Origin of the sequence: Microbacterium aquimaris (assembly GCF_039531285.1) — a bacterium.
Taxonomy (GTDB): domain Bacteria; phylum Actinomycetota; class Actinomycetes; order Actinomycetales; family Microbacteriaceae; genus Microbacterium; species Microbacterium aquimaris.
In genome coordinates this window covers 1-55,790 of sequence record NZ_BAAAPT010000002.1, presented here as the reverse complement: position 1 = coordinate 55,790, position 55,790 = coordinate 1, and the positions used below count along the sequence as shown (strand labels likewise).

The window sequence follows — 55,790 nt, the reverse complement described above, 5'->3', positions numbered from 1 at the left end:
TTCTGGTGGCGTCGCTGGACCGAGCAGTCGCGTTCGAACAGGTGGACGGTGTGTCCGGTCTTGTCGGCCAGCACCTGCACCTCGACGTGGCGTGGCCGCTGCACGGCCTGCTCGAGGAAGACGCGGGCGTCGCCGAAGGCGCTCCCCGCTTCACGCATCGCCTCGGCCATCGCGGGGGCGAGTTCCTCCTTGGATGCGACCCGCCGCATCCCCCGACCACCACCGCCGGCGACGGCTTTGACGAAGATGGGGAAGCCGATCTCGTCGGCCTGGGCCAGCAGCTCGTCGACGTCGTCGGATGCGGGGGTCGAGCGCAGCACCGGCACACCCGCCGCGATGGCGTGCTCTTTCGCGGTGACCTTGTTGCCCGCCATCTCGAGCACCTTCTCGGGCGGACCGATGAACACGATCCCGTTGGCGGCGGCCTTCGCGGCGAGATCGGGGTTCTCCGAAAGGAACCCGTATCCGGGGTAGATCGCGTCGGCGCCGGCCTCCCGGGCGACACGGATGATCTCATCGACGTCGAGATAGGCCCGCACCGGGTGACCGGTCTCGCCGATCTGGTAGGCCTCGTCCGCCTTCAGCCGGTGCAGCGAGTTGCGGTCTTCGTGGGGGAAGACCGCCACGGTCCTCGCACCGAGTTCGTACGCCGCACGGAACGCACGGATGGCGATCTCCCCGCGATTGGCTACCAGGATCTTTCGGAACATGCGTACCTCGCTGTGCATGGCGGATCGGTGAAGTGTGCTCACAGCCTAGGGGAAGGTAACGTAGTGCCTCGTGCACGTACTCTCCGTCAGCTCCCTCAAGGGCGGGGTCGGAAAGACGACGGTGACCCTGGGACTCGCCTCCGCCGCATTCGCGCGGGGCGTCCGGACTCTCGTCGTCGACCTCGACCCTCAGTCCGACGTGTCTACGGGCATGGACATCCAGGTCGCCGGGCGATTGAACATCGCCGACGTCTTGGCCAACCCCAAGGACAAGGTCGTCAAGCAGGCGATCACCGCCAGTGGATGGGCCAAGGTCCACCCCGGCACGATCGACGTCATGATCGGCAGTCCCTCGGCAATCAACTTCGACGGCCCGCACCCGAGCGTGCGCGACGTGTGGAAGCTGGAGGAGGCGTTGGCGACCATCGAGTCCGAGTACGACCTCGTCCTCATCGACTGCGCGCCGTCTCTGAACGCCCTCACCCGTACCGCGTGGGCCGCGAGCGATCGTGTCGTGGTCGTCACCGAGCCCGGGCTGTTCTCCGTCGCCGCAGCCGACCGCGCGCTGCGGGCGATCGAGGAGATCCGTCGTGGCCTGTCGCCGCGCCTGCAGCCTCTCGGGATCGTCGTCAATCGCGTGCGCCCGCAGTCGATCGAACACCAGTTCCGCATCAAGGAGCTGCGCGACATGTTCGGGCCCCTCGTGCTGTCCCCGCAGCTCCCCGAGCGCACGTCGCTCCAGCAGGCACAGGGTGCGGCCAAGCCGCTGCACATCTGGCCGGGCGACTCGGCGCAAGAGCTCGCCGCCGACTTCGACGCCCTGCTGGACCGCGTCATGCGGATCGGGCGGATCCCCTCGCCGGCCCAGGGCTCTGCGTCGTCCTGACCCGCCGCGCGGGGCATCCTGACCCGCGACGCCGCTTCGAGATGCGTTTGTGCGCAGCCGGCACGTCATCGGTTGCGCGCTTTCGCACCGTCACCCACGATGCATGCATGGCATCATCGACGCGACACATCGACAGCACGGCCGTCCACGCCGGGCGCGAGGATCTCGCGTCGCTCGGCGTGCACGCGCTCCCGATCGACCTCTCGTCGACCAATCCCCTGCCCGATGTCGACCTCGGCGGCCTCTCCTACGAAACACTCGCCTCGGGCGGTCACCCGCCCGCGGTGGGCTCCCACGTCTATGCGCGTCTGTGGAATCCCACCGTCGCCCGGTTCGAGAAGGGGCTGGCGGAGCTGGAGCACGGCGCGGACTCCGTGGCCTTCGCCTCCGGGATGGCCGCGATGACCGCGGCCATCCTCACCGTGGTCTCCCCCGATCGCCGCCACATCGTCGCGGTCCGCCCCCTCTACGGTGGCACCGATCATCTCCTGGCGACCGGACTGCTCGGCACCACGGTCACCTTCTGCGCCCCGGCGGAGATCGCGGCGTCGATCACGCCCGACACGGCCGCGGTGATCCTCGAGACCCCGGCCAACCCCACCCTCGAGCTCGTCGACATCGCCGACGCGGTGACCCAGGCGGGCCCTGTCCCGGTGGTCGTGGACAACACCTTCGCGACACCGGTCCTGCAGCGCCCCCTCGACCTCGGCGCGGCGATGTCGCTGCACAGCGCGACCAAGTACATCGGCGGACACGGCGACGCTGTCGGTGGAGTGATCGCCTGCGACGACGATCGGGCCGCCGCGTTGCGGCGCACCCGGGCGATCACCGGAGCGATCCTGCACCCGATGGCCGCCTATCTCCTGCACCGCGGACTGCCGACATTGCCGACGCGCATCCGTGCGCAGCAGTCCTCCGCCACGCAGATCGCCGCCTGGCTGGCCACCCATCCCATGGTGGCCCGCGTGCATCACCCCTCCCTCCCCGGCGGTGACCCCTCCGGGCTGGTCGGCCGACAGATGCGCGGCCCCGGAGCGATGATCGGCGTGGAGCTGGCGGGCGGCTTCCCCGTCGCCGCGGCACTGACCGGCGAGGTGGCGCTGTTCACCCACGCCGTCTCGCTCGGCGGCGTCGACTCGCTCATCCAGCACCCCGCCGCGCTCACCCACCGCCCGGTGGCCGCCGACGCGAAGCCCTCCGACGCGCTGGTTCGCCTGTCCATCGGCCTCGAGGACCCCGACGACCTGATCGCCGACCTCGACCGAGCTCTGTTCGCCGCGGCGCAGATCGCGCGATCGCATGTGGCGTCCGAGATGAACGCATGAAGGTCCTGCTGATCACCGCCGGTTCGCGCGGCGACGTCGAACCGTTCCTCGCGCTCGCCCGGCGTCTGGCCACCGAAGGACACCAGGCCCACGTGGCCCTCCCCGACAACTCCGGCGCGGACACGGAGGGTGTCGTCACGATCTCGCTGGGCGCCGATTTCACGCGGGTGATCGAGCAACAGGGTGTCTCCCCCGTCACGGCGATGCGGTCGCTGCGAACCGTGGTGCGACCGATCATGCGCGCCGTCTTCCTCGGCGCGGTCCGAGCCGCCCGCGAAACCTCCCCGGATGTGATCCTGTACCACCCGAAGGTGCTCTCCGCGCCGCTGGCCGCGGATGTGCTCGGTGTCCCTCACATCGTGGCCGAACTGGTCCCCGCCATGACGCCCACCCGCGCGTTCCCCGCCGCCGGGACGGTGCCTTTCAGCCTCGGCCCTCTCAACCGGGTCACCTACGCCGGTGCCACCGGGGCCCGGCGCATGTTCGCCGCGGATCTCGACGCCGCCTCACGAGAGCTCGGACGCCCCGAACGACCACGACAGGATTCGCCGGCGTCGTCGAACCTCGTGCCCGTGAGTCCGGCGGTCCTGGAGCGCCCCGACGATTGGCCCGTCACGACGACCCTGACCGGAGCATGGACCGGCGGCGGTCACGCGCAGGATCGTCCGGTGGACGCCGAACTCGCGCAGTTCCTCGACGGTGAGGTGCTCTACGCGGGGTTCGGTTCGATGGCCGCCTCCGGTGCGACGCGGCGCGGACGTGCCGTGGTGGAGGCCGCCCGATCGCAGGGTCTGCGGGCTCTGGTGGTCACGGGCCTCGGCGGCCTCGGCGTGGACGAGGACCTCCGCGGCGACGACGTCCTGGTGCGCGAGGCGGTGGACCACCATGCGGTGCTGCCGCGCGTGGTCGCCGCGGTGCACCACGGCGGCGTGGGGACCGTGCACGCGGCACTCGGCGCCGCCGCGCCCTCCGTGATCGTGCCCTTCATCGCGGATCAGCCCTTCTGGGGCGCCCGCCTGGCGGCCGCGGGATTGGGGCCCTCGCCCATCCGCGCGTCGCGCCTCGACATCGCCCGGCTCTCGCGCGCCATCGAACGGATCGACCGCTATCGCCCGGCGACCACCGAGGCGGCCGAGCGCATGCGCGCGGAGGACGGCACCGGAACAGCCACGCGCATCCTCGAGCGGATCAGCGACGCGCGACGCTGACGCACGACGATCCGCGAATGTGGTCAGGCGGTACGCGCGGCGCGGCGTGCGGCCAGTTCATCCATCTGGTCGGGCCGCTGCGGATCGAACTCGACCAACGTCGACTCGACCTCGCGGAGCACCTTGCCGACGGCGATGCCGAACACGCCCTGGCCGCGGCTCACGAGGTCGATGACCTCGTCACTGGAGGTGCACAGGTAGACGGAGGCGCCATCGCTCATCAGCGTCGTGCCGGTGAGGTCGCGGATCCCCGCCGCGCGCAGCTGCTCGACGGCGGTGCGGATCTGCTGGAGGGAGATCCCCGTGTCCAGGAGTCTCTTCACGAGCTTGAGGACGAGGATGTCGCGGAATCCGTAGAGCCGCTGCGAGCCGGAGCCGCTCGCGCCACGCACGGTGGGCTCGACGAGTTCGGTACGAGCCCAGTAGTCCAGCTGACGGTAGGTGATGCCGGCCGCTCGGGCGGCGACGGCACCGCGGTAGCCGGTCTCGTCGTCCATCTCAGGCAGACCGTCCGTGAAGAGGAGGTCGGACACGAAAGCGGGTTGGTCACTCGCTTCGAATGCGCCCATGCGCGTCTCCTCCCGATCGGTTATCCCCAACGCTAGAACAGCGGAGGGCACCGGGCAACGACATCGGGGTGTCGAGGCTCGGCGTGTCGCGTCAGGTGAGCAGCCGGTCCAGGGCCGCACGGAGGTAGACCGCACGCATTTCGTCCAGTCTGCGGGCCAGTTCCGGGGCGATCTCCCCGGCACGGCCGCGTGATGCCGCGTCGGTGCGGCGCAGCAGGGGCGTCAATGCGGACTCGATGAGGGCGGCGTCGCGCTCGGCCCCCTGCCGCAGTGCGCGCACGTGCCGAGGCTCGATCCCATGACGGTTCAAGGCCGCGAGCGACCGCAACAGCGTCACCGTCTCCTCGGTGTAGGTCTCCGCCCCTTGGATGACCCCGGTGCCGATGGCGTCGTTGAGCAGCTGCGCCGGACACCCGGCCGCGCTGAGCAGTTCTTCGCGGCGGTAGCGGCGCGGTGCGGGGACGATCGCCGCCGCCCCGACCGACGTCGGCGGAGCGGGCTCCCGCCCGGCATCGAGCTCGACGAGGTAGTCGCGGATCACGCTCAACGGCAGATAGTGGTCTCGCTGGAGGGTGAGGGCCAGGCGGAGGCGCTCGACGTCGTCGTGGGAGAACTTGCGGTACCCCGACTCGGTGCGCACGGGGGTGACGATCCCCTGCACCTCCAGGAAGCGCAGCTTGCTCGAGGTCAGATTGGGGAACTCCGGCGCGAGGCGGGCCAACACCTGCCCGATGCTCAGACGGCCCGCGGACGGCGTGCGTTCGCGGGCTGATGCGGAAGCCATCAGCCTTCCGTGGCGGGAAGGTCGGAGGGCGACACGAAGAAGTTGAGCCGGAACTTCCCGACCCGCACCTCCGCACCGTTCTCCAGTCGCGCACGGTCGGCGCGTTCGCCGTTGACGTACGTGCCGTTCAGGGAGCGCTGATCGACGAGTTCGAAGGCCGTGCCGGATCGCGTGATCTCGGCGTGACGGCGGGAGACGGTGACGTCGTCGAAGAAGATGTCGGCCTCGGGGTGACGCCCCACCGTCGTGACGTCGGAGTCGAGCAGGTAGCGGGCTCCGGCTGTGGGCCCCGACCGCACGAGCAGCAGCGCGGCCCCGGAGGGGAGCGCTTCGATGGCTTCGAGCTCGGTCTCACTCAGCTCGCTGCCGAACGGGACATACGACAGATCGGATTCGTGCCCGAAGGTCTGCGTGGTGTCGCTCTGGGCGGCCCGGTCGGCGTCACCGGGGCGTCCGGCCCGGTGAATGTCGTCCGGTTCCGGGCGGCGGTATTCCTCCACGGTGGTCCTTCCTCTCCGATGCCCAAGCCTATCCGATCGGCGCCCTCGCGAAACCGCTCTCGGTGCGCGAAGGGGGTACTCGAAACTACTCAGAAACCCCCACCCGTGTCGAGTCCGGGACAGCCCGGTAGGCTCGGCGGTGTGACGCACGCGATTACCCTTCGATTCCGCTGTCTCCTCGTCGCCCTCACCGCCGTCCTGATGACGATCGGCTCCCTCGCGGCCGCGGCCCCGGCGCACGCGCACGACGAGCTCGTCTCCACCGATCCCGAGGCCGATTCGACCGTGGAGGTGCTGCCCGAGGAACTCGTGCTGACCTTCAGCGGCATCCTCTCCACCGAGGAGGGGGCGACGGAGGTCGCCGTCACCGACTCCGCAGGCGAGTCGGTCGCCGATGGCGACCCCGAGGTCGTCGAGACGACGGTCACGCAGCCGCTCGTCGGCGACTCGACCGGCGCGATCACCGTGCAGTGGAAGGTCGTCTCCTCCGACGGCCACCCCATCTCGGGCGAGTTCTCCTTCGACGTGGCGACCCCTACCCCGTCGCCGACTCCGACGGCCTCGAGCGCGGAACCCGACCCGACGCCCACCGAGACGGTCGCCCCCAGCCCCACGGCGACGCCCGAACCGTCCTCCGAGGTCTCCTCCGCCGTCCCGTGGGTCATCGGGGGGATCGTCGCCCTGGCGGTCATCGCCGCGGTCGTGTATCTCGTCGCCTCGCGCCGCCGCACTCCCCCGACCGACCCCGGCACGCACGCGCCGGGACCGGATTCCGCGGGCCCCTCCGAGCGATAGGCTTACACCCATGCCTCACTACGACGTCGTCATCCTCGGCGCGGGTCCCGGCGGGTACGTCGCGGCCGTGCGCGCTTCCCAGCTCGGCAAGTCCGTCGCGATCATCGAAGAGAAGTACTGGGGCGGTGTGTGCCTGAACGTCGGGTGCATCCCGTCGAAGGCGCTGCTGCGCAACGCCGACCTCGCCCACACCTTCACCCACAAGGCCGACCTCTTCGGCATCTCCGGTGAGGTGTCCTTCGACTTCGGCACGGCGTGGGATCGCAGTCGCAAGGTGGCCGAGACGCACGTCAAGGGCATCCACTACCTGATGAAGAAGAACTCCGTGACCGAGTACGACGGTCGCGGCAGCTTCGTCGACGCGAACACCATCGATGTGGCCACCTCGGCCGGGTCGACCGAGCGGCTGACTTTCGACAACGCGATCATCGCCACCGGGTCGACGGTGCGCCTGCTGCCGGGTGTCCAGCTCAGCGAGAACGTCGTCACCTACGAGGAGCAGATCCTCGCCCGCGACCTTCCCGACTCGATCGCCATCGTCGGTGCCGGCGCCATCGGCATGGAGTTCGCCTACGTGCTGACCAACTACGGCGTGAAGGTCACGATCATCGAGTTCCTCGACCGCGCACTGCCGAACGAGGACGTCGAGGTCTCCAAGGAGATCGCACGCCAGTACAAGAAGCTCGGCGTCGAGATCCTCACCTCCACCAAGGTCGAGTCCATCACCGACCACGGCGACAAGGTCACCGTGGCCTACACCGGCAAAGACGGCGCCCAGGGCTCCGTCGAGGCCGGCAAGGTGCTCATGTCGATCGGCTTCGCCCCCAACGTCGAGGGCTTCGGTCTCGACAAGACCGGGGTCACGCTCACCGAGCGTGGTGCCATCGAGATCGACGACTACATGCAGACGAGCGTCCCGCACATCTACGCGATCGGCGACGTCACCGCCAAGCTGCAGCTCGCCCACGTCGCCGAGGCTCAGGGCGTCGTGGCCGCGGAGACCATCGCCGGCGCCGAAACCATGGCGCTGGGCGACTACCGCATGATGCCGCGCGCGACGTTCTGTTCGCCCCAGGTGGCCAGCTTCGGCCTGACCGAGCAGCAGGCACGTGACGAGGGCTACGACGTGAAGGTCGCCAAGTTCCCGTTCAGCGCCAACGGCAAGGCGAACGGCCTCGGCGAGGCGGTCGGCTTCGTGAAGATCGTCGCCGACGGCGAGCACCTCGAACTGCTCGGCGCCCACATGATCGGCCCGGACGTGTCGGAGCTTCTGCCCGAGTTGACCCTCGCGCAGAAGTGGGACCTCACGGCCCTGGAGGCGGCACGCAACGTGCACACCCATCCGACCCTGTCGGAGGCCGTGCAGGAGGCCTTCCACGGCATCGCCGGTCACATGATCAACATCTGACCCACCGATCGACGGAAAAGGAGCGGGCCGCCCGGCGGCGCCCGCTCCTTTCCGTCGTCAACCGGCCGGTCGACACGCGCGTGTCATACGCCGAGGGCGCGTGCCAGCTTCGAATCCGAGGTCGCCTCGATCGCTCCCGCTGCGTGGGCGATGCGCGCGATCTCTGCGAACAGCGCCTCGTGGTCGTCCGGAGCTGCGGGACCGAGTTCGACCTCCCACTCCCGCCAGTTGCGCTCCACCCCCGCGCGTTCGTCACGCGTACGGACGTGGTCGTCGACGAACTCGGCGACCACGGCGCCGGCCGCATCGAGCATCTCGTAAGCGACGCGATCGTTCCGGATGCGCGCCAGCGGCGTCAGTTCGGCCTCGGTGACGTGGGCGAGGGCAGCACGGACGACCTCGGGCGGACCGTCCACGGGTCCGTCGCCGAGCGGCCAGCCGAGTTCCTCGCGCCCGGCACCCCGGCGAGGCCCCTTGATGTGCCACCCCGCGTCATGGCCCCCGGTCCGGCGGCGCAACGCGTACCCCGCGCGTCCGAGTTCGACCTCGGCCGTGTCGAAGTACACGGCATCGAGCGTGCGATGCTCCCCCGACGTGACGGAGGCGACACCCGAAACGGTCGACCAGTCGGGAACGACGACATCCGCCTCGACGTCGAATTTCACCTCGACCTCGAGCGTGCGCTGAGGCTCCGTCACGGATCAGCGCCGGTCGCGGGGCGTGTCGCTGTAGGGGTCGATGTCATCCTCCGACTCGACGAACCAGAACTCGCCTTCGGTGGGTCCGTCGTCGTCTCCGGTGTTGATGAGCTCTCCCCGACGTTCGTAGACCACCTGGGTCTCGCTGTAGGGGACGATCAGCTGCTCCTGCTCGACGTCGTCGACAGGGATCACCTGCCCGTCGAGCGGGCCTCCGTGTAGTCGTGCGATAGCCATGTCCCGAGCCTAGTCCTCGGTCCCCGCGGCGGGTCCACCTTGCGATCACCTCGAGGATGTGGTCTGTTTCCCCGTCTGGCCTAGACTCCCCGGCGTGAAGGCCATCCGCACGTTCACCGTCCGCCCCGTCCTCGCCGAATCGCTCGCCGCGCTCGACCGCCTCGCCTCAAATTGGCGATGGTCTTGGAGCCGGTCCACCCACGCACTGTTCTGCAGCATGGACCCCGAGCTGTGGGAGGTGGTCGGACAGAATCCCGCCCGTATGCTCGGCGCTCTGGGTCAGTCCCGCCTCGATGCGCTCGCGGACGATCCCACGTTCGTCGAGCGCGTCGGCGAAGAGGATGGACGCCTCCAGGCGTATCTGGCCGGTGACCGGTGGTACCAGCACCTCGACGGGGCCAAACCACGGGCCATCGCCTACTTCTCGCCCGAGTTCGGCGTCGACGGATCTCTGCCGCAGTACTCCGGGGGCCTGGGGATCCTCGCCGGCGACCATCTGAAGAGCGCCTCGGATCTCGGCGTCCCCCTCATCGGTGTCGGCCTCTTCTACCGCGCCGGGTACTTCCGTCAGGCGATAGGCGATGACGGCTGGCAGCGGGAGGACTACCCGTCCCTGGATCCCTACGGTCTCGGCTTGACCCTGCTGCGCGGATCCGACGGGGCCCCGGTGGAGATCGCGCTCGACCTCTTCGGGGGCAGGCGCCTGTCGGCGCGCGTGTGGGTGGCCCAGATCGGCCGCATCCCCCTCCTGCTGTTGGACTCGGAGACGCCGAGCAACTCCGAGGAGCTGCGCCGTGTGACCGACCGACTGTACGGCGGCGGGGGTGAGCATCGGCTCCTCCAAGAACTCCTCCTCGGTGTCGGCGGCGTACGCGCCGTCCGAGCGTGGTCGACGCTGACGGGCACCGACGCTCCGGACGTGTTCCACACGAACGAGGGCCATGCGGGCTTCCAGGGCCTCGAGCGCATGTCGGAGCTGATCACCCGAGACCGCCTCGACTTCGACTCGGCACTGGCACAGGTCCGAGCCTCGACCGTCTTCACGACCCACACCCCCGTTCCCGCGGGGATCGACCGTTTTCCGCGTTCGCTGATCGAAGCGACGTTGGTCGGCGGGCTGTTCGCCGGGCTCGACCCGGTGCGCGCGCTCGAGCTGGGGCTCGAGGCGTATCCGGGCGGAGACCCGAACACCTTCAACATGGCGGTGCTCGGTCTGCACCTCGGACAGCACGCCAACGGCGTGTCCAAGCTGCACGGTTGCGTGAGCCGCGAGATGTTCGGTCACCTCTGGCCGAGCGTCGACGCGGACGAGGTTCCGATCACCTCGATCACCAACGGCGTCCACGCGCCGACCTGGGTCCATCCGGAGTTGAAGGAGCTCAGCGAACGTGCGTTCGGCGACGCGCTGACCACGAACCACGACTGGCGCGACCGGGAACGCGTCGACGACGCGGCGATCTGGCAGACCCGTCGCCGCATGAAGGCCGGGCTCGTGGCGGAGGCCCGCCGGCGACTGGCCGCCGCGGAGGAATCAGCCGTCGCGGCACCGTGGATCGACGATGCGCTCGACCCGGACATCCTGACGATCGGCTTCGCCCGCCGGGTGCCCACCTACAAGCGCCTCACGCTCATGCTGCGCGACCCGGAGCGTCTCACGCGGATCCTGACCGATCCGCAGCGTCCGGTGCAGATCGTCGTGGCCGGCAAGTCCCACCCGGCAGACGATTCGGGCAAGGTGCTCATCCAGCAGCTCGTGAGGTTCAGTCAGGATCCCCGTGTGCGGGGACGCATCGTCTTCCTCCCCGACTACGACATCGGGCTCGCCAAACACCTGTACCCCGGGTGTGACGTGTGGCTGAACAACCCCCTGCGCCCCTTGGAGGCGTGCGGGACGAGCGGCATGAAGGCCGCGCTGAACGGCGCCTTGAACCTGTCGATCCTCGACGGCTGGTGGGATGAGTGGTTCGACGGTCGGAACGGGTGGGCGATCCCCTCCGCCGACACCGCCGCGAACGACGACGAACGGGACGACGCGGAAGCCGCCGCCTTGTACGACCTCATCGAGAACCGACTCGTGCCCGCCTACTACGACCGCGCCGGCGACACACCCACGGGTTGGCTAGAGATGGTGCGACACACGATGACCGATCTCGGCGCGAAGGCCACCAGTGACCGCATGGTGCGCGACTACGTCACCGAGCTCTACATGCCGGCGGCGCGACACGACGCCGAGCTCGCACGCGACGATCACGCCCCCGCGAGGGACTTGGCCGCCTTCATCGCCCGTGTTCGCCACGCGTGGACGGACGTGCGGGTGGACAGCGTCGACGTGGACGGTGCGACGCAGCACGCGAAGACCGGCGAGACCCTCACCGTCACCGCGCGGGTGCGGCTCGGCGACCTCACCCCCGAGGACGTGACCGCGGAGCTGATCCACGGCCACGCGGACAGCGACGGCCGCCTCGACCGCACGCGCCACGTGAGCGAGCTCTCCCCGCAGGCCGTCTCACCCGACGGCCTGGTGACCTTCGTGGGTTCTCTGCGGCTCACGCAGACCGGTCCGTTCGGTTACACCGTGCGCATCGTTCCCCGGCACGCCCAGCTCATCTCCCCGGTCGAGCTCGGCCTGGTCGCGCTACCGGGCTGATCGGGCACCGGGGGCACCGAGTCGTCGACCGGTGTCCCCTCGTGCCGGGTTATCGTGAGGTGTGAAGCCGTTCGCCCTCCTCGCCACGCGGGCCGAAGACGTGCCGGCCGATGAGGAGTACCGTCTTTTCCTCGAGGGCACCGGACTCGCTGAGCGCGACCTCATCCGGATCCGCCTCGAAGCGGGCCCCCTGCCGCGGCTCGATCTCGACGGGCTGTCGGGGATCTTCGTCGGCGGCGGGCCGTTCAACGCCTCCGACCCGCTCGAACGGAAGTCCGCCGTGCAGAGACGCGTCGAGGCGGAGTTCGCGGCGCTCCTCGACGAGGTGGTCACGCGTGATCTTCCGTTCTTGGGTGCCTGTTACGGCATCGGAACACTCGGCGCGCACCTGCGCGCGACCATCGACCGCACCTACGGAGAGCCGATCGGGGTCGCCGACGTGGCCGTGACGGAGGCCGGATCGGCCGATCCTCTCTTGGCGGGCCTTCCCCGCGACTTCGGCGCGTTCGTCGGGCACAAAGAAGCGATCCGCAGCCTGCCCGAGAACGCCACCGTGCTGGCGTCGTCACCGGGGTGTCCGGTGCAGATGTTCCGCGTGGGGGAGAACGTGTATGCGACGCAGTTCCACCCCGAGCTGGATCTCGAGGGGATCATCGTGCGGATCCACGCCTATGCCGACTACGGGTACTTCGCGGCGCACGAGCTGGAGGCGACCCTGGCGGCGGTGAGACGGGCACCGGTCGAGCATCCGCAGCGCATCCTCCGCACATTCGTCGACCGCTACGCGCGCTGAGCGTCGCCACCGGCGACGACCCGCTCCACCTCGACACGATCCGTCGCCTCCGGCAGATCCAGCCCCAGGTCGACCAAGACGATCCGCCCGGCGAGGCCTTCTCCCCCGCCGAGTCCGCATTTGGCCGCGCCGAACGTGACGGTGACCTCGGCGGGGAGGACGGCGTCGTCGGCGCTTCCCTCATCGGGATGGAGACCGCTGGGCAGATCGACCGCCACCACCGGGGGGAGTTCGGCACCGCGCATGGCCAGCACGGTCTCCCGGGCCGCACCTCGGAGCGGCTCGCGGGCGCCGATGCCGACGATCCCATCGACGACGAGGTCGTACCCGGTGGCGTCGAGCCCGTCGGCTTCGATCCGACGCACGCCGGCGGACATCGCCGCCGCCAGCGCGGCGACGTGGGCATCTCCCGAGGTCAGGAGGGCGTCGACGTCCATCCCCGCCTCGGCCAGCCGCTCTGCGGCGTACAACGCGTCGCCACCGTTGTCTCCGCGCCCGGCGAGGACGAGCACACGCGGGTGCACGCGGTCGACGAGTTCATCGGCGACCACGCGCGCCAACGCCGATGCCGCGCGCAGCATCAGGGGCTCTCCCGCGTCGAGCAACGGCTTCTCGGCGGCGCGCACCTGGTCTGCGGTGTAGGCGGGCACGGTCGTGGTCATTCGGTCTTCTCCCGTTCCTCCCGCTCGGCTTCGCGGGCTTCGGCAAGGTCGTCGACGGCGGTCCGCACGGCGCGTTCGGCGCGCTGGACGCGCCGCTGGGCGAAGGTGGAGGCGCCGTACTTGGCCCGCACCCGGTCACGGTCTTCTTCGACGCCGGTGACGATGTAGGCGCTCGCGATGAGGATCACCTGCGCCGAGAGGTTGATCCACAGCAGGAGCGCGATGAGGGACGCGAACGAGGCCAGCAGCGGATTGGTCGAGGCTCCCCCGACGAACAGGCCGGAAAGCTGTTGGAGCACGGTCAGGCCGACGGCGCCGAGTAGGGCTCCGCTCCACAGCGATCGCGCGGACGCCCGCACACCGGACAGCAGCCGGAAAGACCCGGCGATCAGGGCTGCATCGAGGGCGAACACCGCGGCGATGGTGATGGAGCGCGTGAGGATGATCTCGATGGGCCCTTCATCGGGCCGGCCGAGCAAGTCGGTGACCAGCCCGACCCCCGCGGTGCCGAGGATGGTCACTGCGGCGGAAGCGGCGAGTCCGAGACCGATCCCGATCGCCAAGGCGAGGTTGCGCAGGAGAACCCACACGATCATGAGGTCGTTGGGCGACTCGTCGGCGATCGTCCGCATCGCGAGTCGGAGGGAGCCGATGGCGCCGATGGCGGCTCCGACGAGCCCGATCGTCGCGATGGCCCCGGTGATGCTCAGTCCCGTCGGGGCGCTGATGGCCTCGGCGTCGATGAGTCCACTGCCGTTCGTGCCGATCAGGCCGGGGATGGCGCGGTTGACCGCGTTCACGAGCGCCTGGTAGGCCTCGGGGTTGCCCGACAGCCACAAGGCGGCGAAGGAGAACCCGAGGAGCACGCCGGCGAACACGCTGAACAGTGTGCGGTAGGTGACGCTGTCGCTGAGCTGGGGACCGCGACGCTCTGTGTACAGGAGCAGGGCGCGCACGATCTTGAGAGTGAGGATCCACCGGATGGCGCGTGCGACGAAGTCCTTCATGCCGCCAGGTTATCGAGCGTGCGCACCGACCCGTCCGGCCTTGACGCTCCGCCTGCTCACCCGGTAACCGCCGGGGCGATCGCCAGCAGGATCGCGGCCCACGTCCCGCCGAGCAGCCAGGGCCCGAAGGCGATGCGCGCGGCTCCTCCGCGCCGGCGTGCGACGACCAGCAGGAGCGCGAAGACGCCGGCACCGGCGAAGGCGAGGGCGACGCCGAGCAGGACGGCGTCCCACCCGAGCCATCCGAGATGGATGCCGATGAGCCCGGCGAGCTTCACATCTCCCCCGCCGATCGCGCGCGGATCGAGGATCCGCACCAGGAGGAGCGCGCCGAACAGCGCCGCACCGGCGGCGAGTGCCCGTATGGCCTCCGCACCGTCTCCACCGGCGACCGCGCTGAGGCCGAGGGTCACCGTGGCGAGGGCGTAGCCGGCGGCGACGATGCGGTTGGGAAGCCGGTGGCTTCGTGCATCGATCACCGCGAGTACGACGCTGATGCCGGCGAACGCGACGTAGGCGGCGACGGACGCGCCACGCGCGAGTGCGATCGCGGGCTCCACGTCCATGGCGATGAGCCTAGGTCTGCGCGCGGCCACCCGGGGAGTGGACCGGTCCGATCTGTGGAGAACCGTCCGTCCGCCCCAGGGCGCCGATCACCACTGCGGGTGGATGCTCTCCCGGAGATGGCGGTCGTAGATCTCGCGCACGGACGCATCGAACTGCTCGAGGTCGAATCCGCCGTCGATCAGCTCGGCGGCATCGGCATTGCGCGAGGCCTGCGTGACACTGCGGGCACCGGGGATCACGGTGGTCACCCCTGGTCGCGTGGCGACCCAGGCCAGCGACGCGGCCGCGAGCGGCACGGATTTGGGGAGGGTGGCGGCGAGTTCACGCGCGGCCTGCACGCCGACGCCGAAGTCGACGCCCGAGAATGTCTCCCCTTTGTCGAAGGCCTCGCCGTGGCGGTTGAAGGTGCGGTGGTCGTTCTCGGCGAAGGTCGTGTCGGTGGTGTACTTCCCCGACAACAGTCCCGATGCCAGCGGCACGCGTGCGAACACGGCGACCCCTGCGCGTTCTGCAGCGGGGAGGACCTGGTCGAGCGGTTTCAGCCGGAACGGGTTGATGATGATCTGGATGTTGCTCACGCGCGGACGGGCGATGACGGCGAGGGCCTGTTCACACGTCTCGACGGAGACGCCGTAGGCGGCGATGCGCCCTTCGGTGACGAGGTCGTCGAGGGCCTGGAATGTCGTGTCGGCCTCGATGACCGCGGTGGGTGGGCAGTGCAGCTGTACGAGATCGAGGGTGTCGGTGCGCAGGTTCTGCCGCGACCTGTCGGTCCAGGCGCGGAAGTTCTCGGGTGTGTAGTTCTCGGGCTCCTGCGCGACACGTCGTCCCATCTTCGTCGCGACCGTGACGCTGCGCTCGGGTCGCTCGGAGAGGAACCCTCCGATCAGGCTCTCGCTTCGACCGTCGCCGTACACATCGGCGGTGTCGAAGAGGTTCACCCCCCGGTCGACGGATGCGGCCAGCACCGCGCGGGCGTCGTCTTCGGTGACGTCGCCCCAATCGGCGCCGAGCTGCCAGGTGCCCAGTCCGAGGGCGGATACATGACGGCCGGTGCGGCCGAGGCGTCGCTGCTCCATGTGATGGAGTCTACGGACCCGAAGCCGCGGGGAGGAGGACGCGACAACACCTCCCGCTCGTACACCGCCCAGGTCCCGGGGTCGAGGAGATCGGCGCCGGGTTCGACGATCACGTGCACGTGCCGCCGGGTCTCCACGTTGATCTGCAAGCTCGGCGGAACCGGTACTCGAAGCTCTAGTCCCAGGTGTCGAGGCGCACCCATGCGGTGTCCCCCAGATCAAGACCTTCGGCGACGCGCACGGCTTTCTTCACCGGGAGCACGTAGCTCCCCGACGCCTTGTCGGGGAAGATCGACGTCTCCCATCGCGAGCCACCGATCTCGACGCGCACCTTCACCGAGCCGAACCCCCGACTCGGTCGAGGGATCTCCCGGATCTGCCCACTCAACTCGGGCGGCACTGAGACGAAGAACCACGCGGAGTCGTCGCGCGCATCCCACCGCCACAGTTCGGCGTCGAACTCGAGGTTCATCCCGTGATCACCACCGGCGTGCCCAGCGGCAGCGCGGCGAGCGCCTCGGTCGTCGCGGCGTCGACCCGGAGGCACCCGTTCGAGACGGCGCCCGACCGAGCGTCGTGATAGTGGAAGGCGGTGATGGCCACGTCGGCTCCATCGAAACCATCAAGGGTGGGGCTTTGCGCGGAGAGGTAGATGAGCGGGTTCCCACGCGTGTAGGCGAAGCCCGGTTCCGTGCGGACCGTCATCACGAACGAGCGTCCGAGCGGGGTCGGGGTGGCCTCGACGCCGTATCCGAAGTCGGTGGCGATCCGCTCCCGTTCGTCTCCACGCACGATGTCGATCGTGCGGTCACCGAGAGAGACCTCGACCGTGGCCTCCTGCCCGATCAGCTCGACATCCTGTGTGCGCAGCCATCCGGTGAGCTGACCGGGGTCCCCGCTCGAGGGATACGCCTGACGGCCGACGAGCATGACTTTCACCCATGCGTCGTATCGCTCGATCACCGGCACCACGGTGCCGTCGTAGACGTAATCGCGCGGGAGCGCCGCGACGGGCGGCGCGCCGGGTTCGGCGAAGACGGGTGCGGCGGCGCCGGCCGAACGTGCCGCCACTCCGGTGACATCCCCGAAGGGGTCGTCGTCGACGGGCAACTCCGGGACCACGGCGAACACCGTGATCTCCGGCAGTCCGGCGAGGTCGTAGGTGGTGGTGTCTGCGGCCGGGCCCGAAGATGTCGGCGTGGTGGAGGGTGCCGGCGCGGGTGGGGTCGTCGAGGGGACGGTCGGCGTCGGTGTGGCCGCGGCGGGGACACCCTCGTCGGGAGTGACCACCCAGGCGACGATGAGCGCGGTGACCACGACGACGGCGGCGACGGCGAGCGCCATCCACCCCGCGTTCCGCCGGGTGAGTACACGCGTGGAGGCCATGTCTCCATCGTCGACGCGGGCGACGTGCTTGGCAAGCGTGCCGGCACCACGGCAGGGTGTGCCGGATGCGCGGAGACCGATAGGCTCGGCGGCGATGCTCCCCCTCGCTATCGTCACCATCACCCTCGCGCTGGTCTTCTACACGATCGGTGTGTGGGCCGAACGCATCCAGAAGACGTTGCGCTGGTGGCACGTCGCGTTCTTCGGCCTCGGGCTCGCCGCCGACACCACCGGGACGCTCATGATGACCGGTATCGCGGACGAGCGTCGCGAGGCCGGGGTCGAGGCCAGCGTCGCGAACGTGGTGATGGCGTGGACGGGAACGTTCGCCATCCTCCTGATGGCGGTCCACCTCGTGTGGGCGATCGTGGTTCTCGTGCGCGGCCGCGAACGCGAGCTGCACACGTTCCACCGGTTCAGCATCGTCGTGTGGGCGATCTGGCTCGTCCCGTACATCGCCGGTGCCGCAGGCTCCATGGCCGGCTGACCCCGACATCGGTCATCGGATGACCGATGGCGGGCGGTCGATCAGGGCGCCGGTGCCTCGGTCAGTTCTCGCAGACGACCGACGGCGGCGGCACGGCTGGTCACGGCGAGCACCCGGAACACCCGTTCGAGGTGCTTCTTGACGGTGGCCTCGGAGACCCCGAGTTCTGCGGCGAGTTCGTTGTTCGACCCGCCGGTGCGGGCGAGCACGAGGAGGATCTCCGCCTGCCGGGGTGTCAGCCCCGCACCGATGAGCGTGGCGGTGTCGTGTTCGGTGTCCTGTCGGCGGCGGAGGAAGAGCACGGTGGGACCGAGCGGGACGGAGTGTGCGATGCACTGCCACGGTTGCGTGCCGAGGATGACCTCTCTTCGCGCCGCGTCGCCGCCCACGAGGGGTTCGAGGGCCTCCGGGACGCGGGTCCCTGTCCGAAGCACTTCGGATGACGACGCCTCGATCATCCCGTCGGATCGAACCGAGACCACCGCCCACGCCGAGCGATCCAGCTCGGCGTTCACGAGCCGGGTGCGTTCGTCGTCGAGCGCTGCACGATGATGCATCGCGAGGTGCCCGCTCAGGGCGTTCAGCACGGCGACGTCCCGATCGCTGAACTCCCCGGCCGCTTCGCTGCGGTTGAGGGCGTAACCGACCACCACGTCCGGCGGTGACGGGAGTTGCACGGCCAGCTGGAACCGCACATCGAACGGTCGGTAGAAGTGACGGAACAGGTCGGTGGAGGTGATCTCGCCGCCGCCTTCGACATCACAGAACCTGATCGCTCCGAGCCCCTCGGCGGCGGTCACCGCCGCGATCAGCGGATGTTCGTGGATGTACGTGTCGTAGAACGGCTTGAGCCGCTTCGCACGAGCGCTCTCGTTGGCCGGGACGATGACGTACCGGAAGTCCCGCGTGGCCATGACCATGTCGTTGAACGTGGCGGTGTCGCACACGATCTCCTCCCGGACGGCGGCGAGGACGTCGGGAAAGTCCAGCGGCGGGTGCTCCGTGAGCCGGGCTGCGACGCGCAGGACCGCTTGGGCGTCGGCGTCGCTGAGTTCCATGGCGAGCCAGACTATCGGCGGATACGTCGAAAGACGTATTGTCCCGGTGCCGCGCCGCGGTCAGCCTTGGTTGCATGATGCCTCCGCGCCTGCCCGCCCCCGTCTCTTTCGCCCATCCGGACCGCCGCGCGTGGGCGGCCGGGCTCGCCCTGGTCGCGCTTGCCGGGTTGACCGCATGCTCGCCGGCCGCAGAGACCGAGCCGGCCGCCGGCGAGCCGACATCCGCCTCCGAACTCGACGAGGACGCAACGGATGCAGATGGCGGCGACGATGACACGGGCGGGGCCGGCGCCTACACGTCCGACGATGTCGGAACCGCGACGGTGTTCGTCGACGGGGTGGAGTTCCCCGATTTCGCGGGTGACTGTGAGATCAGCCGGCAAAACGGCAAGGAGGACGTGGGAGATCTCAACGAGGGGGACATCGTCCTCGTCGTCGGGATCGACAACGTCGCGGCGCACGAAGACAGCGCGATGAACTACATCGCCATCAACGAGGAGAGCTTCACCTTCCGTGACCACACCGGAGTGACCGGTGTGGCCGGCCCGTCGGCGAAGGGCACCATCGAGACGCTCACCGAGCTGGGGCCGCGTGCCGCGGACGGCAGCCGCGACATCGTGCAGGTGCGCCTCGGCGGTGTTCTCGAGGACGGAACGACGCTGGACGCCGACGTGGTCTGCGAACTCCAGAACGCGTTCTGACGAGGCGCATGAGAGCCACGTCGTCAAGCGCTTGACGACGACCGACCCTCCGGCGCACCCTCGAAGGAGATCGCGGAAGGAGCACCCCGATATGTACGCACCCTTCGACCCCGTCGACACGGACAAGCCCCTCGCGGATGTGATCGAACAGCGCGAGCCCGCACGCCCCTCCACGACGGAACAGACCCCCGTTCCCGCGCACGCCGACGAGGGCACCGCGAACGCAGCCGATGTCCTCGAGCAGGATCAGGAGGTCCCGCTCGAGGACGACGACGATCGCGAAGCAGAGGCCCGCTGAGGTCAGTGGGCCGCGCGATGGAGCGCGTCGTAGGCGGTCTCGACGGCCGTGGCGAGATCGACGACGCCGGGGACCGCGGTCGGGTCGGTGCAGAATCCGATGCCGATCGTGTCTTCGTGGGAGATCGCGGCGATCCGCAGGGCGTGGTGCGCGCCCGGTTCCGACGACGAGAACAGCTTCGTGACGCGTCGGCCCGAAACGGAGGTCTCCCCTCGGGGGCCGGGCACGTTGGAGATGGCGACGCTGAATTCACGCGCGCTGGACTCGACTCGTTCCAGCAGCGCAGAGGCGCGCGGCAGTCCACCGACGGCATGCACCTGCCCGACCGCATGCATGAGGTCGTACATGAGCTCGGCGTCGTGGGCCTGTTTCGCCGTGCGGGTCTGCGCACTGATCCGGTCGAGCCGTGTCAGCGGGTCGGATGCCTGCAGGGCGAGGTCGACGTTCATGAACGAGTCCCGGTTCCCCACGTCGGGGGCGTCGTCCCGATGGTGCAGGCTCACCGGGATCTGCGCACGGAGGTCGAGATGCGTGGCGGTGGCGCCGATCCAGCCACGCAGGCCGCCGGCGACGACGGCCATCAACGCGTCGTTGACGGTCGTGTGTTCGGGGCGTGATGCGCCGATCGCCTTCAGCCCACTGAGCGGGACCGCGGCGAAGGCGAGCTCGCGACGGCCGGTGATGGGGAGGTCGAAAGGTGACCGCGACCCGGGATGACCCAGCTCGCGGGCGATCGCAGCCGGAAGACGGTGCCACAGGCTGCGGCGCGCGACGGTGGCGGTGGGTCGCATCCCGACGGCCGAGGCCGGCGCGTCGCGCGGATCCGTGAGCACTTCTTGTAGGAAGCGCATGCCCGCGATCCCATCGACCATGGCGTGGTGCAGGCGGGCGGCGAGGACTTCGCGTCCGTCCTCGAGCGGCCCGATGACATCGATCGTCCACAGCGGATGGCGATGATCGAGGTGTGCGGCCATCAGTTCTCCGGCGATATGGCGCAGATCGTCGTCGGTGGCGACCGGTCGCGGATGACGACGGATGTGCCGGCTGATGTCGAAGTCGTCGGCGGGCACCCAGCGCGGCCGATCTCCTGCGGTGTCCACACGTTCACGGGCCCTCGGGTGATCGCCCAGTCGCTCTGCGACCCGGCGACGTAGTCGGTCGACGTCGAGCGTCTCCCCCGGCTCGAGGACCATCAGCTTCAGCGTGTGTCCGGCCACCACGGCAGACTCCAGAGCCAGGATGCGCGCGTCATCCGGGGACAAGACCGCCTCTTCCGCCGTCACGCCGCCAGCCTATCCACGCCGGCGCCGGCGTACGCGTCACCCGGAGGTGACTGACGCGAGAATCGGCACGATGCGGCGGAACAGCTGGTCAGCCGGATGCGTCTGGTCTGCGAGGCTCGACTCGCTCATGCACACCGCGATGGTCGCTCCGGAGTCGAGGTCGTGAAAGAGCGCGGCGGTGAACCCCAACCCTTCTCCGTTGTGCCCCCACCAGCCGTCGGTCTCACCGATGCCCAGGGCGTACTCATCGTAGGGTGGGCCGGCATCCAGCGGCGCTCCGATCAGGCGCTCCGCCTGTGTGCTGCTCTGCAGCAACGATCCCGTGACGCGGGCTTCTCCCCAGATCCGCGCGTCGTCGAGGGTGCGACTTCGCCTTCGTCGACGAGTTGCAGCAGGAGGGTCACGGTGAAGGTTTTCGTGATGCTCCGAAGCGGCCATGACATGTCGATGTCGACCGGCTCGCCCTGCTCGATGTCGGAAAGCCCCGCCGCGGCCTTCCACTCCCCCTCCCCCGGGATCCAGACTCCGACCGCCCCCCCCCCCCCCCCCGGGACATCGAACTGCGCCATCGTCTCGTCGAGTGCCGATTGCAGGCGCTCCTGCACGCTCTCGGGCAGGTCACCGGAGGACGCCGAGGAGCTGGCATCCGGTGCCGGCGAACCGCCCGTCGAACCGGCACAACCCACCACCGTGAACAGGGCGGCGATGACGACGGCGGCTACCAGCCGCCCTCGATCTCGCGAAGACTCCCCTGCGATATGATGACTCCATCAATTCATAATTCACGAGAGTCCGGAGTCACCCCTGTTCGACAACGATGAGCGCCCGCTCTACGAGACCAAAGCCAATCTCTTCAAGGGGCTCGCGCATCCGTATCGTATTCGCGTGCTCGAGATTCTCTCGAGTACAGAAGAAGCATCCGTTTCCGAGATGCTCACGCAAACCGGACTCGAAGCCTCGCACCTGTCGCAACATCTGTCGGTACTGCGACGCTACGGACTGGTCGTCTCCGAGCGCCGGGCAAGCGTGGTCTATTACCGCCTGGCATACCCGCAGGTCGCAGATCTGTTGAAGGTTGCCCGCCGGTTGCTCGACCAGTTGTTGCACGCCTCTGCCGACCAGAGGGCACGTGCCGACGAACTCCCTTCGATCTCCTCGGCACGATGAGCGCTTCGTCACGGTCGCTACGCGCATTGTTGCCGAGTCGCGACGACTACCGCGGTTTGCGACGAAGCTGGCGAGGTGACATCGCCGCCGGGATCACCGTGGGCATCGTCGCCCTCCCTCTCGCTCTCGCTTTCGGCGTCAGCTCGGGTGTCGGCGCCGAAGCCGGACTGATCACGGCGATCGTCGCCGGCATCGTGGCGGCGGTGTTCGGTGGATCGAACGTGCAGGTGTCGGGCCCGACCGGTGCCATGGTCGTCGTTCTGGCGCCCATCGTGGTCGTGCACGGCGTCGAGGCGGTTGTCGTCGTCAGCATTCTCGCTGGATGCATCGTGTTGGCCGCCGGAGCGCTCCGGCTCGGGCGAACGGTGAGCTATATCCCATGGCCGGTCATCGAGGGCTTCACGGTCGGCATCGGCGTCATCATTTTTCTGCAGCAGGTTCCCGCCGCCGTCGGCGTCGCCAGCACCGGCCACAGCACGAACGCGCTTGTGGCGGCGGTCCAGTCCGTGAGGGACGCCGACTGGCCTGCCGCCCTGCTGCCGGTCGCCGCGGTGGTTGCGGTGGCGCTGATCATGGTGCTGCTGGGCAGGGTGAGCGGCCGTCTCCCGGCATCGTTCATCGCCATCGTCGTCGTGACACTCGCAACGACTGTCTTCGCGTTGCCGCTTTCGACGATCGGCGAACTGCCACGATCTCTGCCGGCGCCGAGCCTGCCGCTTTTCACCATGGAGACCACGCTGAGCCTGATAGGTCCAGCCTTCGCGGTAGCCGCCCTTGCCGCCATCGAATCGCTGCTGTCCGCGCGCGTGGCGGCATCCATGGCTGATACCGGCCCTGTCAATGCCGACCGTGAACTCGTCGGGCAGGGCCTCGCCTCTGTCGCCTCCGGCTTCTTCGGTGGGATGCCTGCGACCGGAGCGATTGCGCGCACCGCGGTGAACGTCCGATCGGGGGCACGCACGAGAGTCTCTGCCGTTGTGCATTCACTCGCACTCCTGGCTGTCGTGTACGCGGCTGCGACCGTTGTCGCGACCATCCCGCTCGCGGCACTCTCAGGAGTGCTGATGGTGACCGCCGCACGCATGATGTCTCCGCGACTGATCGCTCTGGTGCTGCGCTCGACGAAGTCCGATGCGGCCGTGTTCATCATCACGGCCGTGATCACGGTGAGCTTCGATCTGATCATCGCGGTTGGCATCGGCATCGTGGTTGCCGCATTCTTCGCGTTGCGTGCACTCAGCGAGGCGAGCGGTGTGCGCCGAGAGGAGCTGCCGGGCCCCGCGATGCCGGGCGACGAGCGAATCGGATTGTTCCGAATCGACGGCTCGCTGTTCTTCGGCGCAGCCGAGCGGCTACTCGACCGCATCAGTGGTCAACAAGGTATCGAGGTCGTGATCCTCCGACTCTCGCAGTTGCAGTTGATCGACGCGACAGGGGCCCGCACTCTGACCGAGCTCGTCACGACGTTGGAGCAGCGCGGGGTCACGGTCTTGATCAAGGGCATCAGGAGCGAGCACATGCAGGTCCTTGAGCGACTCGGGACGGTGGACTCCCTCAGGCATCCCAACCATCTGTTCGCCGAACTGCACCCCGCGATCGAACATGCGAGATCTCACGTGGCACGATCTGCCGTCGGCAACTAGCCTCGCGCCACTGAGCGGCCGCCAGATCCGACCACTCAGCAACGAGAACACGCTGAGCTGTTTTGCAATCAGTATTGCCAACAGCCCTTCTGTTCTGTTTTGTGGGCTGTTGGCAAAACCTGTAGGGGCGCCGATCGCCCGCACCTCCCCTCTAGGTCTTTCCTGCGACGCTCCGCAGATTTTCCTGCAACCAGGCGTCGCACAATCCAGATCAACGCTCGCATCGGCGGACGCCGCTTTCCTCGCCCAGGGCCCACTGCAGCATTGGTTCCCTCTTTCGTCGAAGGTGACGTCACCCAGCCTTGGGACCGTGAGGCGCGTTGATTGTCGGCACATCCTCACTTACTGAACATGTTCAGTAACGGTGTACAGTGATCGCATGCCGACGTATCCGGGGCCAGTGGTCGTACTTGCTGGCGCGAGCGGGTTCATCGGGAGCGCGGTCGCTGACGCGTTCGTCGAGGACGGATACGAGGTGAGATTCGTCGGCCGCGATGCGCCTGTCCGGTGGGATGATCCCGATGCTCTCGGCCGCGCGGTGAACGGGGCCGACGTTGTCGTCAACTTCGCAGGCAAGTCTGTTAACTGCCGGTATACCGACCGAAACCGCTACGAGATCCTCGCCTCGCGCGTGCAGACGACCCGTGCGTTACGGGAGGCAATCGCGCACGCCGACCATCCCCCGCGGGTCTGGATGAACGCGTCGACAGCGACGATCTATCGGCACGCGATGGACCATGCAAATACGGAGGACTGCGGGGAACTCGGCTCGGGGTTCTCCGTCGATGTTGCGACGTCTTGGGAACGCGAGCTGTTCGCGGACTCGCTCCCCGAGACGCGCCGGGTGGCGCTTCGGATGGCGATCGTCGTCGGCGACGGACCTGCAACACGCATGCTGTTCAGGCTCACGCGGAGGGGTCTCGGTGGAACCCAGTTCGACGGCTGGTGCCCGCCGCATCGCCGCTACCGTGGAATCGGGGAGCACCCCACCGGCAGCGACCGTGCACCGTGGCACCGCACTCACGGACGTCAGAAGTTCAGCTGGGTCCATATCGACGATGTCGTCGCCGCCATTCGCTTCATCCGGGACGAGGAGAATCTGTCCGGCCCGATCAACATCGCGTCACCGCAGCCGTCCGATAACCGTGCGCTCATGCGAACGCTCCGGCGGGTCGTCGGCCGCCGGGTCGGCCTGCCGAGTCTTCGATGGATGCTGGAACCCGCGATGTGGGTGATGTCCACCGAGCCCGAACTTGTCCTCAAGAGCCGGTGGGTCATCCCGCAGGCCCTTACCGACGCCGGATTCACCTTTTCGCACCCCAACCTGCAGGAGGCGCTCACGGAAGTCCACACCCGCCATGCCAACACGACAACACCCGGGGCGGCCAGGACAGAGAAGACCACGAGCCATGCCGCGTAGCTCGGAACCTGGAACCAAAGGCGAGCGCACCCGCGAGCGCATCCGCACCGCCGCGCTCGCGTCCTTCCGCGACAACGGGTATGACGCAACGACGATCCGGAAGATCGCGGACGAACTCGGGATGTCTGTGGGAGCGACGAACTACCACTTCCCCTCGAAGAACCACCTCGTTCAGGAGCTGTACCTCGATGTGCAGCACGCGCACCGCGCCGCCGCCGAACGCCTGCTGGAAAACGAGACGCGACTCATCGACCGGCTGGCCATCGTCTACGCAACCGGAATCGACCAACTGATGCCGTACCACGCTCACGCCGGTGAATTCCTCTCGGCCGCGGTCTCGCCACGATCACCGATCAACCCGTTGTCGGCCGAATCCGCTAGCTCCCTCGACATTGTCGAGGAACTGTTCGCACAGGCGGTCGAAGGCGCCGCACCCTCGGGTCTGCCCGCCGACGTCCGCGCACTCCTCCCTCGCGCACTGGTTCTCGCGCACCTGCTGCTCGCGCTCTTCTGGGTGTACGACACCTCCGAAGGCCAGCGCCACACACGGGCGCTACTCGAGCGCGGTCTCAAGCTGTTGGGGAATGTGCTCCCGCTGGCCCGGGTGCCCATCCTCCGAGGCCCCCTACGCGACGTGCTCTCACTCGTCACCGAGGTCCGCGCATGACAGCGCCCGGACAGCGACCGGGATACATCACCTACGCGGCCGCGATGGTCGGACAGGGATCATAGGGATGGCCAATCCCGCGACGGCAACCAGAGGCCACCAGGTCGAGGTCACGACGGAAATGACGACACCGGTAAGCGCGATAACGCCCAGGGCGATCCAAAGGATCACGCGCGTGTGAACAGACGCTGAAGACGCCGCTTTCGTCACGACCTCATACTACGAAGGGCTCGCATTGTTTTCCACTGTCGCCGGGCGATCACTCATGGACCGCTTACTGGGTGGCGCTGAGGAGGGCGTGGAGGTACCGGCGGCGGGCGAACAATTGCGCCGCCAGGCCATGTTGACCAAGAGGTTTCACTCCCGGCTAGGTGAGTCTTGAACGGTGACCTTCGTGGTGGTGACCGCCGCAGAAGTGACCGCCCGCGAACTGTTCGATATCTCGCTCGACATCGACGCGCAGGCGTCTTAGATGCAGCAATCCGACGAGCGCGATCGCCGGGACAACGCGAGCAGGCGAAGATCGAAGGCGTCCGACTCGCGTGAGCATCGCGCGGCGGAGGGTGGAGTGGCGGCGTTGCCAGCCAGAATCAGGTAGTCGGATCCCCGGGGGCGGCGCGCCGGCCGACCGTCAGCCACGCGACCGAACCGATGAGCGGTACGAGAAGCACGACGACCGTCCACACCAATGCTTGCGTCGCAGCGAGCCGGCGCGCAGAACGAGCGAGCGTCACCAGCGCAACGATAGTGAGCGCGATGACGAGCACGACGACGATTGACCAGACGAGGTCGTAGCCAGCGGGGATCAACGGATTGTGCTCGTCGCTCACACCGCCACCATACGGGGCGTGGGCGTGAAGAAGGAAGCGGTGACAACTGATCGTTAGTGCCGGGAGGCGCTGGCGGGGAGGATGTCATCATGCCTGGCCCCTATCCCAGAGAGTTCCGCGAAGACGTCGTCGCGGTTGCTCGTAGCCGCGAGAGCGGCGTCACCATCAAGCAGATCGCCACCGACTTCGGCATCAGCGAAGCGACGCTCCAGAATTGGCTCCGCCAAGCCGACGTTGAGGAAGGCAACCGTCCGGGCCAGACCGCGGCGGATGCGGCCGAAGCGCGGGAGTTGAAGAAGCGGATCCGGCTGCTCGAGCAGGAGAACGAGGTGCTCCGCCGTGCGGCGGAATATCTGTCGCAGGCGAATCTGCGCCTCGATGGCTCCCCAAAATGACGTACCCGCTCGTATCTGAGCTTGCCGACGCGGGGATTCCCGTGACGGTGTCGTGTCGGGTTCTCAAGCTCGCCCGCCAGCCCTATTACCGGTGGCGCAACGCCCCGATCCGGGACGCGGATGTGCTCCGGGCGTATCGGATCAATGCACTGCATGACGCGCACCACGATGACCCGACGTTCGGGTATCGCTATCTCGCCGACGAAGCGCGGCGTGCGGGGTGGCGGATGAGTCGCCGGACGGCGTGGAAGCTGTGCTCGCAGGCGGGGATCCTCTCGTCCGCGCAGCGCCGGCGGCGTGGGAAGGGCAAGAAGTCCGGGCCGCCGGTGTTCGATGATCACGTGCAGCGGGTGTTCCGCGCTGACGCGCCCAACCGGCTCTGGCTCACGGACATCACCGAGCATCGCACGAGCGAAGGCAAGCTCTACTGCTGCGCGATCAAAGACGTGTTCTCCAACCGGATCGTCGGCTACTCGATCAGCGACCGGATGACCGCCAAGCTCGCCGTGGACGCCGTCCGCAACGCCGTCGCTCGCCGGCACGAGGTCGCGGGCTGCATTCTGCATGCCGATCGCGGCAGCGAAATTTCGCTCGAGCACGCTTCCTGGAGGACGTCGCGACCTATCCGTACCCGCAGACGAGTGACAGGCCGATTGCCCCCACAAGGACGACCAGCGCCGGCGCCAGCGCAGCCGCCATCCGAGTGACCCGCCACCTCACAATCCGTCTCTCTCTGCGCGCAATCATGGGCAGCACAACGATGCCGGCCAAGCCAACAACGTATGTTGCGAGGAACAGGAGGGACAGGACGAGGTTGTCTGTGACTCTTCGCCAGAGTTCGTCGGCAAGGTTCGGTGCCGCTTCCAGATCCCCGCTGATGAGCATTACGCCGATCAGTGGCAAGAAAGGGGCGGGCAAGAGAGCCGCCCACGGCCGTCGGTTTCCATCCGCGAGGGCTGCTCCAGGCGATCCCAGCATCACGGGTAGTCCGTGATTCACCCAAGCAGCGATGGTGCGGTACCAGACAGCCATCGCAACGCCCGCCGCGGAGAAGAGGAGAGCGAACAACACATCGAACCAAATGACACCGTCGCTTACGGCCATGGTGCTACCCAGAGCAAAGATGTAGAGCATCCGGCCCCCATTCCGAGATTCAGCCCGCCTGACTCGGTCCGTGAATCGGCCTGACTTTCGTTCCTCCGATGAAGCTCCCGGCGCCACCTGACGGCTCGATCGCAATGTACCCGATCGCGCAGCCTTCGGCGAAAAGGGGCGTCACCTGTGTGTCGACGACGAAGGGCCCACCCATCACCCCAAGAAGAATCGCGGACGCGAGGCTGACGGCACTGGCTGGCACGGCGAGGTACGGCCACCAACGAGGTGCAGGGGCGAGTAGACGAGCGACGCGAAGGCCACGAGGCCGACCACACCTGGGAGATCCACGCGGACGGCTGGTCATGGTGTGGGAGTCTCCGCGTACCTCGTCAGCGTGCATCGCTGCAACTGGCGCCTACACCCGTCGCCCGTCACCGAGTATCGCGGGCTACCAATAGACCAGCCGCTGCATCCGGGGCGGCGGTGCTCTCGTTTCGACGGATGTATCGCCTTCTCGGTAGCGTCGCTCCTCGGCGGGCGAGCTCCTTCCTGATTGCGTTCCCGCTCACCCCGATAGTGCGGGCGAGCGACTCGGTGCCCTTGGCGTTGATGTGCTCGAGCATCGCTTCGGTCGTTGGGTACTCCGCCTTCTGGACCCGACCTGGAGTCGAGACCGCACACAGGTCCACTCCCCTGCGAAGGAGGTATCGCCGAAGGGCTTGCGTGCTCCCTCCAAGCTCGCGGGCGTAGCTCGCTATGCCTATGGACTCAATTCTGCGGACCATTACCGTGATGTCGTCTGGATACCGGTCTGTTCTCGTCGTTGTCATACCGAGCATGTACGCGGCGCCGTCGGAGAATCGTGCGATACAGCTGTTGCCGGTTCTCGCGTTGGCCGCGAAGCGCGTCCCCCCGTCGCCGTTCGGGGCATCCCGTTGAAGGCTGGCGCCAGCTCGATTCAACCGGTCGTGCTCCTCGGGAGTGACCCAACACTTCGCGAGCAGCGCATCGAAGATCGCAACAGCTGATCGGGCGTGAGTCATCCAGCGGAGCACCGATCGACGTCGCCTCGGCCGATGTGGGCTGTCGGATCGCGCTCGCTCACTCAATGCACCGACTCGCGGACAAAGGTCGCCCGACCCCTACCTCATGTACGCGGCATGAAGAAAGCTGGTGGCTGGCGCGGACGTGGACGGAGCCCGCTCCGCAGAGACGACATCCCGGTCAGAAACGAGGTCTCGTGCCCCGTGTGAGTACGGACTTGCCGCGAAGCGACGGCAGTCTTCTGCTCGAGCACGGGCACGACCATGGGAGGTGATCGCTTGAGTGAGACGCTGAACCCCGTCGTGGTGGCTGTCGACATTGACGGTGTTCTCCGCCTACCGCCGCTCGATCGTGGAGCGGGTGAGTTGTCGCGTGCCGGTGTGTACGAAGCGACGGTTCGCGTGTTCCGCGAGGATTATCCGGTCGCGTTTCATGACCCCGCCGGTGACTGGAGCGACGCCGGGGCCATCGGCGACATCGCCTGCTACTCAGCTGCCGGTGCCGCCTGGTTGCAGCGCCTCGTGGCCGACCCCCGCGTGATCGTGTGTTGGGCGACCACATGGCAGGGGTACGCGAATACTTACTTCGCACCCGTGCTCGGGATCCCTCCACTCGAGGTCGGCGTCAACACGCGTCCACGCCTCACTGAATCGGCCTGACTTTCGTTCCTATCGGGAGCCTTGTCCGGCAGGTGCCGGCTGGTCTGATTCTTGGTCAGCGTAGTACGCCTGCTCGGCCTCGAGTGGGGTGCGCATGTCGAGCTCGCCGTGGAGGCGCTGGTTGTTCCACCACCACACCCATTCGAGCGTCGCGAGCTCAACCTGCTCGACCGTCCGCCACGGCCCGCGTTGCCGGATCAGCTCGGTCTTGTAGAGGTTGTTGATCGCCTCGGCGAGGGCGTTATCGTAGCTGTCGCCGACCGTCCCTGTCGAGGGAACGGCGCCGAGTTCGACGATCCGGTCGGTGTAGACCATCGCCATGTAGTTCGATCCGTGGTCCGAATGATGCGTCAGCCCGGTGAGGTCGCCGCCAGCGCCCCACGCGGCCATGTCGAGCGCCTGCAGGGGCAGGATCTCCGACCGCAGCGTCGAGGCTACGTTCCAGCCGACAATGCGTCGGGAGTAGACGTCGGTGACGAACGCGACGTAGGCGAAACCACTCCAGGTCGCGACGTAGGTCACGTCGCAGACCCAGAGCCGCCGCGGCGCCGGCGCGGTGAAGCGACGATTCACGAGATCGCTCGGCAGGGCCGTCGTCTTGTCGGAGCGTGTCGTGAACACTCGCTTCGACTTTCTCACACCCCGGACTCCACCCAGGCGCATGAGGCGTTCGGTCTGGTCGCGGCCGATATCCCACCCTTGCCTGCGCATCAGGGCATGCATCTTCCGGCGCCCGTAGACGCCGTAGTTCTCCGCATGCAGCCTTGCGACCTCCGGGACGAGCAGCTCGTCCTTCAACTGCCGCGCTGACGGCGCACGACCGACCGCGGCGCGATATCCGCGGGAAGTGAGGAACCCTTGAACTGCCGGTCTGAGGACTCGGCAGATGAGCTCGACCCCGAAACGATCCCGGTACTCGGTGATGAACCGGATCATCTCGGTCAGGGGCGGTCGAGCTCCTTCGCGAAAAACACGCTCGCAGCCTTGAGGATCTCGTTCGCCTTCCGCAGCTCGGCGTTCTCCTTCTGCAGCCGCTTGATCTCCGCCGCCGCGTCCGTCGTAAGCCCCGGCTTCACACCGGCGTCGACCTCGTAACGGCGCTGCCAGAGCCGCAGCGTCTCGGGACTCATCCCCAGCAGCCCGGCCACGTGACGGACCGCGCTCATCATCGTCGGGTGCGAAGGCCGCGTCTCCGCGAGCATCCGCAACGCCCGCTCACGCATCTCCGGCGAGTACTTCCTGTTCATCGAGTTCCATCCTTGCTTGAAGAACGGAACGAAAGTCAGGCCAATTCAAATGGCCTCTGCGAAACCGCAGAGGCCATTCGTGTTTTCCGACCTTGCCAAGCTGTTTTGCAATCAGTATTGCCAACAGCCCTTTTGTCGGGATGACAGGATTTGAACCTGCGACCCCTTGACCCCCAGTCGTCCAGACGGCGTCGTCGAGGCCGAAATCCGCGCGATTTCGGGCCTCAGATCATGCAGAGAACGTCACGAGATGGGCGTGAGGAACGGATCGGTGTCAACCTGTCACCTCTTCGTTCCTCACGCCCCTGCGCCGTCGCAGCGATAGTCGGCCCTGACATCAGCGAGGACAGCCGTGGCCTCTGGGCTCGCTCCGACCTCGTGTTGGCGACATATCTTCATACACTGCTGGGCACCAGTACGCTCAAGAGGGAGACCGTGCCCTACGGATCGACCACGGACGCCAGACGAGCATGGAGGAGCACGTGCCGGAGATCGACTTCCAGCCCGACAAACGGACGATAGAAGACCTCTTCGTCGGTGCGGACTACTACGTCATCCCGCGCTTTCAACGCCCCTACAGCTGGGACGCAGCCAACCTCGACGACTTCTGGCGAGATGTCGTCTACGACAACAGTGTTGGCTACTTCATCGGACCGATGGTGGCCTGGCGTGATGCGGAGAGCCCTGTGCGTCGCCTCGTGGATGGACAGCAGCGAGTCACGACCATTGCGATTATGTTTGCCGTTCTTCGGGATCAGTTCGAGGCACTCGGCGAGACCAAGCTGGCCGCTGGCGTACATCGTTATCTGGAGAAGGCAGACCGGAACAACGAGCAGCGTTTCACTCTTCAGACGGAGGTGGACTCACGATTCCTGTCCCAGGCGATTTTCAAGAGCCCTCCCGAGGCAGACATCAAGCCCCAATCGGAAGAAGAGGAAGCTCTCTTCAAGGCGCTGGATGCGATCAGGAAGCGGATAGGCGAAGAAGTTACCAAGAGGCAAGACCCGCTCGATTGGCTACGTGATCTGCGCGACCGTCTCTTAGGGCTTCGGGTGATCTGGATTGAGCACGGCAACGAAGATGACGCTTACGTGATCTTCGAAACTCTCAACAGTCGAGGCAAGGATCTTGAGGTCGTTGACCTGCTGAAGAACCTTCTGCTGAATAGATTGCGGGGGACGGGGAACTCCGCGGCAGATGCGGCAAGAACGACCTGGGACCGAATGCGGAACGAACTTGAGGCAAGCGAGAGCCGGAAGCGCATCGACCCGAACCGCTTCATTCTCCACTGGTGGCTCTCACAAGAGGACTATGTCGCGGAACGCAAGCTGTTCCCTGCGGTCAAGAAGAAGATCAAGTCGAAGCCCGTAGCCAGAAATCAGCTCGCTTCACTCAGCCGAGATGCCCCGCTCTATCGTGTGGTGATCGAACCAACCTCACGAGCCTGGCCGATGGAAGAGGATGACGCGCGACTTAGCCTTGAAGCGCTCTCCATCTTCGGCATCGTGCAGCCGGCTCCTCTCCTTCTTTCGCTACTTCGAGCTCGCGATGCCACTCCGAAGCTGAAGGGCGTGCAGCTGAAGAAGACTCTTCAGGTCGTGGAGCGCTTCCATTTCCAGCACACCGTTGTCAGTCAGCTGCGCAGCAGCGGAGGCGTCTCGGAAATGTACGCGAAGGCTGCGCGCGAGCTCTCGGCCGCGGGCGGCGACCAGGAAGAACGCGCGCGCGTGCTCACGGAGATCAGAAACAAGCTGATAGAACGCCGACCTGACAGAGAACAGTTCGTCCTCTCCTTCGTGGAGCGTTTCTACTTCACTAACGAGCAAGCCCGAGACAGCAAGTTGGTGCGATACGTGCTGGAGCGCCTCCTTCGGCATTCGCACCCGACAACCAGCGTCGAGCGACTCACGATCGAGCACATCCTCCCCCAGAAGGAGCTGCGCAGTGGAGTGCCCTTCGAAGTCGTCGGAAGCCTTGGAAACCTTCTCCTCGTGAACGATTCGCTCAACACACGGCTCGACGACAAAGACTTCGAGTCCAAGAAGCGCATCCTGCGGAGTGATGGACTCAACTATGACATCGGCGGAGTTCTCGACTCGGCGGAGTGGACCGAAGAATCGATCGTGGCCCGGACACGTCTTCTTGCCAAGCGTGCATACGACGAGGTATGGAAGCTCCCTCTGTAATCGAGGCTCACGCCCGCCCAGGGCGTTGAGGCCCGATTCACATCACGCGAAGATCAGCTCCCCGTCGGTCGCTTGGCGATCGAGGTAGCCGAGCTGATCCATCAGCGCACGGACGACGGCCTTGCCGAGTTCCAGAGGGACGGCGTTGCCGAGCTGGCGCTGCATATCCGCTCGGGTGCCGTCGATCTTGAAGTCGTCGGGGAACGACATGAGTCGGAGCATCTCGTTGACGCGGAGTCGTCTTGCCCGTTCCTCGCCGGACGCGGTGCGGACGTTCTCCCAGTGGAAAGGTCCGACCCACGGTCCGGGCTGCGCCTGGAGAGTGGTGGAGGGCCGGTTGGGGTCAAGGCGTAGCAGAAAGGTCCAGTAGCGGCTGCGCCACTCGAAGTGGTTGCGGCCGCCATATCGCTCGGTGTGCCACAGGTAGTTCTGACCGGGCGGGATCTCCGCGGCGAGCTGCCCGTAGTTACCGTCAACGATCTCGTCCTCAGCGGCGCGGACCAGCCGGGGTAGTCCAGCGAACGCCTGAGAGGCGATGACGTGCGGAATCTTGCTGGTGTCGACGGTGCGGCTATGTTCACTCCATCCGGAGTGGGTGGGCTCGGGGAACTCGAACTTCTGCCCGTCGCGTCTGCCGACGACGAACACGCGGCGGCGCAGCTGTGGGACTCCGTAGTCCGCGGCGAGCAGCACCTTCCATTGCGGGTTGTAGCCGAGTTCGCCGAGTCCCTTGAGGAGCCGCTCGAACTGGGCTTTGTGGGTCTTATACGTCAGACCCTGCACATTCTCCAGGATGAACGCCTCGGGGCGTGACTCACGCACGACACGGACGAACTCGTCCAGCAGGGAAGCGTTCGGGTCGCGGCTCTCTCGCTTCTGCTCCAGCCAGAACCCCGACTTGGAGAACGGGGTGCACGGCGGCCCACCGACGACCAGCACGGGCTCCTTGGCCCGCAGCCCTGCGGTGGCGAGGATCTGCTCGGTGGGGACCTGTCGGATGTCTCCGGTGAGGGTCGCAGCGCCGTCGAAGTTCGCCTTCAACGTCTGCAACGCGGGCTCGTTGTAGTCCGTCGCGACCGACACGCGCAGCAGGCCGCTGCCGGGGTCACTGGAGGCGAGGGGCTCGGCGTCTGCGCGTTCGACGGCGAGGTCGAGTCCTCCGGCTCCGGAGAACAGGCTCACCACCGGGAGCTGCTCGCCCATCTGCCACCTCTTCCTATACGCGCACGCACGGCCCGGCCTCTGCGGATAGTGCGTGTCTGATCAGTATCGTCGAGACGAGTCTGCCGACAGCCACCGACATGCCCAACGTGACCAACGGCATCGGTGGAGAGCCTGAGCCGGAAGGGGCCCTGTGGAGGAAGAACCGATCGCCGGACGCGCCTTCGGCGAGGTCTACCGCGTCCAGGGACGCAGCGACCTGCACACGTTTCTCCTCGATGCAGTCCGCGCCTCCGGCGGACGCGTGCTGTACGCGAGCGACCCGCACCGCGCACCCGTCTACCTCGGCGTGCAGCTGGACTCCGACGAGCGCATCGGGATGCTCGTCTACCCTTTCCGCGTCACCCGCAACTCGATCAAGAACCGCCCCGACGACGAGGTCCGCGGCCAGCTCCGCTACGGCGCTGAGGAGTCCTGGAAGCGAGAGCACCCGGTCGGACGGGATGTCGCCGGCGTGGACGTGACGATGATCCTCGGGGTCGACCTCGCCGACGGGGTCATCCTCGGCCTGGACGCCAACCTTTGGGACCCGCTCCCGATGGGCATCTCCTTCTACGCCAAGGACGCAGAGATTCAACAGGCCAAATCATCCGGCTGGCACGTGTGGGAGAAGATCAACCGCGCGGGAACGAAACGCTCCGAGCCCCGATCCCCCACCAGCCTGGAGACGGTCGTCGCGTTCACTCCAGACCGTCTCATTGACTACGCACGTCTCGAACGACGAGCGACCTCACTACGCCTGGACCCACCGCTGCGATACTCAGCTGCGGTCGCGCTCACAGCCAAGACAGCGGTCGACGAGCTGCCGAGCCGACACGTGCTGGAGGAGCAGTTCGCACTCACCAGCGAGCAGATCCTCGACATCATCGGCGGTCGCAACCGGCTCTCCGTCGCCGTCCGCGGCGGAGTCGCCGAGTACCACTTGGAGCACCTGCTCGAAACCTCGCCCGACATCGCCGCGGTCGAGCGGCTCGACGTGGACGCGATGCACGACTTCAACGTGACCCTCACGGACGGAAGGCTGATGCGGGTCGAGTGCAAGAACGCAAGCCCAAAGACCTCCGCCAGCGGGAGCTTCAAGGTCGAGGTGCAGAAGACCCGCGCGTCCAAGGGCGATCCCGCCTCGCGGTTCTACCCCGTCGGCGGATTCGACGTCGTCGCGGCCTGCCTGTTCTCACCGACCGGACGGTGGGAGTTCCGTTACGGGCTCACCTCACATATGGCGCGGCACAAGGACTTCCCCGACAGGCTCACGCCGATCCAGACGATCACCGATGATTGGACAGAGAGTTTGTCCGCCCTCAGCGAGTGACCTCTGGTCGATCGCGCACGACGTCCACGATGCTCGCGGCGATCGAGGAGTGGGCTTCGTATTCCCAGAGCCGCAGCACCCTCCGGCCTCGTTCCTCTAGCAACGCAGTGGTCTCGATATCGCGGAGCCGGTTTCGGCCGATCTTGCCCTCCCAGTAGTCGCGGTTCATCGACGGCATCTTGAAGTGCTCGGGGCAGCCGTGCCAGTAGCAGCCGTCGATAAGCACCACCACGCGCGCACGAGTGAACAAGGAGTCCGCTGTCCTACGCAGGTCACGCTCCGGTCGCGCGTCGACCCGATACCGGAGCCTCGCGGCGTGCACCAGGCGTCGCACCGCCAGCTCCGCCTGCGTGTCGCGGCTTTGGTTGCCCTGCATGGTCTTCCGAGCGGCAGCGCTGGAAGCCCACGGCGTGTACGTGGTTCGAGGTTACGGACTCGTAGTGAATCGTTCGCCTTCGTCGGGACCGACTACGACGCTCTGGAGGAGGACGAGTCGCTCGGTCGGCGCGAGATAAGGAGACCACTAAAGTTGAAGGCCATGTCTCCGGAACCAGTCGCCAGTCGCCAGTAGCCAGCGTCGGAAGAGGTCGGTCGAGGGCCGGCGACTTGGGTAGGCCGCGCATACCGACCGGCACGTTCGGGAAGATCGGTCACTGTTCCAGCCCGGCACCGCCGACATCACGCCGGAAAGCGGCTTCCCGGAGTTAGTGGACTACTGGCTTGAGGACATGGAGTTGGAAGACCGCCTGTCGTTGACGACTCAGCAGCTCTACGAGCGAAACACGCGGACTCTGGTGCTGCCCGCATTCGAACACCTGACATTGCGCGAGGCCCGCGTGGCCCGCTGCGACCGATTTCTGAAGGGCCTTGCCCGCGAGAGCCCGTGCCGCGGTGCGCCACTGGGAAACGGGTCTGAACGAGACCGGGCCTCGACCAGACGGACAACTCGGGGCCGTCATCGAAGTGATGCTCGGAACCTCCGCTCGCATCGGGGAAGTCCTGACGTTGCGACGGTGCGACATCGACTTGACCTCCGCGCCGACGAAGATCACCGCCGGGATGATCGACCGCGCCATCGACGCCTGGGAGGCCGAGCACTCCGCTTCCACGATCAAGAACTCCATCGCCCCACTCGTCCGGGTCCTGGACGAAGCCGTCCGTGACGACATCATCTCGATCAACCCCGCCAAGCACCGCGCCCGCCGCAACCTCGGCAAGCACGTCCCCCACACCACCGGGGCGCTCCGCCGGTACGCGCTCCCGGACCTTTCGACATTGCAGAAGCTCGCCACCGCGTGCGGGAAGGTGCATCAGTCCCACTCCGATCACGTCATGCTCGCCGCCCTCCTCGCCGCCCGCGGCTCCGAAGTCGCAGGGCTCCGAGCCGGGGACATCGATTGGGGCAACCGCATCGCGTGGATCAGACGCTAGCACTACCCCGGCAAAGGCGGCCTCGTCATCAACCAGATCAATGGGCGCCGAGACCGCCCCGTCCCGATGCTCGATGCGCTCGAACCCATCCTCGAACGACTCACCGACGGCAAGGAGCCCGATGATCCCCTCCTGTGCGGGCCACGCGGCGGAGTCCTCACCACCGCCACCGTCCCGGATGCGACCGACTGGGACGACCTCGTGGCAAAGCTCGGCTTCGACAACCTCACCCGGCACGGGCTCCGGCACACCGGAGCAACCTGGATGGCCGACGCCGGCATCGCCCAGCACGTCCTCCCAGAGATCCTCGGGCACCAATCGATCGAGACCACCAACGGCTACCTCCACCCCGACCACCGACACCTCGCCGAAGCAGCCCGACAGGCCAACCAGCTCCTCTCCACGGCCCCCACCAGAAGGGACACCACCCGCCGCACCGGACCCCGCCTGTGACCGTCCGAAGAACCCACGCTCCGGCCCTTCCAGAGGGGTCGGAGCACCGTCTTGTCCGGAATCCGGTCCACTTCACGGGCACCCTTTGGTGCACTTCACCGACATCGGTGCCGCACACGATTGGTCCACATCGGCGGCGGCCGGAACGAGCAGATCGGGCGAGTGGACCAGGCAGTGACCACACCCAGGAACGACGAAGCCCTGGTGACAGTTACCTCTCACCAGGGCTTTTTGTCGGGATGACAGGATTTGAACCTGCGACCCCTTGACCCCCAGTCAAGTGCGCTACCAAGCTGCGCCACATCCCGGAATCCGGACCGTGATCCGAACAACTCTCCCATCTTAGCCGCATCCGAACCGTGCCGCGAACCGAGCCGACACCCGCGCGTTGCGAAGCCCTCCAGCGGCGCGAGTAGCCTCGAAGGGATGGGTGACGACACCGCGACGGCACGGCTGACGCCGCGGTCCGCGGTCGCCATCGCCGGCCTGGTCCTGGCCACCGCCGGCACCGCGCTTCCGCTGTCGATGGCCGCCCCCACGCTCTCGGCCCAAGCGGACCGCTACGGCACGACCACGGCCGACACCACGTGGGTCCTCACGGCGACGCTCATCGTCGCCACGGTGTCCGCGCCGGTGATCGCCCGCCTCGGAGACAACCACTCCCCCCGCCGCGTCCTGCTGTCGATCCTGCCTGTCATCGCCCTCGGCCTATTCCTCGCCGGCACGGCGACGGGCCTTACCCAGCTCATCCTCGCCCGCGCCTTGCAGGGCCTGTCGGGCGGCGTGTTGCCGCTCGCCCTGTCGCTCACGCAGCGGATCGTGCCCCCTGGTCGCCGAACTCTGTGGGTCGGGATCCTGGCGAGCGCCTTCGCATCGGGCACCGCGCTCGGCGCGGTCCTGGCGGGTGTACTCGTCGACGCGTACGGCACGCCCGCCCTCGCATGGGTTCCCCTGATCATTGTCGTCACGGCACAGATCGTGCTCGTGGCCTCCCTCCCCTCCACGCCCACCGCCGGCTCACGACGTCTGTACCTGCGCGCGTCCCTGGCCCTCGGGGCCGGAGGCGTCGCTCTGCTCCTCGCGATCACGGAAGGATCGAAGCTCCCGTACCCGTGCGCAACGGTGCCCCTGTTGATCGTGACAGGGTTGCTCGCTCTTGCCGGATGGGCGCGCACACAGTACCGGCGCGACACACCGCTGTGGAACAGGGCGTCCCTTCGTCGGCGCAGTGCCCTCATCGCCGCGCACATCATGGCCCTCCTGGGCGGTGCCGCCCTGTTCGGGATGTTCGTCTCCCTCCCCGCCTTCGTCGAAGCCCCTGACGGGCTAAACCTGTCGATCGTGATCGGCGGGGCCCTGCTGCTGCCGGCCACGGCCGCGATCGCCGCGGTCGGTCCACTCGCCGGACTCCTTCGCCGGGGGCTCGGGCGCCGCGGAACGGCGCTCCTCGGCGCGATCACCGCCACGGCCGGGGCGAGCCTGCAGTGGATCGCACCACACGAGATCCCGGTGCTGCTGGCCGGATCGACACTGCTCGGCGCGGGCGTGGCCGTCACCTTCGCCGCCGCTCTGACGGTGTCGATCGAACTCGCCTCGGCCGACGATGTCGCCGGCGCATCCGCCCCCAACATCGTCGCCCGCCAGCTGGGTGGGGCACTCGGCGCGGGCACCGCAGGAGCGGTGATCGCCCTGGCATCCTCGAGTACCCGGTTCGACACCGCCTTCGGAATCATCACCATCCTCGCAGCCGGAGTCGTCGTCGCGGCCGTCGGCCTGCCGCGGCACCTGTCCCGGGTACGCTCGACGGAATGAGCGAGAGCGCCCGGGTCGACGCATGGCTGTGGGCGGTGCGTGTCTACAAGACACGATCCGCCGCGACCACCGCCTGCCGTGCCGGACACGTGCGCGTGAACGGAGACCGCGCGAAAGCGGCGCAGCCGGTCCGCCCCGGCGACGAGCTCCGCGTACGCATCAACGGCTTCGACCGGCATCTGGTCGTGCGTCAGACCATCACCAAACGCGTCGGCGCTCCCGCCGCCGCGGCGGCGATGGAAGACCGCACCCCGCCCCCTCCCCCACGCACCGAGACACCGTTCGTCCCGGTACGGGATCGCGGCGCCGGCCGTCCCACGAAACGGGAACGGAGGGAGATCGACCGCCTGCGCGGACGAGACGGCGCCGCGCACTGACGGCGCGGCGACGCTAACGATCAGTCCGCGTCGAGCAGATCACGCAGCCAGCGCGCTCCCTGCACGCGAGCGCCGACCTCGGCGACCCGCTGCGCCAGTCCACGGTCGCTGGTCACAACGATCACGTCACGTCCTCGCGCGCGAAGGTCTGCGGCGATCGACACGATCGTGTCGTCGCCCTCACCCGGAGCCGCCACGACCTCGACCTGTGCGACCTCCGACGACACCGCGCGCGCCTGCCCCTCGACGACCGCGGTCCAGCTCGGGAACCACAGATCCCCGTCCATCGACAGCGCATCCGCCGGCACGCCACGCGCCGCACGTGCCGATACCCGAGCGAGAAGTCGCGACGCCGCCCCCGCACGGTCGCGCCACCATCCGTCGGGCACCGAGCCGACGACGTTGGCCATGTCGACGACGATCGCGGGATGCCGCGACAGCAAACCGCGCAACAGCGGCCACGACGCTGCGAAGCCCGGGTGAAGCGGCATCGACTCGACCTCGTCGATGGGCACCCAGGCGAGTTCCAGCGACTCGGGATCGGAGATCACCGGCGTGAACGGTTCGACGACGTCGGCCACCAACGTCGTGTAGGTCCACACACCGGCGTCGAACACGCTCTCGAATCGAGACCGCACCGCGCCGTCGGGAACCCCGGCCTCCTCCTGCGCCTCACGGATCGCACCGGTCGCCGCGTCTTCGCCCTGGTGCCGGGCGCCGCCGGGCAGAGCCCATGTGCCACCGAAGTGACTCCAGCCGACGCGGTGCTGCAACAGCACGCCTCGCTCGGCATCCAACGCCAGGAGTCCAGCCGCGCCGAAACGCCCCCAGTACCGCTCCCCCGTCGGGGCTTCCACCCAGGCGTCACCCGGGTCGCGCGGGCCGTGCGGCCGGCGCGGTTCACCGGGTTCAGGAGGGAGGATCGTCACCACGTCAAGCCTGGCACACCCCGGGGGCGCTCGCGTTCGTCAGGCGCACCCGCGCTCATCCGAAGCCGCCCCATGCATTCGACACCCGTCGACTGACCTCGCGCCCACCCCGGCCCGTGATGTCCGACTTTCCGTCGCGCTCACAAAGCGGGGCAAACGAGAGTACAACACGCCGGCACGCCCCCGCGCACCATGTCCCATTTCGCGTCGGATAGAGCCGTCCGAGCAACCGAAAGTGGGACATCCCCCGGGGGTCAGGAGCGCTGGCGACGCTCGCGGATGCGCATGTTCAGCACGATGGGCGAACCCTCGAAGCCATAGATCTCGCGCAGGCGACGCTGGATGAACCGGCGGTAGCCCGGGTCGAGGAACCCGGTCGTGAACAGCACGAATGTCGGCGGGCGGCTCGCCGCCTGGGTACCGAACAGGATGCGCGGCTGCTTCCCGCCCCGCAACGGGTGCGGGTGCTCGGCGACCAGCTCCGAAAGGAACGCGTTGAATTTGCCGGTCGGGATGCGCTGATCCCACGAGGAGAGCGCGGTCTCGAGTGCCGGGACCAGCTTGTCGAGGTGCCGTCCGGTCTTGGCGGAGATGTTCACGCGAGGCGCCCACGCCACGTGCGCGAGATCCCGCTCGATCTCCCGCTCCAGGAAGCGCCGACGGTCCTGACCGTCCATGTCGTCGTCGTTGAGGCGGTCCCACTTGTTGTACGCGATCACAAGGGCGCGGCCCGACTCGAGCACGAGGTCGATGATGTTGAGGTCCTGCACGCTGATCGGCTGGGTCACGTCGATCACGACGACCGCGACCTCCGCCTTCTCCAACGCTGCGGAGGTCCGCAGCGACGCGTAGAAATCGGCACCCTGCGAGAGATGCACACGACGACGGATGCCGGCCGTGTCGACCAGGCGCCACATCTTGCCGCCGAGCTCGACGATCTCGTCCACCGGATCGCGAGTGGTACCGGCGAGCTCGTTGACGACGACGCGCTCTTCGCCGGCCGCCTTGTTCAGCAACGACGACTTGCCGACGTTCGGGCGCCCGAGGATCGCCACACGACGCGGCCCACCGATCTCGGCGGAAGCGACCGCGGAGACCGTCGGCAGCACCTTCATGACCTCGTCGAGAAGGTCGGCGACACCGCGACCGTGGATCGCCGACACCGGGTGCGGCTCGCCGAGACCCAGATTCCACAGGGCCGCGGCCTCGGGCTCCTGACGGGCGTCGTCGATCTTGTTGGCGACGAGGAAGACGGGTTTGCCGCTCTTGCGCAGCAGCTTCACGACGTGCTCGTCGGTGGCGGTGGCGCCCACCATCGCGTCGACGACGAAGAGCACCACGTCGGACAGGTCGATCGCAACCTCCGCCTGCGCGGCGACGGAAGCGTCGATGCCGCGGGCATCCGGCTCCCACCCCCCGGTGTCGACGAGCGAGAATCGTCGATCGAGCCACTCGGCCTTGTAGGTGACGCGGTCGCGGGTGACACCGGGCGTGTCCTCGACCACCGCCTCCCGTCGACCGAGGATGCGGTTCACGAGCGCAGACTTGCCGACGTTCGGACGCCCCACGATCGCCACGACCGGCAGCGCCGGCAGGTATTCGATGCCGTCTTCGCCGACGCCGACACCTTCCAGCAAGACGGCGTCTTCGTCGTCGAGGTCGTAGTCCTGCAACGATGCACGCAACGCCGTGGCCCGCTGATCGGCGAGCTGCTCGTCCATGTCGGCGAGCGTCTCCTCGAGGTTGTCGGGTCCGGCGTCGTATTCCTCTTCGGTACCCATCAGCGCACCCCTCCCTCGGCGATGACGCCGAGGACGGCGTCGACGGTCTGCTCGAAATCGAGCTCGGTCGAGTCGACCACCGTCACGCCCTCGGCGGCGGTGAGGAAGTCGACGACCTTCGAATCGGCGGTGTCGCGGCGACGCAACGCATCGGCGACGGCGGTCGCATCGTGGCCGCTGATCTCGGCGCTGCGGCGCGCGGCGCGCACCTCGGGCGCGGCGGTCAACAGGATGCGCACCGGGGCGTCCGGGGCGACGACGGTGGTGATGTCGCGCCCCTCGACGACGACCCCGGGGCGACCGGAGCCGGCGACCATCGCCCGGAACATGGCGTTGATCGACTGGCGCACGGCGGGCACCCGTGCCACGCCGCTGACCGCCTCGGTCACGCGGATCTCCCGGATCGCCTCGGTCACATCGGCCTCACCCACGCGCACCCAGTAATGGTCGGGGTCGAGGGAGATGGCGTAGTCGAAGTCGCCGGTCGCGTCGAGGACGGCGGCGGAGTCGGAGGTGTCGACGCCACGCTCGACGGCGTGCCACGCGAGCGCCCGGTAGGCGGCGCCGGTGTCGAGGTAGCCGAAGCCGAGGCGGCGGGCGGCCTCCTTCGACACGCTCGATTTTCCGCTGCCGGCGGGGCCGTCGATCGCGACGACCGTCACCGGAGGGGTCTGCGCGGCCGCCGTGGCGTCTGCGGGGGTGGACAGGTCAGTCATTGCTTGTACTCGCTATCTTCCAGCCGCGGTCCTGCAATCCGTCGACGCAGCGACGCACGACGCCCGGGGCGACGCTGATCTCGGCGAGACCGAACAGGGCGCCCGGGGAGTGTTCGAGGCGAAGGTCCTCGACGTTGACGTCGAGGTCGCCGAGGTCGCCGAACAGCTTTCCGAGCTGCCCGGCACGGTCGTCGACCATGACGACGACCGTTTCGAATCGACGGTTCTGGCCGTGCTTGCCGGGGAGACGTTCGACACCGTCGTTGCCTCGTCGGATCGTGTCGGCCACGGCGCGTCGGGCGCCGGTCGCTTCGGGGTCGCGGAGGGCGTCCGCCACCGTGGTGAGGTCTGCCGCGAGACCGTCGAGCACGTCGACCACCGGCGCCGCGTTCGCTCCGAGGATCTGCACCCACAGCTCCGGAGCCGACGCCGCGATGCGGGTGGTGTCGCGCACGCCTTGGCCGGCCAGCCGCAACGACCCGTCGGGGGCGTCGACGAATCTTCCCGCCAGCAGGCTCGCGACCAGTTGCGGTACGTGTGAAACGAGCGCGACGGATCGGTCGTGCTCCTCCGGGGACATCTCGATCGGGGTGGCACCGAGGTCGAGGATCAGCCCCTCCACGACGGCGAGGTCCGACGCCCGGGTCTCGCCGTCGCGACAGACCACCCACGGGCGACCGACGAAGATGTCGGCGCGCGCGGAGATCGCTCCCCCGCGCTCGCGGCCGGCCAGCGGGTGCGAGCCGATGTAGCGGGTGAGGTCGACGCCGCGCTGGCGCAGCGTACGCAACGGTTCGAGCTTGACGCTCGCGACGTCGGTGACCACCGCCTCCGGGAAACGTGCGAGTTCGGCGGCGATCACATCGGCGGTGACATCCGGAGGCACGGAGACGACCACGAGGGACGGCGTGTCGTCCTCGCGCGCCGCCCGGCCGGCACCGTAGTCGATGGCCAGTCGCAACTGCGCGGGCGAGGTGTCTTCGAGCACCACGTCGACACCGAGCGCGACGAGGGCGTGTCCGATGCTCGCGCCCAGCAGCCCCGCACCCACGATGCGCACCGTCCCCGAAGAGCGCGCAGACAGGCGGTCGGTGCCGCCGGCGCGTGGCAGATCGAAGGCGTCGGTCACGGGTTCTCCGGGGAGGGGGTGGACGGGCCGCCGCGAGAGAGAGTCAGCAGCGCACCCCGCTCCACTGTAGTCAATTCGCGGGTCTTCCCGGCTGGGAGGGTACCCAGGTGGAGCGGACCGAATTGGCGGCGCACCAGCTCTTCGACGGGGTGGCCGACGGCATCCATCATGCGGCGCACGATGCGGTTGCGTCCCGAGTGCAGCGTGAGCTCGACGAGCGAACCGCCGCCCTCCGCACTCGCCGACAGGATGCGCGCCTTGTCTGCCGCGATCGGTCCGTCTTCCAGCTCGATCCCCCGGGTCAGAGCGGCCACCGTCTGCGCGCTCACGCGACCGGTCACCTTGGCGATGTACACCTTCGTCACCCCGAACGACGGGTGGGCGAGCACGTGCGCCAGCTCCCCGTCGTTGGTCAGGACGAGCAGCCCGCTCGTGTCGGCGTCGAGGCGGCCCACGTTGAACAGGCGCTCCTCGAACCGCTCGGTGTAGCGGCGCAGGTCGGGACGCCCGCGATCATCGCGCATCGAGCTGACGACGCCGCGCGGCTTGTTGAGCATGACGTATCGCTTCGTGGCATCCAGTTGCACCGCGGTGCCGTCGACATCGACGAGGTCGTTCTCAGGGTCGATGCGGGTGCCGAGCTCGGTGACGACCGAGCCGTTCACGCGCACACGACCGGCGACGATCAACTCCTCCGACACACGGCGGGAGGCGACGCCGGCCTGCGCGAGCACCTTCTGCAGGCGGACGCCCTCGGGGGCCTGATCGTTCATCGGATGATCTCCGCATCGAATCCGGTCGACCCGTCGTCGAGCAGCGGTGAGATCGGCGGCAGCTCATCGAGGGAGTTGATGCCGAGGTTCACCAGGAGCGCATCGGTGGTCCCGTAGTTCAACGCTCCGGTGTCGGGGTCGGCGAACAGTTCGGTGATGAGTCCACGCCCGAGGAGGGTCCGCACCACGGAATCCACGTTCACGGCCCGGATCGAGGCGATCTGGCTGCGCGTGATGGGCTGCTTGTAGGCGATCACGGCGAGCGTCTCCAGCGCCGCCTGCGAGAGTCGGGACGGGGCCTGCCCGCTGACGTACTCGCGGACGAGGTCGTCATGCTCCTCGCGGACATACAGCCGCCAGCCGCCCCCCACCTCCCGCAGCTCGAAGCCGCGCCGGGGACCGCCCGTCTCGCCGTCGTAATCGGCGACGAGTGACTCCACGGCTTGGCGCACCGCGGGCACCGGGCTCCCCACGGCGGTGGCCAGGCTGACCAGGCTCTGCGGCTCGTCGACCACCAGCAGGATCGCCTCGACGCGGCGGATGACCGACGCGGCGTCCTGTGGGCGCGCGGGCGGTTCGGCGGTGTCGTTCTCATCGGTCATAGTCGGCTCCCAACGTGGCGAGATTCTCGTCGGACCAGCGTGACGCCGTCCAACGCAGCGTGAGCTCCCCGAGGGGCTCGAGCTGTTCGAACGACAACGCAGCGTGGCGGTACAGCTCGAGCACCGAGAGGAACCGGGCGACGATGACCCCGGTCTGGGTGATGCCCGAGACGAGGTCGCGGAAATTCAGGGTGCCCGCGTCCCGCAGCAGCGTCACCACCACCGCCGCCTGCTCGCGGATGCTCACCAGGGGCGCATGGAGGTGGTCGACGCCGACCAGCGGGATCTCCTTCGGGGCGAAGGCCATCATCGCCAAGGCGGCGAAGTCGTCGGCGCTGAGCGTCCACACGAGGTCGGGGACGGCCGACCGGTGCTTGTCCTCGAGCTTGACCGACCGGGTGTGACGCTTGTCCTCGCGTCGCAACGACCGCTCGAACCAGGTCGAGACCTCCTTGAAGGCGCGGTATTGCAGCAGACGGGCGAACAGCAAGTCCCGGGCCTCCAGCAGCGCGACGGCCTCCGCGTCGACCAGTTCCCCCTGCGGGAGCAGCCCGGCGACCTTCATGTCGAGCAGGGTCGCCGCCACGACGAGGAACTCCGACGCCTCGTCGAGCTCGTCCGGACCGAGATCCTTCAGGTACCCGATGAATTCGTCGGTGACCCGGCTGAGCGAGACCTCGGTGATGTCCAGCTCATGCTGGGAGATCAGTTGCAGCAACAGGTCGAACGGGCCGTCGAAGACGCCGAGCGAGACGCGGAAACCGTCACCGACGTCTTCGATCGCGGTGACCGGGGCGTCGGCCGATGCCGCGGGGGTTCCTTCGTGATGCTCAGGCGACGGCGCCACGGTCGACCAGCTCTCGTGCCAGGCGCAGGTAGGCCTGGGCGGCCGAGTGCTCGGGCGCGAACTCCGTGATCGGCATCCCCGACACCGACGCGTCGGGGAACTTCACCGTGCGACCGATCACGGTCTCGAGCACGTCGTCTCCGAACGCGTCGACGACGCGCTCCAGCACTTCCCGGGAGTGCAGCGTGCGCGGGTCGTACATGGTGGCCAGCACGCCGTCGAGCGTGATGGTCGGGTTCAGACGGTCGCGCACCTTGTCGATCGTCTCGATCAGGAGGGCGACACCGCGCAACGCGAAGAACTCGCACTCCAGGGGGATGATCACACCGTGGCTGGCGGTCAACGCGTTGACGGTGAGCAGGCCCAGCGAGGGCTGACAGTCAACGAGGATGACGTCGTAGTCCTTCGAGACCTTCCGCAACACCTGCGCGAGGATCTGCTCGCGGGCGACCTCGTTGACCAGGTGCACCTCCGCAGCCGACAGGTCGATGTTCGCGGGGATGATGTCGAGCCCCTCGACCCGGGTGGGCACGATGACCTCGCGGGGGTCGCGCTTCGTGTTCAACAGCAGGTCGTAGATCGTCGGGATGTCGTGGGTCTGGATGCCCAGACCGGCCGACAGCGCGCCCTGCGGGTCGAAGTCGACCGCGAGCACCTTGCGTCCGTAGCTCGCGAGCGCGGCGGCGAGATTGATGGTGGTCGTGGTCTTGCCCACGCCGCCCTTCTGGTTGCACAGCGACACGATGCGCGCCGGGCCGTGGCCGTCGAGGACGGGCGGTGTGGCGAATCCACGATAGGGACGCCCGGTCGGACCGAGGACCGTCCCGTCACCGGACGCCTTCGTCTCGCCGCGTTTGGTTGCCGCCACCGACTCTCCTGCCTTCGCCATAACGTGCACCGATTCTAGTCGTCCCCGGGCCGGACGCCCGGTTGACCCGCGGGTCACCGCGCGCGCGGATGCGATGTCGCGTACACGTCCCGTAGCGCATCGACGCTGACGTGCGTGTAGATCTGCGTCGTCGCGACCGACGCGTGCCCGAGCAGCTCCTGGACCACGCGCACGTCGGCTCCGCCCTGGAGCAGATGTGTGGCGAACGAGTGGCGCAGCGTGTGCGGGGAGACATGGGCGGCCAGGGATGCCCGCTCGGCCGCCTGTTGCAACACGAGCCATGCGCTCTGACGCGACAGCGGCGCGCCGCGGGCGCCGAGGAACAGGCGCGGTGTGGCCCGTCCACGTCGGGAAAGCTCCGGACGCGCGCGGGTGAGGTATGCGGCGACGGCGGCCTGCGCGTACGACCCGACCGGCACGATGCGCTCCTTCGATCCCTTGCCCCGCACGCGGAGGACGTCGCCGTGGGCGACGTCGTCGACGTCGAGGTGCACGATCTCGGAGACCCGGGCGCCGGTCGCGTACAGCAATTCGAGCAGGGCCCGGTCGCGCAGCCCGATCTCCTCCCCGGGCACCGCCTCGGCCGGAGCGGGACCGGATGCGTCCAGCAACGCTTCGACCTGCGCGACCGTCAACGCCTTGGGAAGGCGCCGGGGTGCCTTCGGCGGCCTGAGCCGCGCCGCAGGGTCGGCGAGTTCGATCTCTTCGCGGACGAGGAACCGGTGCCAACCGCGCACCGACGACTGCATCCGCGCGAGCGAACTGGACGCCGGCGGTGGGTCCTGTCCGGCCCGGTCGGCGATGAACGCCGCGACGGTCTCCTGGGTCACCTCCGCGGTGTCGCCGATCCCCCGCGCGTCCAGCCACGCGGCGTAGACCGCCAGATCACGGCGATAGGCGCCGAGCGTGTTCTCCGACAGGCCCCGCTCCACGGTGACGTGGCGCAGGTAGGCGTCGACGGCACGTTCGACGCGCACGTCAGTCCTTCGCCACGCCCTCGCGGAGGCGGTGCGACGCGGCGAGGACCCCGACGGCGAGGATGCCGTTGCGGAAACGTCCGGTCAGCACGCCGTCCACGGCCTCGGACAGGGGCATCCACTCCTGACGGATGTCGGCCTCCTCCTCTTCCCGCGCGTGCGCGACACCCACCGGCGACAGTCCGCGGGCGAGGAAGACGTGCACGACCTCGTCGTTGCCGCCGGGGGTCGTGAAGATGCTCACCAGGTCGTCCCACCGGTCCGCTTCGAGGTCGACCTCCTCGGCGAGCTCACGCCGTGCGGTCTCGAGCGGGGCTTCACCCTCGACGTCGAGCAGACCGGCCGGGATCTCCCAGTCCCGATGCCGGATCGGGTGCCGGTACTGCTGGATCAGCAGCACGCGGTCCTGGTCGTCCACGGCGACCACCGCGGCCGCGCCGGGGTGGTCGACGTACTGCCGGATGATCTCCCCCTCGCCGTAGCGGAAGGTGTCGCTGCGCACATCCCAGACATGACCGGAGTAGACCAGTTCGGTCTCGACGACGTCGACCTCGACCGGCTCGTCCCTCAGCGACTCACTCGTCTTCGACATCGAACAGCTCACTCGAACGGTGACGGTCCAGGGCGGCGCCGATCAGACCTCGGAAAAGCGGGTGCGGATCGGTCGGACGAGAGCGCAGCTCCGGGTGGGCCTGCGTGGCGATGTAGTAGGGGTGCACGTCGCGGGGAAGCTCGACGAACTCGACCAGGTTGCGGTCCGGGGACAGGCCCGAGAAACTCAACCCCGCCGTCGCGATCGCGTCGCGATAGGCGTTGTTGACCTCGTAACGGTGCCGGTGACGCTCCTCGATCCGATCCGCGCCGTAGACCTCCGCCGCGAGCGAACCGGTACCGAGGTCGGCCGGATACAACCCCAGACGCATCGTGCCGCCGAGGTCACCGCGGTCGATGATGTCGACCTGCTCGGCCATGGTCGCGATGACGGGAGCGGGGGTGTCCGGGTCGAACTCACTCGACGAGGCGCCCTCGATGCCGGCGACGTTGCGCGCGTATTCGATGACCATGCACTGCAGACCGAGGCAGATACCGAGGGTCGGGATGCCCTGCTCGCGGGCGAAGCGCAACGCACCGAGTTTGCCCTCGATGCCGCGGATACCGAACCCTCCGGGGACGACGATTCCGTCGAGTCCGCCGAGCGCCTTCGCGGCCCCCTCGGGTGTCTCGCACAGGTCGGAGGGGATCCAGGTGATGCTCACGTGGGTCTCGTGGGCGAATCCGCCGGCCTTGACCGCCTCGGTGACCGACAGGTAGGCGTCGGGGAGGTCGATGTACTTGCCGACCAGGCCGATCGTCACCTCGTGCTTGGGGTTGTGCACCGCCTGGAGCACCCGCTCCCAGCGCGACCAGTCGACCTCCGCGGCGCGGTCCAGGTCGAGGGCGCGCACGATGTACGAGTCGAGGTTCTGATCGTGCAACATCGAGGGGATGTCGTAGATGCTGGGCACGTCGACGGCGTTGACCACCGCGTCCTCGTCTACGTCGCACATGAGCGCGATCTTGCGCTTGTTCGCGTCGGTGACCGGGCGGTCGCTGCGCAGCACGAGCGCATCCGGCTGGATCCCGATCGAACGCAACGCCGCCACAGAGTGCTGGGTCGGCTTGGTCTTCTGCTCCCCCGACGCACCCATGTAAGGCACCAACGAGACGTGCACGAAGAACACGTTGCCGCGACCGAGTTCGTGACGGATCTGACGAGCGGCCTCGATGAACGGCTGCGACTCGATGTCGCCGACCGTTCCGCCGATCTCGGTGATGATGACATCCGGCTTCGGGGTCTCATCGGCCTGCAGGCGCATGCGGCGCTTGATCTCGTCGCTGATGTGCGGGATCACCTGCACCGTGTCTCCGAGGTACTCTCCGCGACGCTCCCGGGCGATCACCTGGGAGTACACCTGACCGGTGGTGACGTTGGCCGCCTGGCTGAGCTGGATGCCCAGGAAACGCTCGTAGTGCCCGATGTCGAGGTCGGTCTCGGCACCGTCGTCGGTCACGAAGACCTCGCCGTGCTGGAACGGGTTCATCGTCCCCGGGTCGACGTTCAGATACGGGTCGAGCTTCTGCATGACCACCCGCAGACCGCGCGCGGTGAGAAGGTTTCCGAGGCTCGCCGCCGTGAGGCCCTTACCCAGGGAGGAGACGACACCGCCTGTCACGAAGATGTGCTTCGTCGTGTCGTGGGGGGAAAGTCCGTCGGCGGGAGTCTGCGTCACGGGCTTCGATCCTATCAGTCGAGAACGGTGCCGAGCTCGAGCAGCTCGCGGGCATGTGTCAGGGCGGCGTCGCTGTCGGGCATGCCCGACAGCAGCCGTGCCATCTCGGCCTCACGCTCGGCGCCGTTCAAGCGCCGCACGCTCGAGGCGGTGACCGAACCGTCGCTGGCTTTGACGACCGAGAGATGGTTGGTGGCGAACGCCGCCACCTGGGCGAGGTGGGTGACCGCGATCACCTGCGAGGACCGCGCGAGGCGCGCCAGGCGGCGGCCGACCTCGATCGCGGCGGCTCCGCCGATACCGGCGTCGACCTCGTCGAACACGAATGTGGGAACAGGGTCGGTCGCCGAGATGACGACCTCGATGGCGAGCATCACCCGGCTGAGCTCGCCTCCGGATGCGCCCCGCGCGACTGGGCGCGGCTGAGCTCCGGGGTGCGCGGACAGCAGGATCTGCACCTCGTCACGCCCGGCGAGCGAGGGTGGGGCATCGGACACCTCGACGGTCACCGATGCGTCGGGCATGGCCAGTTCGCGCAACTCCGCCGACACCGCCTCGCCCAGGCGGGTCGCCGCGGCGGTGCGCGCGGCGGTGAGGTCGGCGGCGGCACGGTCGAGCGCGGTCGCGGCGTCGTCGCGCTCCGCGACGAGACGCTCCAGGCGGTCGTCGTCGTCGTCGAGTTCGGCCAGGCGGTTCGACCCGGTCTCGAGCAGGCCGATCGCGGCCTCGAGCGTGCCGTGGGCGCGGATGAGTGACCCGAGCACCGCGCGACGCTCCTCCACGGCGGCCAGCTCGTGCGGGCCCGACTCGTCGAGGTCGGCGAGGTATGCCGCGATCCCGGTGGCCAGGTCGGTGACCCGGTATCCGATCTCGGCGATCTGCTCACCGAACGCCTCCAGATCCGGGTCGCGGTCGCCGGTGCGCTCGAGCGCGCGGCGCGCCTCGGCCAGGAGCGTGGTGGCATCCGGGGCCTCCGACTCGCCCGACAAGGCCTCGTGCGCGGTCGCGGCAGCCATCCTGAGCTCTTCGATGTTCGCCAGGCGATCCGCGCGAGCCGCCAGCTCGGCGTCCTCCCCCGGCTGCGGGGCCGCCTGTTCGATCTCGGCGATCTCCGCGCGCAGGCGCTCGGCCTCGGCAGCACGGCTCTCGCGGTCGCCGGTGAGTGACGCCAGCTCGGCATCGAGGGCACGCCAACGTTCGAACGCCGCCCGATACACGGCCAGCGCAGTGGCGATCGCGTCGCCTCCGAAGCGGTCGAGCGCGTCCCGCTGGGCGGCCGCGGAGCGCAGCCGCAATTGGTCGGACTGCCCGTGGACGACGACGAGGTCCGCGGCGAGGTCCGCGAGCACGCCTGCGGGGGCGGCGCGACCACCGACGGACGCACGGCCCCGCCCCTCACGTGAGACCGAACGCCCGACGAACAGTTCCGCCCGACCGTCGCCGATCGCCTCGACATCTCCCCCGGCGTCGCGCACGCGGTCGACGACCGGACCGGAATCCGGCACGATCCAGACGCCGTCCACCGAGGCCTGCCCGGCACCTGCGCGCACGGCTCCGGAATCGGCACGCTGTCCCAGGAGCAGGCCCAGGCCGGTCACGACCATGGTCTTGCCGGCACCTGTCTCCCCGGTGATGGCGGTGAAGCCGGGCCCCATGGGAAGGGTGGCTTCGGCGATGACCCCGAGATCTCGCAGGCGCATCTCCTCGATCACGGATGCCCCTCCCCCTCGGGTGGTGACGTGCGAACCGTGGCGGTGGTGGGTCTGGTCCCCGGGCCCCGCCATCCCTCGACCGGCAAGCGGAACTTGCGCACGAGCCGATCGGTGAACGCCGACCGGTGCAGTCGCGCCAGACGCACCGGTGCGGCGGCCCGCCGCACCACGACACGGGCGCCGGGCGGCAGATCGTGGGAACGTCGTCCGTCGCACCACAGCACGCCGCTGCCGTCGGTCCCTTCGATGAGTTCGATCGCGACGGCCTGATCCGGCCCCACGACAAGCGGCTTCGCGAACAGCGCGTGCGCGGACAACGGCACGACGGCGATCGCCTGCACGGTCGGCCAGATGACCGGGCCTCCGGCGGAGAAGTTGTACGCCGTCGAGCCCGTCGGCGTCGAGACGACGACACCGTCGCAACCGAACGCCGACAGTGGACGACCGTCAACCTCGATCGCGACCTCGAGCATGCGCTCGCGGGCGGCCTTCTCGACGGTCGCCTCGTTCAACGCCCAGGTCTCGTAGACGACGGTGTCGGCGCGGTCCTTGATGCGCACCTGTAGCGCGAGACGCTCTTCGACCTCGTACTCGCGGGAGATCACGCGACGGACCGCCTCGTCCATGTCGTCGCGCTCACTCTCGGCGAGGAACCCGACGTGTCCGAGATTGACACCGAGCACCGGCGCGGTGCCGCCGCGCACCAGCTCGGCCGCACGCAGAATGCTGCCGTCACCGCCGAGGACGACGGCGAGTTCGATCTGCGGGACCTGTACGTCCCGGCCGAGGATCGCCAGGCCGTCCACGCCGGGCCGCGCCGCACAGATCTCTTCGGCGTCGACGTCCGCCAGGACCGGGATGGCCCCGGCGCCGCGAAGGGCCGTGATCACGCTCTCGGCCGCGTCGCGTGTGTCCTCCCCGCCGCGCACGACGACGAGGATGTACCGCTCGGACTCGGTCATCGGGCTCCCGTCAGCTCGGAGATCGTGTGCAGCCATTCTGTCGGATTGGTACCCCGATCCGGCGCGAGGTGGATGAGGAACTCGGCGTTGCCGTGTGTGCCCGTCAGCGGGGACGCGATGACCCCGAGTGTGCCGAAGCCGTGGTCCCAGGCGTTCCACAACACGTCGCCGACGGCTTCGGCGCGCAGGGCCGGGTCGGTCACGAGGCCCCCGCGTACGGCGGTGCGCCCCACCTCGAACTGGGGCTTGACCAGAAGCACCGCGTCCCCACCCTCGGCGATCGTCGCCGCGACGGCGGGGAGGACCAGCGACAGCGAAATGAAGGAGAGATCCCCCGTGACCACCGCCGGTCGGGCATCGACCCCGCACGCCGCGCGGAGCCCGTCCGCATCCATGAAGCGCACGTTGTAGCCTTCGATGCTCGTGACCGCGTTGTCGGCGGCGACCAGCGGATCGAGCTGACCGTGTCCGACGTCGACCGCGATCACGGGCGCGGCGCCCCGCTCTCGCAGCACCTGGGTGAATCCGCCGGTCGAGGCCCCCATGTCCAACGCGCAGCGATCACGGACGTCGACGTCGAATGTATCGAGGCCGGCGATGAGCTTGTGCGCGGCGCGACTGACGTAGTGATCGGCTCCGGCGACCGTCAGATCGGAGGACTCCGCCACACGCGTCGAGGGCTTGACCACGATGGCCCCGTCCACGCTCACAAGGCCGTCGCCGATGAGGCCGGCGGCATGGGTGCGCGAACGCGCCAGACCGCGGGCGGCCAACGCCGCATCGAGCCGAACGGTCATGAGCGCGCGGCGCGACCGGTCACGTCGGCGTCCAACCGAGCGGCCAATTCGTCGTGGAGCGACGCGTACGCGTCAGCACGACCGGCCAGAGGCTGGGCCTCGATGACCTCGAGACGCGACACCAGGTCGAGGTCGTGCGAACCGGCGGAATCCTCCGCGCGCGACGAGGGGGCAGGGCCGGTCGGTGGTGCGGGGATCGGCGAGCTGTCCATCCCCTCATGCTACGTGCCTCAGGGACGGTGGAACGGATCGGCGTACAGCTTCTCCGGAACCCGGAACCCGAAGATCTGACGCCCGGTGTCCCAGATCGCCTGCGCCCCGGCGCGGAGCAGGTCGATCTGCGAGGAGCCCTCGTTGAGGATCCGGACGTCGGCGCCTTCGATGCGCACACGCGCGTCGCGTACGCGGACCACCCCGTCCTTGCGGATGACCTCCGGGTACGGCTCGTGGAGTTCGCGGAGGTCGGAGAGGACATAGGAGGGCTGTGAACCCGACGGTGCCGCCAGGACGTGCTTGGGGCGATCGATTCCGGTGAGCACGAGGGCAGAGGCGATACCCGCGCGGTTCGCTCCGAGGATGTCCGTGTCGAGGCGGTCACCGAGGAACAACGGCGACGTCGAGCCGAAGCGGGCGACGGCTTCTTCGAAGATCGGGACCTCGGGCTTGCCGGCGACGGTCGCGAGGCGGCCCACCGCGGTGTGGACGGCGGATACGAGGGTGCCGTTGCCCGGCGCGATGCCCCGAGCCTGCGGGATGGTCCAGTCGGTGTTCGTGGCGATCCAGGGGATACCGCCGTCCTCGATCGGTGTCGCCAGCGCGTAGGCGGCCTCGGCCAGGTGTGCCCAGCCGACCTCCGGCGAGAAACCCTGCACCACGGCCGCGGGGGCGTCCTGTGCACTGCGGGTGACGGTGAAGCCCCCCTTCTGCAGCTCGGAGACAAGTCCGTCCCCCCCGACGACCAGAATCGTCGCGCCGACCGGCACGAGGGTTCCGAGAAGACGCACAGCCGCCTGCGGACTGGTGACCACATCCGACGGCTCGGCGGCCAGGCCGAGTCGCCCGAGATGGTCGGCCACCGAGACGTCCGTGCGTGACGCGTTGTTCGTGATGTAACCCAGGCGACGTCCGACCGCAGCGCGGTTCAGGGCCTCGACCGCGTGGGGCATCGCCCCCGCCCCGGCGTACACGACGCCGTCGAGATCGGTCAGAACCGTGTCCACCCCGTCCAGCGGGGTGCGGGCGGCGGAATGTCCGAACAAGCCCATGCGTGTCCTCCAGCGATTCGACTCGGAAAAGGGCTGTTAACGCGGAAATGGCCACCCTGCGTTGGGTGGCCATTTCCGGTAAGGGAAGTCCGGC

59 protein-coding genes, 1 tRNA gene and 2 pseudogenes (1 of these 62 running past the window's edge) are annotated in these 55,790 nt (G+C 68.2%); 24 read left to right on the top strand and 38 right to left on the bottom strand.

All coding sequences use genetic code 11. The features are described 5' to 3' along the window. Window positions 1–710 carry the 5' end (the start) of a pyruvate carboxylase gene (locus ABD204_RS09735; protein WP_194425352.1) on the bottom strand. The gene continues 2,698 nt to the left of window position 1, outside the view, so 710 of the gene's 3,408 nt are visible here — the first part of the coding sequence; its start codon is at window positions 708–710; the stop codon falls past the left edge of the window. A 70-nt stretch (window positions 711–780) separates the two neighbouring features. Here ABD204_RS09735 and ABD204_RS09730 point away from each other — a divergent pair, with 70 nt between their 5' ends. The 3 genes from ABD204_RS09730 (at window position 781) to ABD204_RS09720 (ending at window position 4,129) form a co-directional block, all read left to right on the top strand. Continuing rightward, a complete protein-coding gene (locus tag ABD204_RS09730) occupies window positions 781–1,596 on the top strand; it encodes a ParA family protein (RefSeq protein ID WP_194425353.1) in 816 nt (271 codons plus the stop codon). Between the two features lie 107 nt (window positions 1,597–1,703). Further along, complete coding sequence (locus ABD204_RS09725; protein WP_194425354.1) at window positions 1,704–2,921, top strand: trans-sulfuration enzyme family protein; 1,218 nt, start codon at window positions 1,704–1,706, stop codon at window positions 2,919–2,921. After that, on the top strand, window positions 2,918–4,129 hold the full coding sequence (locus ABD204_RS09720; RefSeq protein ID WP_194425355.1) for a glycosyltransferase: 1,212 nt from the start codon (window positions 2,918–2,920) through the stop codon (window positions 4,127–4,129). The genes ABD204_RS09725 and ABD204_RS09720 overlap by 4 nt, the downstream gene beginning before the upstream one ends. Window positions 4,130–4,152: 23 nt before the next feature. Here the strand turns inward: ABD204_RS09720 and ABD204_RS09715 are convergent, their stop codons facing one another. From ABD204_RS09715 to ABD204_RS09705, 3 genes are all read right to left on the bottom strand, one after another. Then, entirely contained in the window at window positions 4,153–4,698 is a 546-nt protein-coding gene (locus ABD204_RS09715; RefSeq protein WP_194425356.1) for a MerR family transcriptional regulator, read from the bottom strand. Window positions 4,699–4,789: 91 nt separating this feature from the next. After that, window positions 4,790–5,482 carry a transcriptional regulator FtsR gene (ftsR, locus tag ABD204_RS09710; RefSeq protein ID WP_194425357.1) on the bottom strand — a complete coding sequence of 231 codons (693 nt, stop codon included), beginning with the start codon at window positions 5,480–5,482 and terminating at the stop codon, window positions 4,790–4,792. Next, complete coding sequence (locus ABD204_RS09705; RefSeq protein WP_194425358.1) at window positions 5,482–5,982, bottom strand: FHA domain-containing protein; 501 nt, start codon at window positions 5,980–5,982, stop codon at window positions 5,482–5,484. The genes ftsR and ABD204_RS09705 overlap by 1 nt, the downstream gene beginning before the upstream one ends. Window positions 5,983–6,123: 141 nt before the next feature. Between ABD204_RS09705 and ABD204_RS09700 the strand changes: the two genes are divergently transcribed. Next, a complete protein-coding gene (locus ABD204_RS09700; RefSeq protein WP_194425359.1) occupies window positions 6,124–6,777 on the top strand; it encodes a copper resistance CopC family protein in 654 nt (217 codons plus the stop codon). Window positions 6,778–6,787: 10 nt separating this feature from the next. Next, window positions 6,788–8,185: a dihydrolipoyl dehydrogenase gene (gene lpdA / locus ABD204_RS09695; RefSeq protein ID WP_194425360.1), complete on the top strand. Its 1,398-nt coding sequence runs from the start codon at window positions 6,788–6,790 to the stop codon at window positions 8,183–8,185. 83 nt (window positions 8,186–8,268) lie between these two features. Here the strand turns inward: lpdA and ABD204_RS09690 are convergent, their stop codons facing one another. Beyond that, the gene (locus tag ABD204_RS09690; RefSeq protein WP_194425361.1) at window positions 8,269–8,883 is read right to left on the bottom strand and encodes a CYTH domain-containing protein; all 615 of its coding nucleotides are present in this window, start codon (window positions 8,881–8,883) and stop codon (window positions 8,269–8,271) included. Between the two features lie 3 nt (window positions 8,884–8,886). Beyond that, a complete protein-coding gene (locus ABD204_RS09685) occupies window positions 8,887–9,120 on the bottom strand; it encodes a response regulator (protein WP_194425362.1) in 234 nt (77 codons plus the stop codon). 94 nt (window positions 9,121–9,214) lie between these two features. Between ABD204_RS09685 and glgP the strand changes: the two genes are divergently transcribed. Both glgP and ABD204_RS09675 read left to right on the top strand, forming a co-directional pair. Next, window positions 9,215–11,767 carry an alpha-glucan family phosphorylase gene (gene glgP, locus ABD204_RS09680; protein ID WP_194425363.1) on the top strand — a complete coding sequence of 851 codons (2,553 nt, stop codon included), beginning with the start codon at window positions 9,215–9,217 and terminating at the stop codon, window positions 11,765–11,767. 61 nt (window positions 11,768–11,828) lie between these two features. Then, a complete protein-coding gene (locus ABD204_RS09675; protein ID WP_194425364.1) occupies window positions 11,829–12,560 on the top strand; it encodes a glutamine amidotransferase in 732 nt (243 codons plus the stop codon). On the opposite strand, the gene ABD204_RS09670 is transcribed toward ABD204_RS09675, so the two are convergent. From ABD204_RS09670 to ABD204_RS09645, 6 genes are all read right to left on the bottom strand, one after another. Continuing rightward, complete coding sequence (locus tag ABD204_RS09670; protein WP_194425365.1) at window positions 12,548–13,222, bottom strand: NAD(P)H-hydrate epimerase; 675 nt, start codon at window positions 13,220–13,222, stop codon at window positions 12,548–12,550. The two genes, ABD204_RS09675 and ABD204_RS09670, sit on opposite strands and share 13 nt — an antisense overlap. After that, entirely contained in the window at window positions 13,219–14,229 is a 1,011-nt protein-coding gene (locus tag ABD204_RS09665) for a YihY/virulence factor BrkB family protein (protein WP_194425366.1), read from the bottom strand. Before ABD204_RS09665 ends, ABD204_RS09670 begins: the two co-directional genes overlap by 4 nt. A 56-nt stretch (window positions 14,230–14,285) precedes the next feature. Next, window positions 14,286–14,795 carry a prepilin peptidase gene (locus ABD204_RS09660; RefSeq protein ID WP_194425367.1) on the bottom strand — a complete coding sequence of 170 codons (510 nt, stop codon included), beginning with the start codon at window positions 14,793–14,795 and terminating at the stop codon, window positions 14,286–14,288. An 87-nt stretch (window positions 14,796–14,882) separates the two neighbouring features. After that, window positions 14,883–15,875, bottom strand: a complete 993-nt coding sequence (locus ABD204_RS09655) for an aldo/keto reductase (RefSeq protein WP_194425368.1) — start codon at window positions 15,873–15,875, stop codon at window positions 14,883–14,885. 175 nt (window positions 15,876–16,050) lie between these two features. After that, complete coding sequence (locus tag ABD204_RS09650; RefSeq protein WP_194425369.1) at window positions 16,051–16,347, bottom strand: DUF1905 domain-containing protein; 297 nt, start codon at window positions 16,345–16,347, stop codon at window positions 16,051–16,053. Next, on the bottom strand, window positions 16,344–17,261 hold the full coding sequence (locus ABD204_RS09645; RefSeq protein WP_194425370.1) for a L,D-transpeptidase: 918 nt from the start codon (window positions 17,259–17,261) through the stop codon (window positions 16,344–16,346). Before ABD204_RS09645 ends, ABD204_RS09650 begins: the two co-directional genes overlap by 4 nt. A 94-nt stretch (window positions 17,262–17,355) precedes the next feature. On the opposite strand from ABD204_RS09645, the gene ABD204_RS09640 reads away from it, so the two are divergent. After that, window positions 17,356–17,748, top strand: a complete 393-nt coding sequence (locus ABD204_RS09640; RefSeq protein WP_194425371.1) for an HsmA family protein — start codon at window positions 17,356–17,358, stop codon at window positions 17,746–17,748. A 41-nt stretch (window positions 17,749–17,789) separates the two neighbouring features. On the opposite strand, the gene ABD204_RS09635 is transcribed toward ABD204_RS09640, so the two are convergent. Further along, window positions 17,790–18,806, bottom strand: coding sequence for a helix-turn-helix transcriptional regulator (locus ABD204_RS09635; protein WP_206697562.1), 1,017 nt, complete (start codon window positions 18,804–18,806; stop codon window positions 17,790–17,792). Between the two features lie 74 nt (window positions 18,807–18,880). Here ABD204_RS09635 and ABD204_RS09630 point away from each other — a divergent pair, with 74 nt between their 5' ends. Both ABD204_RS09630 and ABD204_RS09625 read left to right on the top strand, forming a co-directional pair. Further along, a complete protein-coding gene (locus tag ABD204_RS09630; protein ID WP_194425372.1) occupies window positions 18,881–19,507 on the top strand; it encodes a hypothetical protein in 627 nt (208 codons plus the stop codon). A 91-nt stretch (window positions 19,508–19,598) separates the two neighbouring features. Then, window positions 19,599–19,805, top strand: coding sequence for a hypothetical protein (locus tag ABD204_RS09625; protein ID WP_194425373.1), 207 nt, complete (start codon window positions 19,599–19,601; stop codon window positions 19,803–19,805). A 2-nt stretch (window positions 19,806–19,807) separates the two neighbouring features. Here ABD204_RS09625 and ABD204_RS09620 read toward each other — a convergent pair whose 3' ends face one another. From ABD204_RS09620 to ABD204_RS14090, 3 genes are read right to left on the bottom strand one after another with little or no spacing between them, the layout of a single operon-like run. Next, complete coding sequence (locus tag ABD204_RS09620; protein WP_194425374.1) at window positions 19,808–21,088, bottom strand: wax ester/triacylglycerol synthase domain-containing protein; 1,281 nt, start codon at window positions 21,086–21,088, stop codon at window positions 19,808–19,810. A 36-nt stretch (window positions 21,089–21,124) separates the two neighbouring features. Continuing rightward, the gene (locus ABD204_RS09615) at window positions 21,125–21,403 is read right to left on the bottom strand and encodes a hypothetical protein (protein ID WP_194425375.1); all 279 of its coding nucleotides are present in this window, start codon (window positions 21,401–21,403) and stop codon (window positions 21,125–21,127) included. Then, window positions 21,370–21,657, bottom strand: coding sequence for a serine hydrolase (locus ABD204_RS14090; protein ID WP_425561329.1), 288 nt, complete (start codon window positions 21,655–21,657; stop codon window positions 21,370–21,372). The genes ABD204_RS09615 and ABD204_RS14090 overlap by 34 nt, the downstream gene beginning before the upstream one ends. Before the next feature lie 235 nt (window positions 21,658–21,892). On the opposite strand from ABD204_RS14090, the gene ABD204_RS09610 reads away from it, so the two are divergent. From ABD204_RS09610 to ABD204_RS09595, 4 genes are all read left to right on the top strand, one after another. Then, on the top strand, window positions 21,893–22,255 hold the full coding sequence (locus ABD204_RS09610) for an ArsR/SmtB family transcription factor (RefSeq protein WP_194425410.1): 363 nt from the start codon (window positions 21,893–21,895) through the stop codon (window positions 22,253–22,255). Continuing rightward, complete coding sequence (locus ABD204_RS09605; protein WP_194425376.1) at window positions 22,252–23,898, top strand: SulP family inorganic anion transporter; 1,647 nt, start codon at window positions 22,252–22,254, stop codon at window positions 23,896–23,898. Before ABD204_RS09610 ends, ABD204_RS09605 begins: the two co-directional genes overlap by 4 nt. Window positions 23,899–24,277: 379 nt before the next feature. Continuing rightward, complete coding sequence (locus ABD204_RS09600) at window positions 24,278–25,318, top strand: epimerase (RefSeq protein WP_194425377.1); 1,041 nt, start codon at window positions 24,278–24,280, stop codon at window positions 25,316–25,318. Then, complete coding sequence (locus tag ABD204_RS09595; RefSeq protein ID WP_194425378.1) at window positions 25,308–25,985, top strand: TetR/AcrR family transcriptional regulator; 678 nt, start codon at window positions 25,308–25,310, stop codon at window positions 25,983–25,985. The genes ABD204_RS09600 and ABD204_RS09595 overlap by 11 nt, the downstream gene beginning before the upstream one ends. Before the next feature lie 590 nt (window positions 25,986–26,575). Here the strand turns inward: ABD204_RS09595 and ABD204_RS09590 are convergent. Further along, window positions 26,576–26,815: a PLDc N-terminal domain-containing protein gene (locus ABD204_RS09590; RefSeq protein WP_194425379.1), complete on the bottom strand. Its 240-nt coding sequence runs from the start codon at window positions 26,813–26,815 to the stop codon at window positions 26,576–26,578. 89 nt (window positions 26,816–26,904) lie between these two features. Here ABD204_RS09590 and ABD204_RS09585 point away from each other — a divergent pair, with 89 nt between their 5' ends. Together ABD204_RS09585 and ABD204_RS09580 are read left to right on the top strand one after the other, a co-directional pair. After that, window positions 26,905–27,210 carry a transposase gene (locus tag ABD204_RS09585; RefSeq protein ID WP_206697563.1) on the top strand — a complete coding sequence of 102 codons (306 nt, stop codon included), beginning with the start codon at window positions 26,905–26,907 and terminating at the stop codon, window positions 27,208–27,210. Then, window positions 27,207–27,917, top strand: coding sequence for a DDE-type integrase/transposase/recombinase (locus ABD204_RS09580; protein WP_194425380.1), 711 nt, complete (start codon window positions 27,207–27,209; stop codon window positions 27,915–27,917). Before ABD204_RS09585 ends, ABD204_RS09580 begins: the two co-directional genes overlap by 4 nt. Window positions 27,918–28,736: 819 nt before the next feature. On the opposite strand, the gene ABD204_RS09575 is transcribed toward ABD204_RS09580, so the two are convergent. Continuing rightward, window positions 28,737–29,348, bottom strand: coding sequence for a hypothetical protein (locus ABD204_RS09575; RefSeq protein WP_194425381.1), 612 nt, complete (start codon window positions 29,346–29,348; stop codon window positions 28,737–28,739). Between the two features lie 279 nt (window positions 29,349–29,627). Between ABD204_RS09575 and ABD204_RS09570 the strand changes: the two genes are divergently transcribed. Beyond that, window positions 29,628–30,008, top strand: coding sequence for a hypothetical protein (locus tag ABD204_RS09570; RefSeq protein WP_194425382.1), 381 nt, complete (start codon window positions 29,628–29,630; stop codon window positions 30,006–30,008). Window positions 30,009–30,017: 9 nt separating this feature from the next. On the opposite strand, the gene ABD204_RS09565 is transcribed toward ABD204_RS09570, so the two are convergent. Further along, window positions 30,018–31,255 (bottom strand): IS3 family transposase gene (locus ABD204_RS09565; RefSeq protein ID WP_241748094.1). Its coding sequence is split into 2 segments (ribosomal slippage): window positions 30,018–30,976 and window positions 30,976–31,255, totalling 1,239 coding nucleotides; the frame shifts between segments, so codons are not numbered across the junction. 482 nt (window positions 31,256–31,737) lie between these two features. Here ABD204_RS09565 and ABD204_RS09560 point away from each other — a divergent pair. Then, on the top strand, window positions 31,738–33,441 hold the full coding sequence (locus ABD204_RS09560) for a DUF262 domain-containing protein (RefSeq protein ID WP_194425384.1): 1,704 nt from the start codon (window positions 31,738–31,740) through the stop codon (window positions 33,439–33,441). Window positions 33,442–33,483: 42 nt separating this feature from the next. Here the strand turns inward: ABD204_RS09560 and ABD204_RS09555 are convergent, their stop codons facing one another. Then, on the bottom strand, window positions 33,484–34,644 hold the full coding sequence (locus tag ABD204_RS09555) for a DNA cytosine methyltransferase (RefSeq protein WP_194425385.1): 1,161 nt from the start codon (window positions 34,642–34,644) through the stop codon (window positions 33,484–33,486). Between the two features lie 151 nt (window positions 34,645–34,795). On the opposite strand from ABD204_RS09555, the gene ABD204_RS09550 reads away from it, so the two are divergent. Then, complete coding sequence (locus ABD204_RS09550; protein WP_194425386.1) at window positions 34,796–35,974, top strand: hypothetical protein; 1,179 nt, start codon at window positions 34,796–34,798, stop codon at window positions 35,972–35,974. Here the strand turns inward: ABD204_RS09550 and vsr are convergent. After that, window positions 35,964–36,359: pseudogene (gene vsr / locus ABD204_RS09545) on the bottom strand (DNA mismatch endonuclease Vsr); the annotation flags it as partial. The gene ABD204_RS09550 and the pseudogene vsr sit on opposite strands and share 11 nt — an antisense overlap. 343 nt (window positions 36,360–36,702) lie before the next feature. Here vsr and ABD204_RS09540 point away from each other — a divergent pair. From ABD204_RS09540 to ABD204_RS09530, 3 genes and pseudogenes are all read left to right on the top strand, one after another. After that, window positions 36,703–36,783: pseudogene (locus tag ABD204_RS09540) on the top strand (hypothetical protein); the annotation flags it as partial. A gap of 58 nt (window positions 36,784–36,841) precedes the next feature. Continuing rightward, window positions 36,842–37,405: a hypothetical protein gene (locus ABD204_RS09535; RefSeq protein ID WP_322597650.1), complete on the top strand. Its 564-nt coding sequence runs from the start codon at window positions 36,842–36,844 to the stop codon at window positions 37,403–37,405. Between the two features lie 27 nt (window positions 37,406–37,432). Next, window positions 37,433–37,858 (top strand): tyrosine-type recombinase/integrase, encoded by a 426-nt coding sequence (locus ABD204_RS09530; RefSeq protein ID WP_344098605.1) that lies wholly within the window; start codon window positions 37,433–37,435, stop codon window positions 37,856–37,858. Window positions 37,859–38,092: 234 nt separating this feature from the next. On the opposite strand, the gene ABD204_RS09525 is transcribed toward ABD204_RS09530, so the two are convergent. Continuing rightward, window positions 38,093–38,166 (bottom strand) — tRNA-Pro (locus tag ABD204_RS09525). Between the two features lie 118 nt (window positions 38,167–38,284). Between ABD204_RS09525 and ABD204_RS09520 the strand changes: the two genes are divergently transcribed. After that, the gene (locus tag ABD204_RS09520; protein WP_194425388.1) at window positions 38,285–39,670 is read left to right on the top strand and encodes an MFS transporter; all 1,386 of its coding nucleotides are present in this window, start codon (window positions 38,285–38,287) and stop codon (window positions 39,668–39,670) included. Further along, window positions 39,667–40,047, top strand: coding sequence for an RNA-binding S4 domain-containing protein (locus ABD204_RS09515; RefSeq protein WP_194425389.1), 381 nt, complete (start codon window positions 39,667–39,669; stop codon window positions 40,045–40,047). The genes ABD204_RS09520 and ABD204_RS09515 overlap by 4 nt, the downstream gene beginning before the upstream one ends. A gap of 20 nt (window positions 40,048–40,067) precedes the next feature. Here ABD204_RS09515 and ABD204_RS09510 read toward each other — a convergent pair whose 3' ends face one another. The 16 genes from ABD204_RS09510 to ABD204_RS09435 form a co-directional block, all read right to left on the bottom strand. Beyond that, window positions 40,068–40,976 carry an NUDIX domain-containing protein gene (locus tag ABD204_RS09510; RefSeq protein ID WP_194425390.1) on the bottom strand — a complete coding sequence of 303 codons (909 nt, stop codon included), beginning with the start codon at window positions 40,974–40,976 and terminating at the stop codon, window positions 40,068–40,070. Window positions 40,977–41,230: 254 nt separating this feature from the next. After that, window positions 41,231–42,757 carry a ribosome biogenesis GTPase Der gene (der, locus tag ABD204_RS09505; RefSeq protein WP_194425391.1) on the bottom strand — a complete coding sequence of 509 codons (1,527 nt, stop codon included), beginning with the start codon at window positions 42,755–42,757 and terminating at the stop codon, window positions 41,231–41,233. Continuing rightward, entirely contained in the window at window positions 42,757–43,473 is a 717-nt protein-coding gene (gene cmk, locus ABD204_RS09500; protein ID WP_194425392.1) for a (d)CMP kinase, read from the bottom strand. The genes der and cmk overlap by 1 nt, the downstream gene beginning before the upstream one ends. Next, window positions 43,466–44,602: a prephenate dehydrogenase gene (locus ABD204_RS09495; RefSeq protein WP_322597638.1), complete on the bottom strand. Its 1,137-nt coding sequence runs from the start codon at window positions 44,600–44,602 to the stop codon at window positions 43,466–43,468. The genes cmk and ABD204_RS09495 overlap by 8 nt, the downstream gene beginning before the upstream one ends. Next, on the bottom strand, window positions 44,599–45,375 hold the full coding sequence (locus tag ABD204_RS09490; RefSeq protein WP_194425393.1) for a pseudouridine synthase: 777 nt from the start codon (window positions 45,373–45,375) through the stop codon (window positions 44,599–44,601). Before ABD204_RS09490 ends, ABD204_RS09495 begins: the two co-directional genes overlap by 4 nt. Next, window positions 45,372–45,977 (bottom strand): SMC-Scp complex subunit ScpB, encoded by a 606-nt coding sequence (scpB, locus tag ABD204_RS09485; protein WP_194425394.1) that lies wholly within the window; start codon window positions 45,975–45,977, stop codon window positions 45,372–45,374. Before scpB ends, ABD204_RS09490 begins: the two co-directional genes overlap by 4 nt. Beyond that, complete coding sequence (locus tag ABD204_RS09480) at window positions 45,967–46,824, bottom strand: segregation and condensation protein A (RefSeq protein WP_194425395.1); 858 nt, start codon at window positions 46,822–46,824, stop codon at window positions 45,967–45,969. Before ABD204_RS09480 ends, scpB begins: the two co-directional genes overlap by 11 nt. After that, the gene (locus ABD204_RS09475) at window positions 46,808–47,713 is read right to left on the bottom strand and encodes a ParA family protein (protein WP_206697564.1); all 906 of its coding nucleotides are present in this window, start codon (window positions 47,711–47,713) and stop codon (window positions 46,808–46,810) included. Before ABD204_RS09475 ends, ABD204_RS09480 begins: the two co-directional genes overlap by 17 nt. A 53-nt stretch (window positions 47,714–47,766) precedes the next feature. Further along, complete coding sequence (gene xerD / locus ABD204_RS09470; protein WP_322597639.1) at window positions 47,767–48,690, bottom strand: site-specific tyrosine recombinase XerD; 924 nt, start codon at window positions 48,688–48,690, stop codon at window positions 47,767–47,769. Window position 48,691: 1 nt separating this feature from the next. Then, a complete protein-coding gene (locus tag ABD204_RS09465; protein WP_194425563.1) occupies window positions 48,692–49,282 on the bottom strand; it encodes an NUDIX domain-containing protein in 591 nt (196 codons plus the stop codon). After that, complete coding sequence (pyrG, locus tag ABD204_RS09460) at window positions 49,266–50,960, bottom strand: CTP synthase (protein WP_194425564.1); 1,695 nt, start codon at window positions 50,958–50,960, stop codon at window positions 49,266–49,268. The genes ABD204_RS09465 and pyrG overlap by 17 nt, the downstream gene beginning before the upstream one ends. Window positions 50,961–50,974: 14 nt before the next feature. Next, window positions 50,975–52,672, bottom strand: a complete 1,698-nt coding sequence (recN, locus tag ABD204_RS09455; protein WP_194425565.1) for a DNA repair protein RecN — start codon at window positions 52,670–52,672, stop codon at window positions 50,975–50,977. After that, the gene (locus ABD204_RS09450) at window positions 52,669–53,634 is read right to left on the bottom strand and encodes an NAD kinase (protein ID WP_194425566.1); all 966 of its coding nucleotides are present in this window, start codon (window positions 53,632–53,634) and stop codon (window positions 52,669–52,671) included. Before ABD204_RS09450 ends, recN begins: the two co-directional genes overlap by 4 nt. Next, window positions 53,631–54,431, bottom strand: a complete 801-nt coding sequence (locus ABD204_RS09445) for a TlyA family RNA methyltransferase (RefSeq protein WP_194425567.1) — start codon at window positions 54,429–54,431, stop codon at window positions 53,631–53,633. Before ABD204_RS09445 ends, ABD204_RS09450 begins: the two co-directional genes overlap by 4 nt. Then, a complete protein-coding gene (locus tag ABD204_RS09440) occupies window positions 54,428–54,643 on the bottom strand; it encodes a hypothetical protein (RefSeq protein WP_194425569.1) in 216 nt (71 codons plus the stop codon). The genes ABD204_RS09445 and ABD204_RS09440 overlap by 4 nt, the downstream gene beginning before the upstream one ends. An 18-nt stretch (window positions 54,644–54,661) precedes the next feature. Further along, the gene (locus ABD204_RS09435) at window positions 54,662–55,696 is read right to left on the bottom strand and encodes an HAD-IIA family hydrolase (RefSeq protein ID WP_194425568.1); all 1,035 of its coding nucleotides are present in this window, start codon (window positions 55,694–55,696) and stop codon (window positions 54,662–54,664) included. Window positions 55,697–55,790: the final 94 nt, after the last annotated feature.

Excerpts from the sequence above, each read along its gene's own strand:
- ABD204_RS09635 (WP_206697562.1), bottom strand. The coding sequence starts at position 18,806 with ATGGAACTCAGCGACGCCGACGCCCAAGCGGTCCTGCGCGTCGCAGCC.
- ABD204_RS09440 (WP_194425569.1), bottom strand. The coding sequence starts at position 54,643 with ATGGACAGCTCGCCGATCCCCGCACCACCGACCGGCCCTGCCCCCTCG.
- ABD204_RS09665 (WP_194425366.1), bottom strand. The coding sequence starts at position 14,229 with ATGAAGGACTTCGTCGCACGCGCCATCCGGTGGATCCTCACTCTCAAG.
- ABD204_RS09640 (WP_194425371.1), top strand. The coding sequence starts at position 17,356 with ATGCTCCCCCTCGCTATCGTCACCATCACCCTCGCGCTGGTCTTCTAC.
- ABD204_RS09575 (WP_194425381.1), bottom strand. The coding sequence starts at position 29,348 with ATGACTCACGCCCGATCAGCTGTTGCGATCTTCGATGCGCTGCTCGCG.
- cmk (WP_194425392.1), bottom strand. The coding sequence starts at position 43,473 with ATGACTGACCTGTCCACCCCCGCAGACGCCACGGCGGCCGCGCAGACC.
- ABD204_RS09670 (WP_194425365.1), bottom strand. The coding sequence starts at position 13,222 with ATGACCACGACCGTGCCCGCCTACACCGCAGACCAGGTGCGCGCCGCC.
- ABD204_RS09720 (WP_194425355.1), top strand. The coding sequence starts at position 2,918 with ATGAAGGTCCTGCTGATCACCGCCGGTTCGCGCGGCGACGTCGAACCG.
- ABD204_RS09715 (WP_194425356.1), bottom strand. The coding sequence starts at position 4,698 with ATGGGCGCATTCGAAGCGAGTGACCAACCCGCTTTCGTGTCCGACCTC.
- ABD204_RS09450 (WP_194425566.1), bottom strand. The coding sequence starts at position 53,634 with ATGACCGAGTCCGAGCGGTACATCCTCGTCGTCGTGCGCGGCGGGGAG.
- ABD204_RS09475 (WP_206697564.1), bottom strand. The coding sequence starts at position 47,713 with ATGGCGAAGGCAGGAGAGTCGGTGGCGGCAACCAAACGCGGCGAGACG.
- lpdA (WP_194425360.1), top strand. The coding sequence starts at position 6,788 with ATGCCTCACTACGACGTCGTCATCCTCGGCGCGGGTCCCGGCGGGTAC.
- ABD204_RS09625 (WP_194425373.1), top strand. The coding sequence starts at position 19,599 with ATGTACGCACCCTTCGACCCCGTCGACACGGACAAGCCCCTCGCGGAT.
- der (WP_194425391.1), bottom strand. The coding sequence starts at position 42,757 with ATGGGTACCGAAGAGGAATACGACGCCGGACCCGACAACCTCGAGGAG.
- ABD204_RS09650 (WP_194425369.1), bottom strand. The coding sequence starts at position 16,347 with ATGAACCTCGAGTTCGACGCCGAACTGTGGCGGTGGGATGCGCGCGAC.
- ABD204_RS09465 (WP_194425563.1), bottom strand. The coding sequence starts at position 49,282 with ATGTCGAAGACGAGTGAGTCGCTGAGGGACGAGCCGGTCGAGGTCGAC.
- ABD204_RS09585 (WP_206697563.1), top strand. The coding sequence starts at position 26,905 with ATGCCTGGCCCCTATCCCAGAGAGTTCCGCGAAGACGTCGTCGCGGTT.
- ABD204_RS09595 (WP_194425378.1), top strand. The coding sequence starts at position 25,308 with ATGCCGCGTAGCTCGGAACCTGGAACCAAAGGCGAGCGCACCCGCGAG.
- ABD204_RS09515 (WP_194425389.1), top strand. The coding sequence starts at position 39,667 with ATGAGCGAGAGCGCCCGGGTCGACGCATGGCTGTGGGCGGTGCGTGTC.
- ABD204_RS09580 (WP_194425380.1), top strand. The coding sequence starts at position 27,207 with ATGACGTACCCGCTCGTATCTGAGCTTGCCGACGCGGGGATTCCCGTG.
- ABD204_RS09660 (WP_194425367.1), bottom strand. The coding sequence starts at position 14,795 with ATGGACGTGGAGCCCGCGATCGCACTCGCGCGTGGCGCGTCCGTCGCC.
- ABD204_RS09435 (WP_194425568.1), bottom strand. The coding sequence starts at position 55,696 with ATGGGCTTGTTCGGACATTCCGCCGCCCGCACCCCGCTGGACGGGGTG.
- ABD204_RS09725 (WP_194425354.1), top strand. The coding sequence starts at position 1,704 with ATGGCATCATCGACGCGACACATCGACAGCACGGCCGTCCACGCCGGG.
- ABD204_RS09630 (WP_194425372.1), top strand. The coding sequence starts at position 18,881 with ATGATGCCTCCGCGCCTGCCCGCCCCCGTCTCTTTCGCCCATCCGGAC.
- ABD204_RS09520 (WP_194425388.1), top strand. The coding sequence starts at position 38,285 with ATGGGTGACGACACCGCGACGGCACGGCTGACGCCGCGGTCCGCGGTC.
- scpB (WP_194425394.1), bottom strand. The coding sequence starts at position 45,977 with ATGACCGATGAGAACGACACCGCCGAACCGCCCGCGCGCCCACAGGAC.
- ABD204_RS09600 (WP_194425377.1), top strand. The coding sequence starts at position 24,278 with ATGCCGACGTATCCGGGGCCAGTGGTCGTACTTGCTGGCGCGAGCGGG.
- ABD204_RS09645 (WP_194425370.1), bottom strand. The coding sequence starts at position 17,261 with ATGGCCTCCACGCGTGTACTCACCCGGCGGAACGCGGGGTGGATGGCG.
- ABD204_RS14090 (WP_425561329.1), bottom strand. The coding sequence starts at position 21,657 with ATGGCGCAGTTCGATGTCCCGGGGGGGGGGGGGGGGGCGGTCGGAGTC.
- ABD204_RS09685 (WP_194425362.1), bottom strand. The coding sequence starts at position 9,120 with ATGGCTATCGCACGACTACACGGAGGCCCGCTCGACGGGCAGGTGATC.
- ABD204_RS09605 (WP_194425376.1), top strand. The coding sequence starts at position 22,252 with ATGAGCGCTTCGTCACGGTCGCTACGCGCATTGTTGCCGAGTCGCGAC.
- ABD204_RS09555 (WP_194425385.1), bottom strand. The coding sequence starts at position 34,644 with ATGGGCGAGCAGCTCCCGGTGGTGAGCCTGTTCTCCGGAGCCGGAGGA.
- ABD204_RS09490 (WP_194425393.1), bottom strand. The coding sequence starts at position 45,375 with ATGAACGATCAGGCCCCCGAGGGCGTCCGCCTGCAGAAGGTGCTCGCG.
- ABD204_RS09655 (WP_194425368.1), bottom strand. The coding sequence starts at position 15,875 with ATGGAGCAGCGACGCCTCGGCCGCACCGGCCGTCATGTATCCGCCCTC.
- ABD204_RS09445 (WP_194425567.1), bottom strand. The coding sequence starts at position 54,431 with ATGACCGTTCGGCTCGATGCGGCGTTGGCCGCCCGCGGTCTGGCGCGT.
- ftsR (WP_194425357.1), bottom strand. The coding sequence starts at position 5,482 with ATGGCTTCCGCATCAGCCCGCGAACGCACGCCGTCCGCGGGCCGTCTG.